The 43301-nt window shown below is 64.6% G+C and carries 33 protein-coding genes; 21 read left to right on the top strand and 12 right to left on the bottom strand.

What is annotated here, in order from left to right; genetic code table 11:
* The first annotated feature begins 281 nt into the window (after positions 1-281).
* Positions 282-1985 carry a proline--tRNA ligase gene (locus AB839_RS16695; protein ID WP_061480221.1) on the top strand — a complete coding sequence of 568 codons (1704 nt, stop codon included), beginning with the start codon at positions 282-284 and terminating at the stop codon, positions 1983-1985.
* A gap of 221 nt (positions 1986-2206) precedes the next feature.
* Entirely contained in the window at positions 2207-2590 is a 384-nt protein-coding gene (locus AB839_RS16690) for an H-NS histone family protein (RefSeq protein ID WP_005415203.1), read from the top strand.
* 109 nt (positions 2591-2699) lie between these two features.
* On the opposite strand, the gene AB839_RS16685 is transcribed toward AB839_RS16690, so the two are convergent.
* The gene (locus tag AB839_RS16685; protein ID WP_061480220.1) at positions 2700-3959 is read right to left on the bottom strand and encodes a threonine/serine exporter family protein; all 1260 of its coding nucleotides are present in this window, start codon (positions 3957-3959) and stop codon (positions 2700-2702) included.
* 92 nt (positions 3960-4051) lie between these two features.
* Here AB839_RS16685 and AB839_RS16680 point away from each other — a divergent pair, with 92 nt between their 5' ends.
* Genes AB839_RS16680 through AB839_RS16665 form a run of 4 tightly spaced genes read left to right on the top strand, consistent with a single transcriptional unit; the run spans position 4052 to position 7570 of the window.
* A complete protein-coding gene (locus tag AB839_RS16680) occupies positions 4052-5173 on the top strand; it encodes an ABC transporter permease (RefSeq protein WP_061480219.1) in 1122 nt (373 codons plus the stop codon).
* A gap of 1 nt (position 5174) precedes the next feature.
* Entirely contained in the window at positions 5175-6002 is an 828-nt protein-coding gene (locus tag AB839_RS16675; RefSeq protein WP_061480218.1) for an ABC transporter ATP-binding protein, read from the top strand.
* A gap of 3 nt (positions 6003-6005) precedes the next feature.
* The gene (locus tag AB839_RS16670; RefSeq protein WP_005415199.1) at positions 6006-6932 is read left to right on the top strand and encodes an MlaD family protein; all 927 of its coding nucleotides are present in this window, start codon (positions 6006-6008) and stop codon (positions 6930-6932) included.
* Complete coding sequence (locus tag AB839_RS16665; protein WP_049440685.1) at positions 6929-7570, top strand: ABC-type transport auxiliary lipoprotein family protein; 642 nt, start codon at positions 6929-6931, stop codon at positions 7568-7570. Before AB839_RS16670 ends, AB839_RS16665 begins: the two co-directional genes overlap by 4 nt.
* Before the next feature lie 4 nt (positions 7571-7574).
* On the opposite strand, the gene AB839_RS16660 is transcribed toward AB839_RS16665, so the two are convergent.
* A complete protein-coding gene (locus tag AB839_RS16660; RefSeq protein WP_061480217.1) occupies positions 7575-8162 on the bottom strand; it encodes an alpha-ketoglutarate-dependent dioxygenase AlkB in 588 nt (195 codons plus the stop codon).
* Positions 8163-8314: 152 nt separating this feature from the next.
* Between AB839_RS16660 and AB839_RS16655 the strand changes: the two genes are divergently transcribed.
* A complete protein-coding gene (locus AB839_RS16655) occupies positions 8315-11131 on the top strand; it encodes a rhamnan synthesis F family protein (RefSeq protein ID WP_061480216.1) in 2817 nt (938 codons plus the stop codon).
* On the opposite strand, the gene AB839_RS16650 is transcribed toward AB839_RS16655, so the two are convergent.
* Both AB839_RS16650 and AB839_RS16645 read right to left on the bottom strand, forming a co-directional pair.
* Positions 11128-11757 carry a CoA transferase subunit B gene (locus AB839_RS16650; protein WP_061480215.1) on the bottom strand — a complete coding sequence of 210 codons (630 nt, stop codon included), beginning with the start codon at positions 11755-11757 and terminating at the stop codon, positions 11128-11130. The two genes, AB839_RS16655 and AB839_RS16650, sit on opposite strands and share 4 nt — an antisense overlap.
* 1 nt (position 11758) lies before the next feature.
* The gene (locus AB839_RS16645; RefSeq protein ID WP_049465322.1) at positions 11759-12490 is read right to left on the bottom strand and encodes a CoA transferase subunit A; all 732 of its coding nucleotides are present in this window, start codon (positions 12488-12490) and stop codon (positions 11759-11761) included.
* A 159-nt stretch (positions 12491-12649) separates the two neighbouring features.
* On the opposite strand from AB839_RS16645, the gene AB839_RS16640 reads away from it, so the two are divergent.
* From AB839_RS16640 to AB839_RS16630, 3 genes are all read left to right on the top strand, one after another.
* Positions 12650-15964: a DEAD/DEAH box helicase gene (locus AB839_RS16640; protein WP_061480214.1), complete on the top strand. Its 3315-nt coding sequence runs from the start codon at positions 12650-12652 to the stop codon at positions 15962-15964.
* Positions 15965-16062: 98 nt separating this feature from the next.
* Positions 16063-17409 (top strand): phosphomannomutase/phosphoglucomutase, encoded by a 1347-nt coding sequence (locus AB839_RS16635; protein WP_061480213.1) that lies wholly within the window; start codon positions 16063-16065, stop codon positions 17407-17409.
* Positions 17410-17420: 11 nt separating this feature from the next.
* Positions 17421-18824, top strand: a complete 1404-nt coding sequence (locus tag AB839_RS16630) for a mannose-1-phosphate guanylyltransferase/mannose-6-phosphate isomerase (RefSeq protein ID WP_061480212.1) — start codon at positions 17421-17423, stop codon at positions 18822-18824.
* Positions 18825-18899: 75 nt separating this feature from the next.
* Here the strand turns inward: AB839_RS16630 and rfbD are convergent, their stop codons facing one another.
* Genes rfbD through rfbB form a run of 4 tightly spaced genes read right to left on the bottom strand, consistent with a single transcriptional unit; the run spans position 18900 to position 22301 of the window.
* Entirely contained in the window at positions 18900-19793 is an 894-nt protein-coding gene (gene rfbD, locus AB839_RS16625; RefSeq protein ID WP_061480211.1) for a dTDP-4-dehydrorhamnose reductase, read from the bottom strand.
* Complete coding sequence (gene rfbC / locus AB839_RS16620) at positions 19790-20347, bottom strand: dTDP-4-dehydrorhamnose 3,5-epimerase (protein ID WP_061480210.1); 558 nt, start codon at positions 20345-20347, stop codon at positions 19790-19792. The genes rfbD and rfbC overlap by 4 nt, the downstream gene beginning before the upstream one ends.
* On the bottom strand, positions 20344-21231 hold the full coding sequence (gene rfbA / locus AB839_RS16615) for a glucose-1-phosphate thymidylyltransferase RfbA (protein WP_061480209.1): 888 nt from the start codon (positions 21229-21231) through the stop codon (positions 20344-20346). The genes rfbC and rfbA overlap by 4 nt, the downstream gene beginning before the upstream one ends.
* A 14-nt stretch (positions 21232-21245) precedes the next feature.
* Positions 21246-22301 carry a dTDP-glucose 4,6-dehydratase gene (gene rfbB, locus AB839_RS16610; RefSeq protein WP_061480208.1) on the bottom strand — a complete coding sequence of 352 codons (1056 nt, stop codon included), beginning with the start codon at positions 22299-22301 and terminating at the stop codon, positions 21246-21248.
* A gap of 262 nt (positions 22302-22563) precedes the next feature.
* On the opposite strand from rfbB, the gene AB839_RS16605 reads away from it, so the two are divergent.
* The 11 genes from AB839_RS16605 (at position 22564) to AB839_RS16555 (ending at position 35564) form a co-directional block, all read left to right on the top strand.
* Positions 22564-23310 carry an electron transfer flavoprotein subunit beta/FixA family protein gene (locus tag AB839_RS16605; protein WP_014035896.1) on the top strand — a complete coding sequence of 249 codons (747 nt, stop codon included), beginning with the start codon at positions 22564-22566 and terminating at the stop codon, positions 23308-23310.
* On the top strand, positions 23310-24248 hold the full coding sequence (locus AB839_RS16600; protein ID WP_061480207.1) for an electron transfer flavoprotein subunit alpha/FixB family protein: 939 nt from the start codon (positions 23310-23312) through the stop codon (positions 24246-24248). The genes AB839_RS16605 and AB839_RS16600 overlap by 1 nt, the downstream gene beginning before the upstream one ends.
* Complete coding sequence (locus AB839_RS16595) at positions 24248-25216, top strand: lysylphosphatidylglycerol synthase transmembrane domain-containing protein (protein WP_061480206.1); 969 nt, start codon at positions 24248-24250, stop codon at positions 25214-25216. The genes AB839_RS16600 and AB839_RS16595 overlap by 1 nt, the downstream gene beginning before the upstream one ends.
* Positions 25217-25357: 141 nt before the next feature.
* Positions 25358-26755 carry a UbiA family prenyltransferase gene (locus AB839_RS16590; protein WP_061480223.1) on the top strand — a complete coding sequence of 466 codons (1398 nt, stop codon included), beginning with the start codon at positions 25358-25360 and terminating at the stop codon, positions 26753-26755.
* The gene (locus AB839_RS16585) at positions 26752-28065 is read left to right on the top strand and encodes an FAD-binding oxidoreductase (protein WP_082783366.1); all 1314 of its coding nucleotides are present in this window, start codon (positions 26752-26754) and stop codon (positions 28063-28065) included. Before AB839_RS16590 ends, AB839_RS16585 begins: the two co-directional genes overlap by 4 nt.
* A gap of 2 nt (positions 28066-28067) precedes the next feature.
* Positions 28068-28799, top strand: coding sequence for an SDR family oxidoreductase (locus AB839_RS16580; protein ID WP_061480204.1), 732 nt, complete (start codon positions 28068-28070; stop codon positions 28797-28799).
* Position 28800: 1 nt separating this feature from the next.
* On the top strand, positions 28801-29745 hold the full coding sequence (locus AB839_RS16575; RefSeq protein WP_061480203.1) for an NAD-dependent epimerase/dehydratase family protein: 945 nt from the start codon (positions 28801-28803) through the stop codon (positions 29743-29745).
* Positions 29746-30485: 740 nt separating this feature from the next.
* Entirely contained in the window at positions 30486-32348 is a 1863-nt protein-coding gene (locus AB839_RS21595) for a hypothetical protein (protein WP_154350194.1), read from the top strand.
* Between the two features lie 128 nt (positions 32349-32476).
* Complete coding sequence (locus AB839_RS16565; protein ID WP_061480202.1) at positions 32477-33772, top strand: NAD(P)/FAD-dependent oxidoreductase; 1296 nt, start codon at positions 32477-32479, stop codon at positions 33770-33772.
* Positions 33769-34170 (top strand): GtrA family protein, encoded by a 402-nt coding sequence (locus AB839_RS16560; protein ID WP_061480201.1) that lies wholly within the window; start codon positions 33769-33771, stop codon positions 34168-34170. The genes AB839_RS16565 and AB839_RS16560 overlap by 4 nt, the downstream gene beginning before the upstream one ends.
* Positions 34167-35564: a hypothetical protein gene (locus tag AB839_RS16555; RefSeq protein ID WP_061480200.1), complete on the top strand. Its 1398-nt coding sequence runs from the start codon at positions 34167-34169 to the stop codon at positions 35562-35564. Before AB839_RS16560 ends, AB839_RS16555 begins: the two co-directional genes overlap by 4 nt.
* Positions 35565-35632: 68 nt before the next feature.
* On the opposite strand, the gene AB839_RS16550 is transcribed toward AB839_RS16555, so the two are convergent.
* The 4 genes from AB839_RS16550 to AB839_RS16535 form a co-directional block, all read right to left on the bottom strand.
* On the bottom strand, positions 35633-37936 hold the full coding sequence (locus AB839_RS16550) for a glycosyltransferase family 2 protein (RefSeq protein WP_061480199.1): 2304 nt from the start codon (positions 37934-37936) through the stop codon (positions 35633-35635).
* Positions 37937-37959: 23 nt separating this feature from the next.
* Complete coding sequence (locus tag AB839_RS16545; RefSeq protein WP_154350193.1) at positions 37960-40083, bottom strand: glycosyltransferase family 2 protein; 2124 nt, start codon at positions 40081-40083, stop codon at positions 37960-37962.
* Between the two features lie 59 nt (positions 40084-40142).
* Positions 40143-42308 carry a class I SAM-dependent methyltransferase gene (locus AB839_RS16540; RefSeq protein WP_061480198.1) on the bottom strand — a complete coding sequence of 722 codons (2166 nt, stop codon included), beginning with the start codon at positions 42306-42308 and terminating at the stop codon, positions 40143-40145.
* Positions 42309-42322: 14 nt separating this feature from the next.
* The coding region (locus AB839_RS16535; protein ID WP_061480197.1) for a Wzt carbohydrate-binding domain-containing protein at positions 42323-43301 on the bottom strand (979 nt) is incomplete at its 5' end.

Genomic DNA, 43301 nt, shown 5'->3' with positions numbered 1-43301 from the left:
CCCCCATCGGCATGTCCAACAGATCGCGGGGTCTGTCAAAGGCGGGGTGGGTCCGGTTGCGGGGGCGTGAGCCGCATGGATGCGGCGACCGAGCCTACATGGACGTATTCACGGCGCCCCCCGCAACCGGACCCACCCCGCCATCTCCCAGGAAACCCGTTCTTGCTGTTGCCGTTGCAGTTGACGTTGCTTCAGACGGGTGCAGGGCGCAGCCCTGCCGATACCCCTCCCCCCGGCCGGGCTGGCAGAATAGGCGTCTCTGCCGTTATCCGAAGCCGACGATGCGCCTCTCCCAGTTCCACCTGCACACCACCAAGGAAACCCCCAGCGACGCCGAGCTGACCAGCCACCGGCTGATGCTGCGCGCGGGCATGATCCGCAAGCTGGCATCGGGCCTGTACACCTGGTCGCCGCTGGGCCTGCGCGTGCTGCGCAAGGTCGAGCGCATCGTTCGCGAGGAAATGGACCGGGCCGGCGCGGTGGAATTCCAGATCCCGACCATCCAGCCGAAGGAACTGTGGGAGCAGACCGGCCGCTGGCAGAAGTTCGGCCCGCAGCTGCTGAAGATCAAGGACCGCAAGGACCAGGTGTTCTGCTACAGCCCGACCGCCGAAGAAGCCGCCTGCGACTTCGCGCGCAGCGAGCTGTCCAGCTACAAGCAGCTGCCGGTGAACTTCTACCAGATTCAGACCAAGTTCCGCGACGAGATCCGCCCGCGCTTCGGCGTGATGCGCGCGCGCGAGTTCCTGATGAAGGACGCCTATTCGTTCCACCTGCACGATGAGTGCCTGGTGCGCGAGTACGAGAACATGAAGTCGGCCTACAGCCGCATCTTCACCCGCCTCGGCCTGGACTTCCGCATGGTGCAGGCGGACTCCGGCGCGATCGGTGGCGATGCTTCGCAGGAGTTCCACGTGATCGCCGATTCCGGCGAAGACGCCCTGGTGTTCTCCACCGGTTCGGACTACGCGGCCAACATGGAGGCGGCGATCGCTGCCGATCCGGCACCGCGTGCGGCCGCCTCCGAAACAATGCGCAAGGTGGATACCCCCACCCAGAAGACCTGCGAGGACGTCGCGGCCCTGCTCGGCATCGACCTGCAGCGCACGGTGAAGTCGGTGGCACTGATCGCCGGCGAAGGCGAGGCACAGCAGTTCGTGCTGGTGCTGGTGCGTGGCGACCATGAGGTCAACGAGATCAAGCTGGCCAAGGTGGCCGGGCTGGACGAGCAGCGCTTCGCCAGCGAGGCGGAAATCGCCGAGTACCTGGGCAGCGTGCCAGGCTTCCTCGGCCCGGTCGCGCCGGCCAAGGCCATCCGCGTGGTCGCCGATCGCGAAGTGGCGGCAATGGCCGACTTCGTCGTCGGCGCCAACGAGGCCGGTTTCCACCTGGCCGGCGTCAACTGGGGCCGCGACCTGCCGGAACCGGAAGTGGCCGACATCCGCAACGTGCGTGCCGGTGATCGTGCTGTGGACGGCGGTGAACTGAAGATCGCCCGTGGCATCGAAGTCGGCCACGTGTTCCAGCTCGGCCGCAAGTACGCCGAAGCGCTGGATGCCACCGTGCTGGATGAAAACGGCAAGGCGGCAGTGATGGCGATGGGCTGCTACGGCATCGGTATCTCGCGCGTGGTGGCTGCCGCGATCGAACAGAACCATGACGATGCCGGCATCATCTGGCCGGACGCGATGGCGCCGTGGCAGGTCGTGGTGTGCGTGATCAACCCGAAGGGCGATGCCGCCGTGGCCGACGCTGCAGCCAATCTGCTGCAGGAGCTGCGCGACGCCGGCCTGGACGCCGCGCTCGACGATCGCGGCCTGCGCCCGGGCGCGATGTTCGCCGACATGGAACTGATCGGCATCCCGCACCGCGTGGTGGTCAGCGAACGCGGCCTGGCCGCCGGCACCTACGAGTACCGCGCGCGCCGCGCCAGCGAGGCGGAGAGCCTGGACAAGGCCACCCTGCTGCAGCGACTGCAGGGCTGACGTGGAAAGACCGGGGCCTGCCCCGGTCTTTTTTTTCTGCCTGCGGCCTTCCCCAATATTGCAGCGGACATAATCCGGTCAAAATCGCAGCCACGGTGCTGGTATGCCGCCACGGCATGTCCTGCCTGCATTTGTGCTGTGATTAATTCATCTCTATTCTGTCCGCCGACGCCATGGACTGGCTTGTCCCGTCCACACATTAGTTTCCGGAGTAACCGTAAATGAGCATTGACCTGACCGGCCTGTCAGCACGCGAGCTGGGCGCCCTGATCCGTACCGCCAAGAAGCAGCAGACCATCGTCGCCAAGCGCCGGCCGATCACCAAGGTGCGCGCCCAGCTGACCAAGCTGGCCAAGACCGAGGGCTACACCATCGAGGAACTGTTCGGCGACGCCCCGGCCCCGCGCGCGCGCAAGGTGGCCAAGGTCGCCAAGGCACCGTCGAAGACCGCCGGCCGCAAGCTGGGCAAGGTTGCCCCGAAGTACCGCAACCCGGCCAACCCCAAGGAAACCTGGACCGGCCGTGGCAAGCAGCCGCGCTGGATGGCTGAACTGACCGCCAAGGGCAACAAGAAGCCGGAAGATTTCCTGATCAAGAAGGCCTGAGGCCGGATCGGGGAGCAATGAAAAACGCCGGCGAAAGCCGGCGTTTCCTGTTTGTAGAGCCGAGCCCACGCTCGGCTATCCATATGCAAAGCCGAGCATGGGCTCGGCTCTACAGGGTCTTGCGCGCCGGCATCAGCAGGTTGCCGAACAGCAGGCCCGCCACCAGCGCCATCACCACGTTCAGAACGGTGAGGAACACGCTCTGGCCGGCGCCCACGTCCTGCTGCTGGACCAGGGTCAGCACGCCACGCAGGCTGGTGCTGCCGGGCACCATCATGATGATGCCCGGCAGGCGGATGATCGCGCCCGGACGCCCGACCAGGCGACCGAACAGGTTGCCACCGGCGGTCAGCAGCATTGCCGACAGGAAGATACCGGCCGGTGCGCCCCAGGCGTGGCCGCCGAACTTGGAGATCGCATAACCGGCCACCGAGGCGGCAATCACCCACGGATAATCGCGGCGATTGGCCTTGAACAGCATCGCGAAGGCAAACGCGGCGGTCAGCAGCGAGCCCCATTCCACCCACGGCCCCTGCGGCCGCGCGGCCCGGATCACCGGATCCAGGCCGAGCACATCGGCCAGGGTCACCGCGATCATCGCGCCGACGCTGAGCTTCATGATGGTGGTCAGCGCGCCGGCAAAGCGCGCGGTACCCGATACCCAGTGCTGGCTGGCCAGCTCATTGACCGCATTGGTCAGCGACATGCCGGGCAGCAGCACCACCAGCGAGGCGATGATCACCGTATTGAGGTTGAGCGCACCAATGAACGACGCGACCAGGGTGGCGACCATGCCGGCCAGCAGCGCGGCCAGTGCCTCGGCGGCTTCGCGGGTGGCCGGGCGGCGATCGGTGACCATGCCGAGCAGGCCGATCATCAGGCCGATGACACCGGCAGTGGCGATGTCCAGCCACGGCAGCTTCCACATGCCGGCCACGCCCGCCGCGCCGAGGGTGAACGACAGGATGGTGCGCAGCTTGCCGCGCCGGCCCGGATCCTTGTCCAGTTGGCGCAGCGCCGTGTGGCCCTGGGCGATGCTCATCCGCCCGTTGGACACTTCTTCGGCTATGCGGTCGGCAACGCTGAGCTTGTGCAGGTCGTTCTCACCCGGTGCCAGGCGGATCACGCGGGTGATGTCGCTGGAGCCGATCGCCTGGGCCGGGTCGCTGAAGCTGAGGATGATACCGGTGGGATTCGACCACGGTTCACAATCCAGATCGAGCTGGCGGGCCAGGGCAACCACCGCCGTCTCCAGGCGCTGGGCCGTGGTGCCATAGCTGTGCAGGCGTCCGGCGATCTCGGAAACGAAGGCCACGCGCTGTGCGTAGGTGGCCTGGGGCGTGGGGATCGTGTGAGCATCTGCGGACATGCGCCGTAGTATTACCTACGCTGGGGCCCGCCGGAGAAATTCATCCAAGTTCGACGCGAAGCCCGATACAGAACGGTTATGCTGCGACCCGAATGGCCCACGTCACCCCGAACCACGCCCCCCAGCTCGAACAGGATGCCCACGACCCGGGCCTGATCCGCCTGTCCGGCACCTGGACCTTGAAGACCGCGCTGGCCGCGGCCGAAGTCCTGCGCGGCGTTCCCGACGCGCTGACCGGCATCGATGCCACCGGCATCGAGCAGCTCGATTCGGCCGGCGTGCTGCAGGTACTGCGCGTGGCCCATCGTGCCGACCTCCACGAAGACGCACTGCAGTTCCGCGCGGACCACCAGGCGCTCGTATGCACCATCGAGGAAGTGGCCGATGACCGGCCCAAGCCCAAGCGCGACTTCGGTGTGCTGGCCGCGCTGGAACGGCTGGGCGTCAGCGTCCACACCACCGGCCACAATATCAAGGCGCTGTGCAGCTTCCTTGGCGAGAACCTGGTCAAGGCGGCCCGGCTGGTCAAGGAACCGCGCCGCTTCCGGCTGACCGCCACCGTGCATCAGATGGAGCAGGTCGGGCTGGATGCGGTGCCGCTGGTGGCGCTGTTGTCCTACCTGGTGGGTGCGGTGATCGCGTTCCTCGGCTCGACCATCCTGCGCGACTTCGGCGCCGAGATCTACGTGGTCGAGCTGGTCAACATCGCCTTCCTGCGCGAGTTCGCGGTGCTGCTGACCGCGATCGTGCTGGCCGGCCGTACCGCCAGCGCCTTCACCGCGCAGATCGGTGCGATGAAGGCACGCGAGGAGATCGATGCGATGCGTACGCTGGGCCTGGACCCGGTCGACCTGCTGGTGCTGCCACGCTTGCTGGCGCTGCTGGTCACCCTGCCCTTGCTGACCTTCATCGCGATGGTCGCCGGCCTGGCCGGCGGCATCACCGTCGGCGCGTTCGATCTCGACATCCCGCCGCAGATGTACATCGCGCGCATGCACGAGACGATGGAAGTGCGGCATCTGCTGGTGGGCCTGTCGAAGGCGCCGGTATTCGCCCTGGTGATCGGCCTGATCGGCTGCCTGGAAGGGCTGAAGGTGGAAGGCACCGCCCAGTCGGTGGGCGAACGCACCACCTCCAGCGTGGTGCAGACCATCTCGCTGGTGATCATCATCGACGCCTTCGCGGCGTTGTGGTTCATGCACATGGACTGGTGACATGAGCACATCCGCCCTCCCCGAATCCATCGACATGCGCGACGACCAGGGCCACGAACTGGCCATCCGCGTGCGTGGCCTGGTCAACCGCTTCGGCAGCCAGACCGTGCACGAAGACCTGGATCTGGACGTACGCCGTGGCGAGATCCTGGGCGTGGTCGGCGGCTCCGGCACCGGCAAGTCGGTGCTGATGCGCTCGATCCTCGGCCTGCGTGTGCCGGATGCTGGGCAGATCGAAGTCCTCGGCCGCGATGCGCGTGCCGACGACGCCGAGAGCCGCCTGCACATCGAACGCAATACCGGTGTGCTGTTTCAGGACGGTGCCCTGTTCTCGTCGCTGACCGTGGGTGAGAACGTCCAGGTGCCGTTGAAGGAACACCACCGCGAACTGCCCGAGCGCTGGCACTACGAACTGGCGCTGCTGAAAGTGAAACTGGCCGGCCTGCCCGCCGACGCGATCAACAAGCTGCCCTCGCAGCTGTCCGGCGGCATGCGCAAGCGCGCAGGCCTGGCCCGGGCGCTGGCGCTGGATCCGCCGTTGCTGTTCCTGGACGAACCCACCGCCGGCCTCGACCCGATCGGCGCGGCCGCGTTCGACCGCCTGATCAAGACGCTGCAGGAAGCGCTGGGGCTGACCGTGTTCCTGATCACCCACGACCTGGACACCCTGTACGCCATCTGCGACCGCGTGGCCGTGCTGGCCGACCGCAGGGTCGTTGCCAATGCGCCGCTGCCGGACATCGAGAAACTGGATCATCCGTGGATCCAGGAATACTTCCACGGACCCCGCGCGCGCGCCGCGCGTGGCGAACAGATCGAGAGTGCCTGAGCCATGGAAACCAAAGCCAACTACGTGCTGATCGGCGCGTTCACCCTGATCACCGGCCTGGCCCTGCTGGCCTTCGGCCTGTGGGCGGCCAAGTACTCCTCCGACCGCACCTGGCAGGAGTACCGCGTGGTCTTCCGCGAAGCGGTGACCGGCCTGTCGGTGGGCAGCCCGGTGCAGTACAACGGCATCGCGGTGGGCTCGATCACCGAACTGAACCTGGTGCCGGACGACCCGCGCCAGGTGGTCGCGCGCATCCGCCTGAACTCCAACACGCCGGTCAAGACCGATACCCGCGCCAAGCTGGCGATCACCAGCCTGACCGGCCCGTCGATCATCCAGCTCAGCGGCGGCACGCCGCAGTCGCCGGCGCTGACCACGGTCAACAAGGATCCGGCACCGATCATCCCGACCACGCCCTCGGCGCTGCAGAACATCACCGATGTTGCCAACCGCATCGTCGAGCGCATGGACCAGATCCTCAGCGACCGCAACGTAGCCTCGATCAATGCCACGCTGGCCAACCTGGAGACGATCAGCGGAGGCCTGGCCGACCGTGACCAGGGCACGCAGGCGCTGCTGCTCAGCGCGCGCGATGCCGCCCGCAGCCTGGACACCACGCTGAAGACCACCAACGGCACCATCGAGCGCCTGGACAGGAACCTGGTGCAGCAGCTGCCCGGCATCATCGACAAGCTCGACACGACCCTGGCCAAGCTCGATTCGGCCGCCGGCAACGCCGATTCGATCCTTGGCGAGAACCGCGCCGCGATCAACAGCTTTGCCAACGATGGCCTTGGCCAGCTGGGTCCGACGCTGACCGAACTGCGCGGTCTGATCCGCGACCTGCGCCGGGTCAGCGACCGCCTCGAGAACAACCCCGCGCGCTACCTGCTGGGCCGCGACGCACCGAAGGAGTTCGAACCCAAATGAGCCCGACCACCCTTCCGCGCCTGCTGCTGGCCGCTTCGATGGTCACCCTGCTGGGTGGCTGCTCCATCCTCGGCAGCAGCGAGAAAACCGCGGTGACGCTGTACTCGCCGTCCGTGCAGGTCAAGGCGGACCCGGCGTGGCCGCAGGCCAGCTGGCAGCTGGTGCTGGCAAAGCCCAGCGCCGCGCGCATGGTCGACAGCCCGCGCATCAACGTGCGGCCGACGCCCTCGCAGCTGGAGATCTACAAGGGGGCCAGCTGGGCGCAGCCGGCCACCGACATGATCGAGGACACCCTGTTGCGCGGCTTCGAGGATTCCGGCCGCATCCGCGGCGTGGCCCGCAGCACCGCCGGCATCCGTGCCGACTACAAGCTGTCCACCGACGTGCGCCGCTTCGAATCGGATTACCAGGGACAAGCCACGCCGACGGTAGTGATCGAGGTCAACGCCAAGCTGATCCACGTCGCCGACCAGCGCGTGGTGGCCGACCGCACCTTCCGCCAGGCGCAGCCGGTCGGCAGCACCGATGTGCCGGCGGTGACCGCGGCGTTCGAGCGCGGCCTGCAGCAGCTGGCGCAGGATGTGGTGGGCTGGACACTGGTGAGCGGGCAGGCCGACCAACCTAACGTCGCGCGCTGATCGATCAGCGCGGCGCAATCCAGCGGAACGTCAGGTTGATCCGTTCACCCTGCACCCGTGCCATCTTCGGAAGCGCGTGCTGGCAGAACCTCTGCGTCTGCCCCGCCATTACCAGCAGATCGCCATGGCCGAGCAGGAATTCAGCCTTGCGCGCCGGATCGTCGCGTCGGCGCAGCAGGAAACGGCGCGCCGCACCCAGGCTCAGCGACGCGATCACCGGGGCCGGCCCCAGCTCCGGCTCGTCATCGCTGTGCCAGCCCATGTAATCGCCGCCACCGCGATAACGGTTCAGCAGCACGCTGTTGAAGCGACCGTGGCCTTCGGCCTGCAGGCGCTCACGCACGGCCTGCAACACAGGCGGCCAGGGGCGCGGCACGAACTCGGCACCGGAATAGCGATAGCGGGCCTGCGGGTCGCCGATCCAGCAGCTCAGCCGCGGCGAATCCACCCAGTTGCCGAGCAAACGGATGCGGTGGACCTCCCACGGTACGTCGGCCAGCAGCGCTCCCAAGAGCCGGTCGGCGTCGGCAGCGGCCAGCCAGCCCGGCAGGTGCTGGACGTCGGCGTCGGGCAGGTCGTGGGGGAACAGCATGCAGCCGCCGGACTGGAAGGGGACAGAGGGGAGCATGCCTGATTTGCCCCGTTCAGGCGCACGCGGGAGAATGGCCCAATGCCCCTGCCACACCAATCCATGCTCCTGATGCCCCGCTGTACACTTCTGCGCCGCCGCTACGGGAGCCTGCCATGAATCCGGCACGCTACCTCGAAGCCGCACGGCGATCGGTACAACGCCATGGCGGCGGCATGGCAGGGCTGGGATTGGTGCTGTTGCGGGCTCTGAAAGTCATTCGCGCAATGGGCGTGCGCGGCTTCATCGCGCGCCTGCGCTCGGCCGGCGCAGTCCGCACCCGTGCCTGCGAGCCTTTCGATGCGCCTCCCCTGCCAGCACCAGTGCCCCTGGAGCAGCTGCAGCTGCGTACAGGCGTGATGGCCCACTTGTTCTACCCCGACCTGATCGACGAGTTTGCCGCCACACTCGGGCGCATGCCGCTGCGCTTCACCCTGCTGGTCTCGGTCATGGATGACAGGGCCTCGGTCAGCGCACGCGAAGCATTCGGCCGCCTCCACAACGTGGAGGATCTGGTCATCCGCCAGGTTGATAACCGTGGCCGCGACATTGCACCACTCGTGGTGACCTTCCGGGAGGAAATCCTCGCACTCGACCTTGTGTGCCACATTCACACCAAGAAGTCGCTCTACACCGGCAGTGAGCAGGAGCAGTGGCGTCGCTACCTGCTGGACAGCCTGCTCGGTTCGCCTGAGCGCATCGCCTGGCTCCTGGGCATTTTCCAGGCCGACCGGAGGTTGGGCCTAGTCTATCCGGAAAGTTACCGGGGTGTACCGCTGTGGGCACACACATGGTTGAGCAATGGGGTCGCCTGCGAAGCCCTTGCACAGCAGCTGGGGATCTCCCTGGATGCGCAGCGCTACATTGATTTTCCCGCTGGCTCGATGTTCTGGGCGCGGGTGGATGCATTGCGACCGCTATACGAGCTGAACCTTCCACTGAGCGCGTTCCCGCCCGAGCGGGGACAGGTGGATGGCACCCTGCAGCACGCCGTTGAACGACTATTCGGCGTCATCACCCGCCACCAGGGATTCCGCCTCGGCATCCTGCCGCCCGATGGCACCCTGGCATTGGCTGCCGAAGGCGAGCGCAACGTCGGCGAGGCACTGCAGACCCCCTTGGCCGACCGCGTGACGCTGGCGTCACTCGAAGCGCGCCTGGTTACGGTCGATATCTTCGATACGCTGGTCACCCGCGCCTTCCTGACACCGTCCGCCGCGCGCGACCATCTGGCCTGGCGACTCCAGCGGCAGTGGGGCATCAGCGATTTCGCCCGGCATCGCGCCGATGCGGAAAGCAGCCTGCGAGAGCGCCTGCAGCGCGATCCCACCCTGACAGAAATCCATACCGAGCTGGCTGCGCGCCTGTCGCTGCCGGGCGTGGACGCGGACATGCTGGCCGATGCCGAGCGGGCGCATGAGCGTGCCGTGCTCAGCCCGCGGCAAGGCGTGCTGGCAGCGCTTGCGCACCCCCAGCTGACGCCACTCACCGCGTTCTCCGACATGTACCTGTCCGGCGATGACATGCGCCAGGTTCTGCCCGACGAGGTGCAGCAGCGTATCTCGCGCTGGTGGATTTCGTGCGAGACCGGCCTGCGCAAGGACGCCACGGGCAGCTGGAAGCAGCTGGCACAGCGGGAGGGCCGTGATGACGGTCGCTGGCTGCATATCGGCGACAACGAACACGCCGACGTCCAGATGCCACAACTGGCCGGGCTGCTCACGCCCGTGCACGTCCTGCGCCCGTCAGCACTGCTGGACGTGGTGCCCGGCCTGCGCCCGCTTCGCCACCCATCGGGCGCGCAGGCACCGTGGCCGGAGCAGCTCTGGCGCGGCCTGCTGGCCAATGGCTTCGCCACCCTCGCCGACACCTCACCACAACGCCTGCTCGGCCGTCCCCAGCTTGATGGGCGCATGCTCGGCCATGCCGTACTCGGACCACTCGTGCTGGATTTCCTGCTGTATGCCGTCAGCGTCGCCCACGATCATGACGTTGACCACCTGTTGTTCCTGAGCCGCGAGGGCTATCTGCTGGAGCAGGCATTCACCCGTCTACAACGCGCACATCCGGCCGCAGCCACGTTGAAGGGCAGCTATTTCCTGGCTTCGCGCCGGGGCACGCTGCTGCCTGCATTGTTCACCACTGCCGATCTGCCACTCATCGTGCAGGGCACGTTCAACGGGCCGCTGCGTGGCCTGCTGCAGGCCCGCCTGGGTGATGAGGCCGCGACCCGGATCGCAACGCTGCAGCCTGGCCTGATGGAGCGCGACGTGTTCCTGCCGGAGATGGCAGGCGACGTGCTGCACTGGCTGGAACCAGCAGCCGATGCGCTGCTGGAGCTGGCTGACCAGCAACGGCAGAGCTACCGCGCCTACTGCGCACGAATGATGGGCACCTCTACACCGATGGTGGTGGATGTCGGCTACGCCGGCAGCATCCAGCGCAATCTGGCACGCCTGCTCGACAGACCCCTGGGGGGGGTCTACATGGCGCTTCGCGCCGGCGCCAGTGCGCTGGCAGACCATGGCTGGGCCGAAGCGCGGTATTTCGATGGCCGTAGCGGCAGCAGCGAGGACGACTCAATCATTCTTGCCAATGATCTGCTGCTGGAATCACTGCTGGCGGCGCCGCAGGGACAGTTCAACGGCTTCGCGGGAAGTGCCGACGAGCCTGCTTTCGGACCGATGGAACTGACTGCACAGGCCGTATCCACACTCGCTGACGTCCATGCCGGGGCCTTGGCCTTCATCGACGAGGCCTGCATCGCGATCGGCCAGGACATCGCCGAGTTGAACCTGGACGCCGAAGGCGTCCAGGTGCCACTGCATTGCCTGGGAAGTGGCCGCTGGAATGCCGATCAGGCGCTTGCCCAGCTGGCCACCGAGGACGCATTCACCGGCCGAGGCACGGTCAGCGCAGCAACGCCGGGTTAACGGCGGAACGCAACGCCGGTCTTTTCCTCCAGTTCCTCATCGCCCACGCCCGGTGCGGCTTCCACGAGCAGCAGGCCATCGTCAGTCACGTCGAACACCGCCAGATCCGTGATGATGCGGTCGACCACGCCCACGCCAGTCAACGGCAGCGTGCATTCGGCCAGGATCTTGTGCTCACCGTTCTTGGCGGTGTGCTCCATCAGCACCACCACGCGCTGCACGCCGGCCACCAGGTCCATGGCGCCGCCCATGCCCTTGACCATCTTGCCGGGCACCATCCAGTTGGCCAGGTCGCCCTTGTCGGTCACCTGCATGGCACCGAGGATGGCCAGATTGACGTGTCCACCGCGGATCATCGCGAAGCTGTCGTGGCTGCCGAAGTAGCTGGCGCCCGCACGTGCAGTGACCGTCTGCTTGCCGGCATTGATCAGGTCGGCGTCGACTTCAGCGTCGGTTGGGAACGGGCCGATGCCGAGCAGGCCGTTTTCCGACTGCAGCCATACATCCACGCCTTCGGGAATGTGGTTGGCGACCAGGGTCGGCAGGCCGATGCCCAGGTTCACATAGGCGCCATCGGTCAGTTCCTGGGCGGCACGGGCCGCCATTTCATCGCGGGTCCACGCCATGTCAGTTGCCCTCCGCGCGGATGGTGCGCTGTTCGATTCGCTTCTCAGGATGCGCGTTGTGCACGATGCGGTGCACGTAGATGCCCGGCAGGTGCACCTGATCCGGGTCGATGGCGCCGACCGGCACGACCTCTTCAACCTCCACGATGCAGACCTTGCCGGCCATCGCGCAGGCAGGGTTGAAGTTGCGTGCGGTCTTGCGGAACACCAGGTTGCCGGCCTCGTCGGCCTTCCAGGCCTTGACCAGCGCCACGTCGGCGCGCAGCGCGGTCTCCATCACGTAGTGCTTGCCGTCGAACTCGCGGGTTTCCTTGCCCTCGGCCACCACCGTGCCGTAGCCGGTGGCGGTGAAGAACGCCGGAATACCCGCGCCACCGGCACGCAGGCGCTCGGCCAGCGTGCCCTGCGGGTTGAACTCCAGTTCCAGCTCGCCGGCCAGGAACTGCCGCTCGAATTCCTTGTTCTCGCCCACGTAGGACGAAATCATCTTCTTGATCTGCCGCGTTTCCAGCAGCTGGCCCAGCCCGAAGCCATCGACGCCGGCATTGTTGGAGATCACGGTCAGGCCCTTGACGCCACTGTCGCGCAGCGCAGCGATCAGCGCCTCGGGAATGCCGCACAGGCCAAAGCCGCCCACGGCCAGGGTCTGCCCATCGGCGACCACCCCCTGCAGGGCCTCCGCCGCACTGGCGAAGCGCTTGCCGCGCTTTCCGCCGGAAGTCGATTGCTGCATTGCTGTACTACCCTGCACGTTGAGGATGACAGCATTCTAGCTGGAGGGCGGCGAAGGGCCTGGATGCGCCGCAGCATTGACGGAGCACCGGGCGGGCATTGGGTAGAATGGGCGATTCCCCCAGAAGGGTGCTTCAGCGCCTGCGCCCCTCCATTTACGATGACGCTGACCTTCACCGATGAAGACCTGTTCCGCTGGATCGACGAATGGACACTGCAGAAGAGCGAGCAGTGCCTGGGGGGCGTGCGCAACCGGCAACTTCGCGAGGGCCTGCTGACGGCCGAGGTGCAGGGTTCGGCCAGGCATCCCTACCACGTGGAGATCGATCTGGCCGCCAGTATGCGCACCGCGCGCAGCCGCCTGCAGAGTGCCTGCTCCTGCCCCGTCGGCCGCGCCTGCAAGCATGTGGCGGCGGTGCTGGTCTCCCACATGCTGCAACCGGTGGCCACGGACGACGAGGGCCCCCTGACCGAACAGGATCTGGCGCAACCGCCGCGTGCTGAGCTGCTGGCGGAGCTTTCGCGTTGGCAGAGCGCCCGTATCCAGCCGCCTCGGCCACGCCGGAACGGTGTCATCTTCGAACTGTCCACCTACAACCATCGCCCCGCCGTGCTGGTCCGGCGCGTCAAGTACGGTGCCGATGGTGCGATCAGCCCGGGCAAGTGGATGGATATCACCGCAGACCTGCTGCTGGAGCCTCCCGCATACCTCACCCCGACTGATCTGGCGGTGATGATCCAGCTACGCACCCAGCGGCAGCCCGCGACGAAAGACGAATGGATCGACTTCGCGGCCACCCTGCAGCTGATCGTCTCCAGCGGCCATGGCTGGGTCTCATGTGGTACGCAGGACGTGCCGGCCCGGTCGGGCGCTCCACGCCGCGGCGAACTGGGCTGGGCCGTTGACATGGCGCAGGGCGCGACGCTGCTGGAACCCACGTTGAGCGTGGAGGGCGGCGCCAGAGGCGTGGTCCTGGGCCGGAGTGCGTGCTATCTGGACCCGGTCACCGGCGAGGTCGGTCCACTGCAGCTGGATGTCAGGCCCGAAGACGCCGACGCGTTCCTGAGCCTGCCCAGTTTGTTACCCAATGAAGCGTCGGTGGTCGCACAGATGCTGCAGCAGATCGACCCTGCGCTGCCGCGCCCCGGTGCAAGCGACACGCTGCCCACCCTGCAGATCACTTCGATGATTCCTGTGCTGCGCCTGCATACGATCGAGTTCCGGCCGGCATGGCTTGGCCGTGGCGACGCTTCGCAATGGGCCGATATCGCGACCGTGGCCTTCGAATACGACGAGCACATCCGGTTCCTGGACGATCCGAGCCTGTTCGCACACGATCCGGAGGGCCAGCTTGCCCTGCTGCCCCGCGACCTGGCTGAGGAATCACGGCGTGAGGCCGAGCTGCGCACGGTGGGACTGCATCGCGACACGGCTCCGCGGGCGCCATTGGAGGGCGCAGGACCTCAGTTCCAGCTGCGCACCCATGACTGGACACGGTTTCTGCTGGACGACGTGCCGCGCCTGGAAGCCTTGGGCTGGAAGGTGGAGACGGACGACGATTTCCGCCATCGCATCACCCGGGTGGATGTGATCGACCTGGACATCCAGGCGGACCCGGCGGATGCGGGCTGGTTCAACCTGGGCCTGGACATTCCGGTGGAAGGCCGCAACGTGTCGATGGTTCCGCTGCTGCAGCAGGTGCTGCAGTCCGATCCCCGCTGGATGCGTGGCCAGCTGGACGCCATCGGCGACGATGAGAACATCCTGTTGACGACGGGCGACAACACGTGTCTGGCACTGCGGGCCGCACGACTGAAGCCGATCGTGGCCCTGTTGGCGGACCTGTTCGCCCAGCGCGGCGCGCCGCTGCGCCTGTCTGCGCTTGACCGTGGCCGCCTGCAGGCGCTGCAGGACACGGCGCGCCTGCAGTTCCGGGGGCGCAAGGACACCCAGGCGCTGGTGCAGCGGCTGATGCAGGCACCCGCATTGGGTGAAGTGCCGCCGCCGGCAGGGCTGGTGGCAACGCTGCGTCCCTATCAGCGCGAAGGCCTGTCGTGGCTGCAGTACCTGCGCCAGCAGGGCCTGGGCGGCGTGTTGGCCGATGACATGGGGCTGGGCAAGACCGTACAGACGCTGGCGCATGTGCTGGTCGAGAAGGAAGCCGGCCGCCTGGACCGTCCAGCGCTGCTGGTGGTGCCCACTTCGCTGCTGCACAACTGGCAGAGCGAAGCGGCACGCTTCACCCCGGGCCTGCGCGTGCTGACCCTGCATGGGCCGGCACGTGAAACGCTGTTCGAGGCGATTCCCGGGCACGACCTTGTACTCACCACCTACCCTCTGCTGTGGCGCGACGAGCAGGCGCTGCAGGCACATGCCTACCATCTGCTGATTCTGGATGAAGCCCAGCAGGTGAAGAATCCGAAATCACGTGCGGCCATCACCCTGCGCACGCTGCAGGCGCGCCACCGGCTGTGCCTGACCGGCACGCCGCTGGAAAACCACCTGGGCGAACTGTGGACGCAGTTCGACTTCCTGCTGCCCGGCCTGCTCGGCAGCGAGAAACAGTTCAACCAGCATTGGCGCCATCCGATCGAACGTGGCAGCGACCATCGCCGCGCCACCTTGCTGGCGCAACGGCTGCGTCCGTTCATCCTGCGCCGGCGCAAGGACCAGGTGGCGTCAGAGCTTCCGCCCAAGACCGTCATTACCCGCGCGGTGGAAATGGAGGGCGGCCAGCGTGATCTCTATGAAACCGTGCGTGCGGCAATGGAAAAGCAGGTCCGCGAGGCCATCAGCGGCAGCGGGCTGGCGCGCAGCCATATCGTGGTGCTGGATGCGTTGCTGAAGCTGCGCCAGGTCTGCTGCGATCCGCGCCTTCTGCCAGGCGACGCTCCGGCCCGCAATGCCGGTTCGGCCAAGCTGGAGCTGCTGCGCGACATGTTGCCGTCGATGGTCGAGGAAGGCCGGCGCATCCTGCTGTTCTCGCAGTTCACCGGCATGCTCACGCTGATCGCGCAGGCGTTGGATGATCTGGGCCTGGTCTATGTGACCCTGACCGGCGACACCCAGGACAGGGCCACGCCGGTGCAGCGCTTCATGCAAGGCGAGGTGCCGGTGTTCCTGATCAGCCTGAAGGCAGGTGGCGTCGGGTTGAATCTGACCGCCGCCGATACCGTCATCCACTTCGATCCGTGGTGGAACCCGGCGGCCGAAAACCAGGCCAGCGATCGCGCCCATCGCATCGGCCAGCAGCAGCCGGTATTCGTTTACCGGCTGATCGCCGCAGGCAGCATCGAAGAACGGATTGCCGAGCTGCAGGAGCGCAAGGCCACGCTGGCCGACTCCATTCTCGAAGGCGGCGGCGCTACAGGGCCGCGCTTCAGCGAAGAAGACGTGCAGGCGCTGCTGGCGCCGTTGCCGGGGCTGCCCGGCAAGCGTTTGCGTAAAGCGGGCAAGCGGTCGACGCGAACCTGACCCTCGGACGCCAGTCACGTGGCGTTGCGCCATGGAAACGATTCCCATACAGGACTGGGACTACAATCGTGGGCTGAGCTCCCCAAGGATCCCGATCGATGCCCCTGCCCGCCTTCAAGGCCTATGACATCCGCGGCCGCGTGCCGGAAGAACTGAACGAAGACCTGGCCCGCCGCATCGGCGTCGCCCTGGCCGCGCAGCTCGCTCCCGGTCCAGTGGTCCTCGGCCACGACGTGCGCCTGACCAGCCCCGCGCTGCAGGACGCATTGGCCGCAGGCCTGCGCGGTACCGGGCGCGAGGTGATCGACATCGGCCTGTGCGGCACGGAAGAAGTCTATTTCCAGACCGACCATCTGGGCGCGGCCGGTGGCGTGATGGTCACCGCCAGCCACAACCCGATGGACTACAACGGCATGAAGCTGGTCAAGGAGAACGCACGGCCGATCAGCTCCGATACTGGCCTGTTCGCGATTTCCGATGCGGTTGCCGCCGATACGTCCGCGGCGCAAGCGCCGCGTGCCGGGCAGAGCGCCCGGCACGACAAGAGCGCGTATATCCAGCATCTGCTGAGCTATGTCGATGCTGGCAAGCTGCGACCGCTGAAGCTGGTGGTCAACGCCGGCAACGGCGGCGCCGGTGCCATCGTCGACCTGCTGGCACCACACCTGCCGTTCGAGTTCATCCGCATCTGTCACGAGCCGGACGGCAGTTTCCCCAACGGCATTCCCAACCCGCTGCTACCGGAGAACCGCGCCGCCACCGCCGACGCGGTGCGCGAACACGGCGCGGATTTCGGCATTGCCTGGGATGGTGACTTCGACCGTTGCTTCTTCTTCGATCACACCGGCCGCTTCATCGAGGGCTACTACCTGGTGGGCCTGCTGGCCAAGGCGATCCTGGCGCGTAACCCGGGCGGCAAGGTCGTGCATGACCCGCGCCTGGTCTGGAACACCGTGGACATGGTCGAGCAGGCCGGCGGTGTACCGGTGCAGTGCAAGAGCGGCCACGCTTTCATCAAGGAAAAGATGCGCGCCGAAGACGCGGTGTACGGCGGCGAGATGAGCGCCCACCACTATTTTCGCGAGTTCGCCTATGCAGACTCCGGCATGATCCCGTGGTTGCTGATCGCCCAGCTGGTTTCCGAAAGCGGGCGCTCGCTGGCCGATTGGGTCGAAGACCGCATGGCGGCCTACCCCTGCAGCGGCGAGATCAACTTCAAGGTCACCGATGCAAAGGCCGCTGTCGCGCGCGTGATGGAGCACTTCGCGGCGCAGTCGCCCACCCTGGACCACACCGATGGCATCAGTGCCGACTTCGGCGACTGGCGCTTCAACCTGCGCAGCTCCAACACCGAGCCGCTGCTGCGCCTGAATGTTGAAGCACGCGGCGATGCAGCGCTGATGCAGGCGCGCACCGACGACATCTCCCGCCTGATCCAGCAGTAACCGAGGAACGCATGAGCAGCATCCAGCCCGTCATCCTGTCCGGTGGATCCGGTACCCGCCTGTGGCCGCTGTCGCGCGAGGCGTACCCGAAGCAGTTCCTGCCGCTGGCGGGTGAACTGACGATGCTGCAGGCCACCTGGAAGCGCGTGGCGCCGATCGCCGCGCGCGGGCCGCTGGTGATCGCCAACGAAGAGCACCGTTTCGTCGCCGCCGAGCAGCTGCAGCAGGTTGGCGCCGAGCCGGCCGCGATCATCCTCGAGCCGATCGGCCGCAACACGGCCCCGGCGATCGCCGTGGCCGCGCTGGAAGCCACCCGCGACGGTGCCGACGCCCTGCTGCTGGTGCTGCCGTCCGACCACGTGATCAGCAACGAGACCGCATTTCGCAGCGCCGTGCAGGCGGCGGCCGGCGCTGCCGAGGCCGGCAAGCTGGTCACCTTCGGCATCGTGCCGACCGGACCGGAAACCGGCTACGGCTACATCAAGGCCGCCGATGGCCAGGGCCTGCGTGCGGTCGAGCGCTTCGTCGAGAAGCCCGACCTGGATACCGCGACCGGCTATGTCAGCAGCGGCCAGTATTACTGGAACAGTGGCATGTTCCTGTTCAAGGCCTCGCGCTACCTGCAGGAGCTGGAACGCTTCCAGCCCGCGATGCTGGCTGGTAGCCGCCAGGCCTGGCAGCAGGCGCGCCGCGATGCCGACTTCACCCGCCTGGACAAGGATGCCTTCACTGCCGTTCCGTCCGATTCGATCGACTATGCAGTGATGGAGAAGACTGCCGATGCGGTGGTGATTCCACTGGATGCCGGCTGGAACGATGTGGGTTCGTGGACCGCGCTGCGCGATGTCTCGCAGCAGGACGGCGATGGCAATGCGCACCAGGGCGACGTGATCGCCATCGACTGCCGCAATACCTATGCCTACGGCCAGCGCCTGGTGGCCATGGTCGGCCTCGATGACGTGATCGTGGTCGAGACCGACGATGCGGTGCTGGTGGGCAAGGCCGACCGCATGCAGGAGGTCAAGACCGTGGTGGCACAGCTGAAGGCCGAAGGCCGCAGCGAGGCCACCTGGCATCGCAAGGTCTATCGCCCGTGGGGCGCCTACGATTCGATCGACAACGGCGAGCGCTTCCAGGTCAAGCGGATCACGGTCAAGCCCGGTGGCACCCTGAGCCTGCAGATGCACCACCATCGCGCCGAGCACTGGATCGTGGTCAGCGGCACCGCCGAAGTGACCCGTGGCGATGAAGTGATCCTGCTCAGCGAGAACCAGAGCACCTACATTCCGTTGGGCGTGACCCATCGCCTGCGCAACCCGGGCAAGCTGCCGCTGGAACTGATCGAAGTGCAGTCAGGCAGCTACCTGGGCGAGGATGACATCGTACGGTTCGAGGACACCTACGGGCGCAGCTGACCCGGCGCCCGCTGGAGGCGGCCGACCGTTGGTCGGGGTGGGTGCCGACCGTTGGTCGGCACGCCGCCTGCCGGGTCAGGCAATCTCCGCCATCACCCGCTTCAGGCCATCCTGCCAACTCGGCAGCACGATGCCGAAATCCTGCTGCAGCTTGCGGTTGTCCAGCACCGACCAGGCCGGACGCTTTGCCGGGGTCGGATACTCGGAGCTGGGAATCGCCTCGACCGTCGGCACCTTGGCCAACACGCCGGTGGCCAACGCTTCGGCGAAGATCGCCTCGGCAAACCCATGCCAGCTGGTCTGGCCGCTGGCGGTCAGGTGCCAGGTACCCGACAACTGCCCCGGATGCTGCAGCGCCTGCAAGGTGACATCAGCGATCAGCGCGGCCGGCGTCGGCGTGCCGACCTGGTCGGCCACCACCCGCAACGCATCGCGCTCGGCGCCCACGCGCAGCATGGTGCGCAGGAAATTCGCGCCATGCGAGGCATACACCCATGCCGTGCGGAAGATCAGGTGGCGCCCGCCTGCGGCACGCACCGCGTCCTCGCCGTCGCGCTTGCTGGTGCCATACACGCCCAGCGGTGCGGTCGGCTCGTCCTCGCGGTAGGGCGCGCTGCCCTGGCCATCGAACACGTAGTCGGTCGAATAGTGCACGAACGGCACGCCGCGGGCCGCGCACCAGCGCGCGATCACGCCCGGTGCCTGCGCGTTGGCGGCAAACGCAGCTTCCACATCCTGCTCGGCACGATCAACGGCGGTATAGGCCGCAGCATTCACCACCACCGACGGCTGAAGACGGTCCAGCAGGGCCGGAAGGCTTTCAGGTTGGCCGAAATCGGCGGTTTCGCAGGTGCTGCCATCCGGCAGAGTGCCGCTGCGGGTGGTCGCGACCACCTTGCCCAGCGGCGCCAGCGCGCGCAGCAGCTCCTGGCCGACCTGGCCGTTGCCACCGAAGACCAGAACGGTCATGGCACGTAGACCGGCAGGCGGTCTTCGGCGATGTCCTTCAGGAACGGCGCGTTCTCGTCCTTGGCCGACAACGTCGGTGCACTGACTGGCCAGTCCACGGCGATATCCGCATCGTTCCAGCGCACGCCGGCATCGAAGTCCTTCAGGTAGACCTCGGTGCACAGATAGCTGAACACCGCGCGCTCGGACAGGACGGCGAAACCGTGGGCGAAGCCTTCCGGAATCCAGAACTGCTTCTTGTTCTCCGCGCTCAGCACCACCGCTTCCCACTGGCCGAAGGTCGGCGAGCCGCGACGGATGTCGACGGCCACGTCATAGACCTCGCCTTCCAGCACGCTGACCAGCTTGCCCTGCGGGCGCGGCCACTGGTAATGCAGGCCACGCAGCACGCCCTTGGCCGAGGTGGAAACATTGCTCTGCACGAAGCGATCCGGCAGGCCCAGCGCGGCAAAGCGCTCGGCGTTCCAGGTCTCGAAGAAATAGCCGCGCGCATCGCCGAACACGGCCGGCTCGATCACCACGCAGCCAGGCAACTTGGTTTCAATCACTTTCACGGAACAACTCCACGCAATGCGAGCTTGTGCAGGTACTGGCCGTAGCCATTCTTGATCAGCGGCGCCGCCAGGGCTTCCAGCTGTTCGGCGTTGATCCAGCCCTGGCCGAAGGCGATTTCCTCCGGGCAGCAGACCTGCAGGCCCTGGCGGGTCTGGATGGTCTCGATGAAGTTGGAGGCCTCCAGCAGCGACTGGTGCGTGCCGGTATCGAGCCAGGCGTAGCCACGGCCGAGCGCCTCCAGGTGCAGGTGGCCCTCGCGCAGGTAGCGCTGGTTCAGATCGGTGATCTCCAGCTCGCCACGCGGCGACGGCTTGAGCTCGGCCGCATAGTCGCTGGCATTGCCATCGTAGAAGTACAGGCCGGTGACCGCGTAGTTCGAACGCGGATTCTCCGGCTTCTCGACCAGGTCGATGACCTTGCCGTCCTTGTCGAACTCGGCCACGCCGTAACGTTCCGGGTCGTTGACCCAATAACCGAATACAGTCGCGCCCTGCTCTCGCTGGTCGGCGTTGCGCAGCACCTCGCGCAGGCCGTGGCCGTGGAAGATGTTGTCGCCCAGCACCAGGCAGCTCGGCTTGCCGGCCACGAAGTCGCGGCCGATCAGGTAGGCCTGGGCCAGGCCATCGGGGCTGGGCTGCACGGCGTACTGGATGTCCATGCCCCACTGCGAGCCGTCGCCCAGCAGCTGCTGGAACAGCGCCTGTTCGTGCGGGGTGTTGATGATCAGCACCTCGCGGATGCCCGCCAGCATCAGCACGCTGAGCGGGTAATAGATCATCGGCTTGTCATACACCGGCAGCAGCTGCTTGCTGACGCCCTTGGTGATCGGATACAGCCGGGTGCCGGAGCCGCCGGCGAGGATGATGCCCTTGCGCTGGGTCATGTCGTCTCCTGGGTTCAGGCCGCGGTGCCGATGCGCTGCAGGCGGTAGCTGCCGTCCAGCACGCCGTTGACCCATTCCTGGTTGTCCAGGTACCAGTCGACGGTGAAGGTGATGCCCTGCTCGAAGGTGTAGGCCGGTTCCCAGCCCAGGTCGTTCTTCAGCTTGGAGGCATCGATCGCATAGCGGCGGTCATGGCCGGGGCGGTCGCTGACGTAGGTGATCTGGCTGCTGCGCGGCTGGCCATCCGCGCGCGGGCGGCGTTGGTCCAGCAGGGCGCAGATGGCCTGCACCACTTCGATGTTCTGCTTTTCCGAATTGCCGCCGACGTTGTAGGTCTCGCCGACCTGGCCCTTGGCCAGCACGGTGCGGATCGCTTCGCAGTGATCGGACACGAACAGCCAGTCGCGCACCTGCTTGCCATCGCCGTACACCGGCAGCGGCTCGCCGGCCAGCGCCTTGGCGATCACCAGCGGGATCAGCTTTTCGGGGAAGTGGTACGGGCCGTAGTTGTTGGAGCAGTTGGTGGTCAGCACCGGCAACCCGTAGGTGTGGTGGAACGCACGCACCAGATGGTCCGACGCCGCCTTGGACGCCGAGTACGGCGAATTCGGCGCATACGGGGTGGTTTCGCTGAACTTGCCGGTCTCACCCAGGGTGCCGTACACCTCGTCGGTGGACACGTGCAGGAAGCGGAACGCCGCGCCCTGCTCGGCCGGCAGCGCCTTCCAGTAGTCACGGACCGCCTCCAGCAGGCCCAGGGTGCCCACCACGTTGGTCTGGATGAAGGCGCCAGGACCGTCGATGGAGCGATCCACGTGGCTCTCGGCAGCAAAGTTGAGCACGGCGTCCGGCCGGTGCTCGGCCAGCAGGCGGGTGACCAGCGCCTGATCGCCGATGTCGCCCTGCACGAACACGTGATTCGGGTTGCCGTCCAGGCTGGACAGGGTCTTCAGGTTGCCGGCATAGGTCAGGGCGTCGAGGTTGATGACCTTGACGCCGCGTGTGACGGCCTCGAGAACGAAGTTACCGCCAATGAATCCGGCACCGCCGGTGACAAGCCATGTGGGCACTACCTGTTCTCCTGATCGAAATTCATCCAAAGGGCGCCATGAAGCACCCAGCACAGCAGCACAGGATACATGTGGTTCGTCTTCACGACTGCCTGCGTGACGTGAACGACGCACTGGATTCACGCGAACCATGCCGCACCGCAGCATAACCATACGCATTCGCATGGTTCCCTCAAGCCAGCTAGAATCGGGATCCCACCCCCGAACCGGTTGCTGTGCGAGGACCGGACGTTCTCCCCGTTATTGAAGGACCCCGTACCAGATGAAAATCCTCGTCGCGTACAAGCGCGTGGTGGACTACAACGTCCGCATTCAGGTCAAGCCGGACGGTTCCGGCGTGGTCACCGACGGCGTCAAGCTGTCCCCCAACCCCTTCGATGAAATCGCGCTGGAAGAAGCCCTGCGCCTGCGCGACAAGGGCATCGCCAGCGAAGTCGTGGTCGCCACCATTGCTCCGGCCGACGCCCAGGCGCACCTGCGCAACGGCCTGGCCATGGGTGCCAACCGTGCCGTCCATGTGGTCACCGACCAGGCCATCCAGCCGCTGACCGCCGCACGCACCCTGCTCAAGCTGATCGAGAAGGAACAGCCGGACCTGGTGATCCTGGGCAAGCAGGCCATCGACGACGACGCCAACCAGACCGGCCAGATGCTGGCCACGCTGTGGGGCCGTCCGCAGGCGACCTTCGCCAGCAAGCTGGACATTGCCGACGGCAAGGCCACGGTGACCCGCGAAGTCGACGCCGGCCTGGAAACGCTGGAAGTGGACCTGCCGGCGGTGGTCACCACCGACCTGCGCCTGAACGAGCCGCGCTTCATCAAGCTGCCGGACATCATGAAGGCCAAGGCCAAGCCGCTGGAGACCCTGCAGCTGGCCGACCTCGGCGTTGAAGCCGCCGATACCTTCAAGACCACCCAATACGCTGCACCGTCCAAGCGCAGCAAGGGTGTGATGGTCAAGGACGCGGCCGAACTGGTGGCCGCACTCAAGCAGAAGGGGCTGCTGTAATGAGCAAGATTCTCGTCATCGCCGAACACCAGGACGGCAAGCTCAACGCCGCCACCGCCAAGACCGTCAGCGCTGCTGCCGCCATCAGCGGTGCCAGCATCGACGTGCTGGTGCTGGCCGCCGACCCGGCCGCCGTTGCTGCCGAGGCCGCGAAGATCACCGGCGTCGCCAAGGTCCTGACCGTGGCCAACGCTGCCAACGCGCAGCCCATCGCGCAGGTGCTGGCGCCGCAGATCGCGCAGCTGGCCAAGGGCTACACCCACGTGTTCGGCCCATCGACCACCTTCGGCAAGGACCTGATGCCGTGCGTGGCCGCGTTGCTTGGCGTCAACCAGGTCTCCGACCTGATGACCGTTGAAGGCAGCCATACCTTCAAGCGCCCGATCTACGCCGGCAACGCGATCATCACCGTGGAAGTTCCGGCCGACCAGATCGTGGTCGCCACCGTGCGTGCCGCCTCGTGGCCGGAAGCCGCCCAGCGCGGCAGCGCCGCCATCGAAGCGGCCAGCGTCGATGCTGCCCTGCCGACCCACACCCGCTTCGTCGGCCTCGCCGCTGGTGCCAGCGACCGCCCGGACCTGCAGAGCGCCAAGCGCGTGGTCTCCGGTGGCCGCGGCGTCGGTTCGGAAGAGAACTTCAAGGTCATCTTCCAGCTGGCCGACAAGCTCGGTGCCGCCGTTGGTGCCTCGCGCGCCGCAGTCGATGCCGGCTACGTGCCCAGCGACCTGCAGGTGGGCCAGACCGGCAAGATCATCGCCCCGGAGCTGTATGTGGCGGTGGGCATCAGCGGTGCGATCCAGCACCTGACCGGCATCAAGGACGCCGGTACGATCGTCGCGATCAACAAGGATCCGGATTCGCCGATCTTTGAGATTGCCGATATTGGGTTGGTGGGGGATCTGTTTGCGATCCTGCCGGAACTGGAAGCTGCGCTGTAATGTCTGACTGCTCGTCCCCGGCGCCGGTGAAGCCGGCTCGCCGGAGACGCGCAGGCCTGTGGGTCGCCGCCACGGCGGCGGCCTACCTGGCGGTCCTCTGGTACATCGACCGCGACCGCAACATCCTTTCGCAGCTGGCCGCGCAGGCCAGCACGCTGCTGCTGTGCAGCGCCCTGGTGCTGGCCAGCTATGTGTTCCGCTACCAGCGCTGGCGCGCGGTGCTCGCCGCACAAGGGCTGCACCCACACAGCTGGGGCCGGGGCGCACTGGCCTACCTGGCCGGCTTTGCCTTCACCGCCTCGCCCGGCAAGGCCGGCGAACTGCTGCGCATCCGCTATTTCGACTGGCAGGGCGTTCCGGCCAGTGCCACCCTGGCCAGCTTCATCTTCGAACGTGCGCTGGACCTGCTGGTGATCACCGCGCTGGCGATCGGTGCGGCCCACCTGATTCCGGCCTTCGGCGCGCTGGCGGCGATCATTCTGGGCGTGCTGCTGGTGCTGGCCCTGCTGGGCTGCTGGCCGCCGCTGGCGCGCACCGCGCATCGCATCATCGAGCACCTGCCGGGTTCGCCGGTGCGGCGGCTGGGCCACTTCCTGGTCAGCGGCGCAGGCGCCCTTGGCCCGCTGTTGCACGTACGCCTGCTGTTGCCCGCCAGCCTGCAGGGCGCTGCCGCATGGTTGTTGACCGCCACTGCTTTCGCCCTGCTCTGCCAGGCGCTGGGCATTGCCCTGCCGTGGCCGTTGGCGCTGGGCATCTACCCGCTGGCCATGCTGGTCGGTGCCCTGTCCTTTGTTCCCGGCGGCGTGGGCACCACCGAGGCGGCGATCGTGGTCATGCTCGGTGCCAGCGGCGTTGCGGTCGATACCGCGCTGACCGTGGCCATCGGCATCCGGCTGGTCAGCCTGTGGCTGGCGGTGGCTGTGGGAATGCTTGCAATGGCGTTTCTGGAGCTGAAAGCCAGGCCATGACGTTCGGAAGGTGGATGGCTGCGCGTCACAGCCGGTTCCCTTATCATTCAGGGTGAATTCAACCGTGTGGAAAAGGAAGTACATGCAGCATCACGCCATTTTCTGCGAAGAGGCACGTCCGCTGTGACCTCATCACGTGCCCTGTGCGTCGATCTGGATGGCACCCTGCTCCGCTCGGACATCCTGTACGAATCGTTGCTGGCCCTGCTGGCCCACAACCCCCTGTACATTTTCCTGGTGCCGTTCTGGCTGCTGCGGGGCAAGGCCTACGTAAAGCGCCAGCTGGCCTCGCGCGTGCAACTGCCCGCTGAGACCCTGCCCTATGACGAGCGGGTCCTGGAGATCCTGCGCACCACCACGCAACGCCCCCGCGTGCTGTGCACCGCCTCCGACCGGCTGCTGGTACAGCCCATTGCAGACCACCTCGGACTGTTTGAAGAGGTGATGGCCAGCGACGGCCACACCAACCTGTCCGGCAGCAACAAGGGGCAGGCACTGGCAGCGCGCTTTGGCGAACGAGGCTTCGACTACATGGGCAACGGCACGGTCGACCTGAAGGTCTGGGCCCATGCCGGCGGCGCGATCGTGGTCAACAACGGGGCCGGGCTGGCCAGTGCTGCGGCGAAGCAGACCGAAGTGCTTGACCATCTGCCCTCTCAGAACGGCGGTCTGATCACCTGGATCAAGGCGCTGCGCGTCTACCAGTGGCTGAAGAACCTGCTGGTGCTGGTACCGCTGCTGACTGCCCACCGCTTCTTCGATCTCACCTCGATCATTGATGCGGGGGTGGCCTTCCTGGCATTCGGCCTGTGCGCATCCGGCGTGTACCTGCTCAACGATCTGCTGGACCTGACCCCAGACCGCATGCACCCGCGCAAGCGCAAGCGCCCGTTTGCCGCGGGCACGCTGCCACTACTGCATGGCCTACTGATGGCGCCGTTGATCACCCTGGCCGGCTTCGCCCTGGCGCTGGCCTGCAGCCCGGCCTTCGCCGGCGTGCTGCTGTGCTACTACGTGATGACCCTGAGCTACTCGCTCAAGCTCAAGCGCATTGTAATGATCGACGTAGTGATGCTGGCGGCGCTTTACACCGTGCGCATCATCGGTGGCGCGGTGGCGATCAACTCCGAGCTGTCGTTCTGGTTGCTGGCGTTCTCGATGTTCGTGTTTCTCAGCCTGGCCATGCTCAAGCGCTACACCGAACTGGCCTCGGCACTGGCCAGCGGCAAGGAAATGGCAATCGGCCGTGGCTATTCGGTGGCCGACCTGCCGCTGGTGCAGTCGCTGGGCGCGGCCGCCGGCTACATCGGCGTCGCGGTCTTCGCGCTGTACATCAACAGTCCCGAAAGCCTGGAGCTGTACACCAATCCCAAGCTGCTGTGGCTGTTGTGCCCGATCCTGCTGTACTGGATCAGCCGCATGTGGATCGTCTCCCATCGTGGCGACATGCATGACGATCCGATCGTATTCGCAGCGATGGACCGCGGCAGCCAGATTGTCATCGGCCTCTGCGTGCTGATCGTCCTGCTGGCGATATGAGTGGAATGATCGGCCAGTCCTGGGGACGCTATCCGCACGTTGAGCAACGGATCCTCCCGGTGCTCGACCGCGATGGCACGCTGCCGCTACCGGTCGACGGTGGCAGCGTCCTGGGTCATGGCAATGGCCGCAGTTACGGCGACAGCTGCCTCAACCCAGGCGCCACGCTGCTGACCAGCCGTGCCCTGGACCGCTTCATCGATTTCGACACAGCCACTGGCACCGTGCGTTGCGAGGCAGGGGTGACGCTCGCCGACATCCTGGACATCGCGCTGCCGCGTGGCTGGTTCCTGCCAGTCACCCCGGGCACCCGCTACGCCACCGTGGGCGGTGCGATCGGCAACGACGTGCACGGCAAGAACCACCATCGCGCAGGTACGTTCTGCCACCACGTGCTGCGCCTCGAGCTGCTGCGCAGCGATGGTTCACGGCAGCAGCTCACGCCAAACGACAGCAGTGGCCTGTTCGCAGCCACCGCAGGTGGGCTTGGCTTGACCGGCTTCATCACCTGGGTCGAGCTGCAGCTTCGTCGGGTACCCGGCCCATGGATCGAAACCGAGTCGATCCGTTTCGGCAATCTCGCTGAGTTCTTCGAGCTTTCGCGCGACTCCGCCGAAGGGTTTGAATACACGGTGGCCTGGATCGATTGCCTGGCCAAGGGCGCAAACCTCGGCCGCGGCCATTTCCTGCGTGGTGACCATGCCCCTGGGGATGCGCAGGCGGCCACGCCCAGTTCGGCCCCTCGCCGCAGCATGCCCATCGTGCCGCCAGTTTCGCTGGTCAATCCGCTCACCCTGCGTCCGTTCAACACGCTGTACTACTGGCGCCAGCCGGCACGCCGGACCCGCCACGTAGCGCACTACCAGAGCTATTTCTATCCGCTGGACGGCATCAACCACTGGAACCGCATGTATGGCCCGCGCGGCTTCCTGCAACACCAGTGCGTGCTTCCGCCGGAACACGCCCGCGATGCAACGGCGGCGCTGCTGGCAGAAATCGCCCGCAGCGGCCGTGGCTCGTTCCTGGCCGTGCTGAAGGAGTTCGGCGACCGCCCCTCACCGGGCATGTTGTCCTTCCCGCGCCCTGGCACAACACTGGCCCTGGATTTTCCCAATGACGGACCGGATCTGCTGAAGATGCTCGACCGGCTTGATCGCATCGTCAGCGAGGCGGGTGGCGCCGTGTATCCGGCCAAGGACGCCCGCATGTCCGGGGCCTTGTTCCGCCAGGCCTACCCGGCCTGGGAAGCCTTCTCCCGCTTCATCGACCCCCGATTCTCATCCGGCTTCTGGCGCCGGGTGATGGAGTAACCATGCAGAAGATCCTGATCATCGGCGCTACGTCGGCCATCGCCGAATCCGTTGCGCGCCTGTACGCCACACGTGCCGCCGCGCTTTACCTGGTGGGCCGCAGTGCCGGCAAGCTGGACGCCATTGCCGCCGACCTGCGCGTACGTGGTGCCCAGCACGTGCATACCGGCGTACTGGACGTGAACGACCTGTCCGCGCACGGCATGCTGCTGGACAATGCCTGGTCGGCTCTGGGCGGCGTGGATACAGTGCTGATCGCCCACGGCACGCTGCCTGACCAGGCAGCCTGCGATGCATCGGTCGAGCTGTCGCTGCAGGAATTCGCCACCAACGGCACCTCGACCATCGCGCTTTCCGCCGCGCTGGCGCAGCGCCTGCAGTCCGGGGCCAGCCTGGCGGTCATCTCCTCGGTGGCCGGTGACCGTGGCCGAGCCAGCAACTATCTGTACGGCAGCGCCAAGGCAGCGGTCACCGCCTACCTGAGCGGCCTGGGTCAGCGCCTGCGTCCGGCTGGCATCAACGTGCTGGTCATCAAGCCCGGCTTCGTCGATACGCCGATGACCGCAGCGTTCAAGAAGGGCGCCCTGTGGGCGACACCGGACAAGGTCGCCGCCGGCATCCTCAAGGCGATCGGCAAGCGCAAGGCCGTTGCCTACCTGCCCGGCTTCTGGTGGGCCATCATGATGATCATCAAGAACATTCCCGAATTCGTCTTCCGCAGGATCAAGCTCTGACATGACTGACAAGCACGCCAAGATCGTCATCACCGGTGCCGCCGGCCTGGTGGGGCAGAACCTGATCGTCGAGCTCAAGCAGCAGGGCTACACCCAGCTGGTGGCCATCGACAAGCATGCCCACAACCTGGACATCCTGCACGGCCTGCATCCGGATGTCCGCGTGGTGAAAGCCGACCTGGCTGAACCTGGCGCATGGGCGACCGAGTTCAACGGCGCCGCCTGCGTGGTGCAGCTGCATGCACAGATCACCGGCAAGACCACCGATCTGTTCGTGCGCAACAACATCACCGCCACCGGCCATGTGTTGAAGGCGACCCAGGACGCGGCTGTGCCGTACATGGTGCACATCAGCTCGTCGGTGGTGAATTCGGTCGCCAAGGACGATTACACCAATACCAAGCGCGAACAGGAAGAAATGGTGGTGGCCAGCGGCCAGCGCCACTGCGTGCTGCGCCCGACGCTGATGTTCGGCTGGTTCGACCCCAAGCACCTGGGTTGGCTGTCGCGTTTCATGGCACGCACGCCCGTATTCCCGATCCCGGGCGATGGCAGGTTCATGCGCCAGCCCCTGTATGAACGCGACTTCTGCCGCTGCATCGCCAAGTGCATCGAAACCGAACCGGACGGCGAGGTCTTCGACATCGTCGGCGATACGCGCGTGGATTACGTGGACATCATCCGCACCATCAAACGGGTCAAGAAGCTGCATACGGTGATCGTGCACATCCCGATCGGCTTCTTTGGCTTCCTGCTGAAGGTCTACAGCCTGTTCAGCAGCAAACCGCCCTTCACCGCCGACCAGCTGAAGGCACTCAGTGCCGGCGATGACTTCAAGGGCATCGACACCGGGGCCGTATTCGGCGTGAAGCAGACGCCTTTTGAAGATGCGATCCGTGAAAGCTACACGGATCCGCGTTACTCCAAGATCGTTCTGCAGCGCTGATGCGGCAGCATGAAACAGGCGTGCCTTCTGTTGCTTCTGTGGGCCGGCTCGCCGTCGGCCTGGCTATCGGAGTCCGCCAGGTCCGCGTTGACACCAGCGCGCCGCAAGCCAGCACGTCGATGGTTGGATGCTGCACTGCCAGGGCTTCAACCTACCGTATACCCGGTCTGACGCTCAATGCGCCGTGCATCAGGCTCCGAGACGGTCGTGGTGATGCCGCTGTTGCTCGCATAGAACGGTTCATCTCCACCCTCGTCCTGACGACAACGAATTGGTTGTTACTGGCTATGTTGACAGGCCGATGCACCGCTCACTCTGGCGCCAGGGCATCCTTCGTTGACCGACGATGACCGGTGCCTCCCCTTCAACTCACGGATTCCTCGGCCTTGCCAACTCATTCTCCAGCTCAGCGCACGTTTTCTCCACTCGCGGCTAAGTTGAGCGCAGTACGGCAATGGCGGGCTGTAAGCGTTGGTGGGGCAGTGCGCGTGCTGCTGAAGGGTTTCCTTTTGGCATTGTTGGCCCTGCTTTGTGCATGCACGTCGCAGCACGACCCGGCTGCAGTACAGTCAGGGGGGTGCGCACCCTCCCAGTCTCCATATCTGCCACCTGATAACCAGGTTTCGGCCCGAATTACCTACTGCGACGGAGGCGATGGATGGACCGGTGTAGTCGAAACGGCTCCCTACCCGCCCGGTACGCGCAAAGTGGATCTTATGCTGGCAGGCTATCCCGGTACGATGGGCATCACCCTGCGGGCAGTGTCTCTGGACACAGATGCTTGGGCCGAACTGAATACGCCTCAGCCCGGCGAGCGCTGGCAGCGGGTCGTTGTCGATGTACCGACCGCCGTCCAATCCGGCGCGTTTGCCATTCGCCTGGAGGATAAGTCCAGTCAACCTTTCGGCTGGGCCGGAGTCGGCGCGTCCCGCCAGCCCCTGCACCAAGCACTGGTAGCGGGCGCGCTACCGCTGTTTGCCGCCGTGGTGCTTGCCAACTGCTGGCTTCTGCTAGTGGCGATGCTGCTGCCGGGTACAGGTACACCTCAGCAACGCCTGCTGAACGCCCTGCTCGCAGCCGGCTGCGTCTGGATGCTGGTCTTCAATATGTTCGTACTGTCGCCCCCGGTGGGAAAAGCGGGGGCGGCGCTCACGCTGCTGCTACCCTTCCTGACGCTGCCGTTGCGCCGACAAGGTCTGCGTGCGGCGGGGGCGGATGCGGTTGCGCTCCAGCGTCAACTGCTACCCACTCTGCTGCTGAGCTGCTTGGTGCTCTGGATCGGCTTGTTCCCCTTCCGTGGTGACGGCGGGAGCTGGAACGACGCCGCCTCGCGCTGGCGAGATCTGCCGATGGATTCGTGGCTCCCCTATGTCTTCGGCGAAATGCTGGCCAAGGGCCACTTGGATGTACCCATGATCGGCGACTGGCTGAGCAGTGACCGCCCTCCCCTGCAGGTGGGACTGTATTTGCAGATGCGCGGCCTGCTGCCAAGTCCTCATGGGCTTACCTACCAAGGCGTTTCTACCTGGGCCCAGGCTCTGGTGATGGTTCCGCTGGGAATATTGGCGGGCAGATTGGTTCATCGGCCAGCGCAGGCCATTTCTCTGTTTGTACTCGCGCTGTCGCCGCTGATGCTGCTCAACACGCTGTTCGTCTGGCCAAAGCTGATCGCTGCCACCTTCTGCCTGATCTACTACCAGTACCTCTTCCCGCTGGATGTGCACGGCAGGCCGTGGATCAAGGCGGGTATTGCTGCGTCGTTGGCCCTGCTTGCACATGGCGGCGCACTGTTCTTCCTGGTCGGCGTGACCGTACTCCACTTCGCCTGGTATCGAAGGGACAGCCTTACCTTGCTCGTACGGACCGCGCCGGTAGCCGCGCTGCTTTATCTTCCCTGGGTAGCCTACCAACGCTTGGTCGACCCGCCGGGTGACAGGCTGATCAAATGGCATTTCGCTGGACGCATCCAAGCAGACCAAGATACGGTACTGCAAGCGATCAGCAGTGCGTATGCCGGCCTTACACTAGGGGAATGGATATCCGGACGCGCCCACAACCTGTCCAATATCATCAAGGGCACGTTTTCGGGCCCAGTCGATGCCTTTGCTATCCTCTTGGGGCGGAACGTTGATTCGATGTCGCAGGTCGTGAACCAGAGCTTCTTCCATCTCGGCTACTCAATGTGGTTCGCTTCCCCCCTGCTGCTGGTTCCCTGCATCGCACTGCTGCGCCGGAATGCCGATCCGGCGTTACGGCCGGTCGTCCAGGCGCTGGCGGCGGCGGTGGCCTCCCTCCTGTTCTGGCTGCTGGTCATGTTCGAGAGCGGCTCCACCCTCATCCACCAGGGAGCCTACGCCACTGTGCTGCTGCTCCAGATGGTCATCCTGCTGGCCCTGCGCCGCACGCTTCCTTGGCTGTTCTATGCCGTTTCGATCGGGAATGTGGCCGTGGCCATCTCTGTGTACATGCTTGATCGGCAGTTCCTGACCAGCATTCAGACCACGTACGTCGTGGTTACGTTGCTGCTGACGGGCGGGCTGTTCGTGGCCCTGCTCTATGCCGCTCCGCACGGACTGCAGCCCACCACGGAGGCGCCGAAGTGATTCCCACTCCTGGTTACGGCATAGTGCGTGCCATTGACGAGTCCTTTCGCGCCTAGTGCCAGCGGTCACTGACGCCAAGGCAAGACCTGGCTGGCCCCACCTTATTTTTACGCTTCTAGAGGATTTACATGAGCAAGTACGCCATCGTCGGCGCAGGCCCCATGGGCCTGATGGCCGCAGTCCGCCTCCTCGATGCAGGCCACCAGGTCGACATTTATGAGCGCGACGACCGCATCGGCGGCATGTCGGCAGCCTTTGATTTCGATGGCCTGTCCATCGAACGCTACTATCACTTCATCTGCAAGACCGACGACCCGCTGTTTGCACTGCTCGACCGCTACGGCCTGAGCCACGCGCTGAAGTGGACCGATACCAAGATGGGATATTTCTACAACGGCCGCCTGTTCAAGTGGGGGACGCCGTTTGCCCTGCTGGGCTTCCCGCATCTGGGGCCGATCAGCAAGTTCCGCTATGCCCTGCACGTGATGTACACCAAGGGCATCAAGGACTGGACAGCGCTGGACAAGGAAGAGGCCGGCGCTTGGATCCGCCGCTGGATCGGCGAGAAGGCCTATAACGTGATGTGGAAGGATGCCTTCCGCCTGAAATTCTTCGAGTACAAGGACAACCTGTCTGCCAGTTGGATCGGTACGCGCATCAAGCGCATCGCGCTGTCCCGTCGCAACCTGATGAACGAGAGCCTGGGCTACCTCGAAGGTGGCTCAATGACGCTGCTTGACCGCATGAAGCAGGATATCCTCAATCGCGGCGGTCGCATCTTCCTGTGCCAGGGCGTCGATGAGGTCGTCAGTGAAGGTGGCCGTGTTAGCGGCATCCGCACCGGTGACACCTTCACCGCCTACGACGGCGTCGTTTCCACTGCCCCCATTCAGTATGTTCCCAACATGGTCCCCGGCCTGCCGGAAAGCTTCCGCGCGCAGATCCGCGCGGTGGAGAACATTCCAGTTGCCTGCGTAATCCTCAAGCTAAAGCATCCCGTCAGCGAGAACTTCTGGATGAATATCAGCGACCCGGGCATCGCCATTCCGGGCGTTATCGAGTACAGCAACCTCAACCCGGGAGAATACCCGGGGCAGAAGATCCTGTACGCGCCGTTCTACATGCCTAAGACACACCCGAAGTGGAAGGCATCCAATGCCGAGTTGATCGAGGAAGTGCTGGGTTACCTGCCGCACCTGAACCCTCAGTTCAAGCGCGACTGGGTATTGGCTACGCACTGCCATCGCTATGAGTTCGCGCAGACCATCTGCCCGCCAGGTTTCCAGGACAGGTTGCCAGCCATGCGTACACCGATTTCGGGCTTCTTCATGGCCGATACCGCGTACTACTACCCTGAGGACCGCTCCATTTCGGAGAGCCTTCAGGCTGCCGAGCGCCTGATCGAAGAAGTGCTCAAGGCATGATCAGCATGCAGTTCATGCGCTTCATTGTCGCGGGCGGCATTGCCGCCGCAGCGAACTTCGGATCGCGCATCCTGCTCAGCCAGGTCATGCCGTACGTGGCAGCAATCGTGGTCGCCTACTGCATCGGCATGGTCACGGCTTTTCTGCTGAACCGGCGTTTCGTGTTCGAAGCTTCCGGCAACCGACTATATCACCAAGCCGGCTGGTTCATCGCCATCAACCTCCTGGCGGTACTGCAGACCCTGGTTGTTAGCCTATTGCTCGCGCGCTGGCTGTTTCCCACTGTTGGCATGACCTTCCACCCCGAAACACTAGCGCATGCGGCAGGGGTGGCGGTACCGGTCTTCACCAGCTACGTAGGACACAAAGCGTTTACTTTCAGGAACAGCCAGCCATGATCATGCATGCCACTTCTCCTGCCCGCAGCCCACTTCTTTCACCGCTGCAGGTTGCCGCCGCCGTAGCGATACTTGCGCTGGTCGTGCGTCTTTTCTATGTGCAGCATTTTGCGGTGCCGATGCCGTTCTGGGACCAATGGGACGCTGAGGGTGCATTCCTACTCAAACCCTGGGTCGACGGCACATTTTCGTGGGAGGATCTGATCCGGACCCATAACGAGCATCGCATTCTCCCCACCCGTCTAGTGACGCTGGCGACCTTTATGGTGACCGGTCAGTGGAACAACATGTACGAAGCACGTGTGGCGGCGCTGGTGTTCTGCGTGATACCGGGCATGCTGGTCTGGCAGAGCCTGCGGCAGCGAGAGGCGGGTGCCCATCGCTGGCTGCTGGTCGTCGCTGCATTGCTGCTCTCGGTGCTGCCATTTGCGTGGGAGAACTTCCTCGTAGGCTTCCAGAGCCAGTTCTACTTCCTAGCTCTGTTCAGCCTGTTCGCCATCCATCTGGCCGCTAGCCAGCACGAGAACATTCTGGCGATGGCCGCAGTAGTGGCGCTGAGCATCCTGGCCACTCTGACCATGGCCTCGGGCCTGTTTACCTTGGTCGCTGTCGGAGGGACCTATGTGCTGGCATGCCTCTGTCTGCCAGGTCGACGCTGGCCCGCACTGTGCGCCACGGCTGTATTGGCTGCCTTGGCCTGCTATGCCTACCAAAAATTGCCGATGATTCCTGAGCACCGTGCGCTGCAGGCGCAGAATGCGCGTGAGCTGATCGACGCGATAAGCCACGTACTGGGCTGGCCCTTGGTCGGACCCCACTGGGCAATCGCGGCGCTGTGGCTTCCCTGTATTGTGTACATCGCAAGAATGGTGGTGCTGCGTCGCGCCACCGCGACCGATCTGAGCATGGCCGGTCTATGTGCCTGGTCCGCCCTGCAGGGACTGGCCATAGCGTACGGCCGCGGACACGGGCTGGACACACCGGCCGCCCGCTACACCGAGCTCTTCACGCCAGGGTTGTTCGGCAACGCTTGGTTTGCGTTGCGACTGTGGAATACCGAAAACCTGAAGAAACCACTGCGCTTAGGTGCCCAGATGCTTGCCCTTGCCTTTGCGGGCACCTTTCTGATTGGCATTCTGATCCGGGTGCCGATGGACACGCGCGCAATGGCGGCCAGGCACGATGCGACCCGGCTGCAGGAAAAGAATGTGCTGAGCTACCTAACAAGCGGCGACCCGGCCGCGCTGGAAGTGAACGCTTTCGAGATTCCCTACCCCAATGCCTCACGTCTTCGCAGCCTGTTGGATGATCCTGCACTGAAGAACGCATTGTACGTAGAGGTAGTCCCGGCACAACAACCGCAGAAACCGGGCCCTGCGCAGCAGAGCCACTGAGGCAGGCGCGGCCGGCAGGAATGGCCCCAATGGCGAACTTTCCCGCCCGTCAAACGGCGGGGACTTGGTCAGTAGTTGCTGACCTGCGGCAGGACGGCACTGGCACGCGGCGGATAGGACAGCGTAAACGGCGTAGATTCCACCGTAAGATTGACGTTGTAGTAGGGATCCTGCAACAGTTGAGCACCCCAGCGTTCCTTCATGAATGCCTCTTCGCGCTTGAACCGCGCGATCTTGGACGGGGTCGTCTCGTAACCACGAGACGCCGACTCATGATGGTAAAGCTCGGCGAAAGGCGTCCACAGATTGCGGTAGCCCGCCTGGCGAACGCGCAGGCAGAAATCAACATCGTTGAACGCTACTTCCAGCCCCTCATCCAGGCCAGACACCTGTTCGAACACCTCCCTGCGCACCACCGCGCACGCGGCAGTGACAGCACTCAGGCTCTGCACCAGTCCACCGCGATGCTTGTCACCCGGCCAACCACGCGGCATGCCGACGTAGCAGTGACCGGCGACGCCTCCAATTCCCAGGATGACGCCTGCATGCTGGATCGTGTCATTGGGGTAATACAGCATCGCCCCGACCACGCCGATTTCCGCCCGCAGCGCGTGGGACACCATTTCCTCGAGCCAACCGGGGGTGATCACCTCGATATCGTTGTTCAGCAGCCCAAGCACGCTACCTCGCGCGTGGCGGGCGCCTGCATTGTTGATGGCCGAATAGTTGAACGGATGTGGATAGTGCAGCACGCGTACCCGACCATCACGTTGGATCTCAGCGAAGTACGCCTTCGATTCCGCCTCCTGTGAATCATTGTCAATGACAAGAATCTCGAAATTCGGGTAGGTGGTCAGCTTCAGGATCGAGTCAATGCACTGCTTCAGCAGGTCGATACGATCGCGCGTTGGAATCAGCAGTGTCACCAGCGGCGCAGGCTCCGGCAGCGGATAGGCAATGCGGAAATAGCCACTATAGGAGGGCATTTCCAGCACTTTAGCGCCCCCACCCATCCTATCCAGATGCCCCTGCACGCTTCGCTGCGCAGCGTGATGCGCATAGGACTTCTCGCCCGGCGCCATCGCGGTCGAGCCCTCGATCATCCGCCAGTGATAGAGTACTTTGGGCACATGGCCGACTTCGGCCGTTGACAGACGCTCGGTCATGCGCAGTACCAGATCCCAGTCCTGCGCGCCTTCCAGGCCTAGAGTGAAACCACCGACTGCCCGTATCAATTCAGCGCGGCAGATGGTCAGATGGCAGACACAGTTCTGCGAAAGGAAAAGATCCGGGTTCCAGTCCGACTTGAAGTAGGGGTCGGAGCGCCGACCGTGTTTGTCGATCTTATCCTCGTCGGTAAACAGCATTTTCCATGCAGGGTTCACCTCGAAAGCGTGCATGCACTCCAGCAGAGCCATCGGGTGAAGCTCGTCGTCATGATCCAGCAGGGCAACATACTCGCCACTGGCCATCTGCAATGCAGTATTGGACGCGGCCGAGATGTGGCCGTTCTCCTGTCGTACCTCATAACGGATGCGCGCATCCAGCGCGGCATACTCCTGCAGGACTTGTGCAACATGTTCGGCCGTGGATGCATCATCGGCAAGACACAATTCCCAGTGCGGGTAAACCTGTGCACGCACGCTTTCAATGCAACGTCGCAACCATTCTTCAGGCGTGTTGTAGGTGGGTACCAGGATTGAAACGACCGGCTTGGAATTCAGTGCAGCGAGCAACGTCGCGCCCTGCGCATCAAATGCCTCACCACGGGCATCGTAGAACTCCTGCCAGACCTCGTAGTCGGAGAATTCACCGGCCGAATTGCGGTTTGCGTACTTCATGTACAGACGTTCGGCCATACCCCGCCGCCCGTAGCGCAGGAAGTCCAGCGTAGTTCTGGCATACAGGCGCATGCGGCTGAGCTCGGTTTCGCGTTCCGCCGCCAGTGCCTGCAGCATCATGCGCAGTGCTTCGACGCGCCCGAGCCTGCGCAGGCGCAGGTCGCTCAGCTCGAAATCCATCGGCGCCACGGAGGGATCGAAGCGCAGGCGGGACATCGTCGTCGCGAAACGGATGACCACATCAAACCGCACTCGCTCGCCCTGAGGCGCAGTGAAGGGAAGCTCGACACGATCATGGTCGGCCAGCGCTTCACCGTAAGCTGGGTACAGTAGTGGCGCATGCAGCCGTCCGCGCAGCACCTTTACCGTGCCGCTGAAAGCATACCAGCCGCCCGCAAGTGCACCGCCTTCCCAAGAGACTTCAAACTGGGGATCGCTGCCATACGCATGCCAGACATCTCCGGCCTGCTCCGGCAAATGTAGCGTGCGGATCTGATGTACGGGTCGAAGGGTCAAAGGTAGGATCGACATACGTTCTCTGGCAATTCTGCCTGTCAAGCAGGCAGGGACGAAACGGGGGTTGCCGCGAATGCGGCACGCGCAACACGCTGTGCATGGCGGAGCGGATCAGTTCCAAAACCGGGGGGGGATAGACTGGCCCCCGGACTGTAGGCAGGATCTGACTCGAGTGTTTCCAACCAGCGTGAACGCATAGTAACTACCTCTGCAGCAAAGCGCGCCTGTTTTTCAGGGTTATCTTCGCTGCCGCGGCTTGCCGACTCGTGATGGACGGCAACGGCATGGGGAGTCCATGCATTGATCCATCCTGCAGCGCCGATCCGCAGGCAGAAATCAACGTCATTGAAGGCCACGGCAAGTGACTCGTCCAAGCCGGAAACTGCATCGAAAACCTGCCGGCGGACCGCCAGGCACGCCGCCGTAACAGCAGAATAGTGCTGAAGCACTCCGGCACGGCCATACTCAGCGCGTGTGCCAGGCGCAGCGTGCGGGAACGCATGCGCCGCCACGCCGCCGATCCCTAGCAGAACACCCGCATGCTGCAGGTGACCGTCGGGATAGAGGAGCTTGGCGCCGACGGCGCCGATCTCCGGCTGCACCGCCAGCCCAACCATCGTCTTCAACCACGACGCATCGATGATCTCGATATCGTTGTTGAGCAGGACAACAACTTCAGCGCATCCTTTGCTGACGGCAAAATTGTTGATCGCCGAATAATTGAAGGGCAGATCGTAGCGGTGCACGGATACACGCTCATCGCCACCTATCTCGTTCAGATAGCTGAGCGTCTCCTGCTCCACAGAGCCATTATCCACCACGTGCACATTGAGGCTGGGATAGTCGGTCCGCTCAAGCAGAGTCGAGAGGCACATCCTGAGCAGATCGACGCGATCCCTTGTGGGGATGATGATATCCACCGACGGCCATGTCGATACGTGAGGTAGATACCTCAGACTGCCACCTGCCGTTGCTTCCACGCGATGCAGGCATCGGCGGGATTCGAAGAATCTCTGCCATACCGCGGCCATTTCCGCGGCCGCGTGGCCCGCAGCCATCATCGGCGCACAGTTCGGTCCTGGCGCGGCTGCAACATGCCGCAGAACATGCGGGATATGCACGGGCAGGCGTTCGTGCTCGGTGCTGTTGGAAAGTTCGACAAGCACACCGAACCACCCGGATTGGTCAGCAACCCGCAGGACGTCGGGGCAAAGCGCCTGGCGCCGTACAAAGGCCGACTGGCCAAGATAGTCCTGTTCGAAGAATCTTAGGCGGTCAAATGCAGGCTTTCGCCACGGCTGCGCCCGCCCGCCATCAGCAAGGGAAACGTCCTCGTCGGTGTAGGCAATTGGCGCTGCCGGGAAACGCAGAGCAACCTGGGCCAGTAGTGATGGCAGGTGTCGATGCAGGCGGTCGCCGCTGCGCAGGCAACCGATCCACTGCCCTTTTGCCTCTCCCAGGCACGCCGCCAGCGCACGACCACCCACCCTGATCACCTGGACTTCCGCACTATCGAAGCGCAGCAGGGAGGCTTCAGTGAATGCGTTGGCAGGATCCTCCACCAACAACGTCAGCCACGGCATATCCAGTGCTGCGCCGCGACCAACGCCCGACGCCAGTGCGTCCAGCAGTCGGTCCTGACGATCACACCACAAGCCGTAGGCGGATCGCCCCGTCTCACGTGCCAAGGGAGTGCGCTCAAGCACGCTTTCGATGTGCGCCACATCCGGCGGGTTGCCATAGCCCCAGGCCGCCGTCGATGCGGCCAATGCTGGGTCGTATTCCAGCTGCGGCGCCAGCAACGCGTCCATGGCCAGCCATCGCGCCTCCAGCGGTTGCACCGGGGTCAGTGTCAATCCGCCGAGGCGGAACTTGGCCGGGCAAGTCGAAGGATCGAAGCGCAGTGCGATCAGAGGAGCCGTTATGTGAACCAGCTGATCCAATCGCCCGCGCCCCAGGTCAGGGAACAAGTCCACCCGCGTGTCCTCGCTGATGCCCTCGCCAAAATCGGGGTACAGGCACGGTCGCTCGATCCGTCCATCGATCTCAGCAAAGTCAGCTTGGACACGGTACCACCCTGGCTGTAGCGGGAAAGCCGAATGGTCCAGGACGAACTGCGGATCAGAACCGCCTGCCACCCACACCGAGCCATCCTCGAGCACCAGATCGTGAAGCGCCCTGGGGTCGAAGCGGAATTTCGCAGGTCTGCGTCGGTGCGGTATCACCGACGCCCTCCCCACCAGCTCCTCTTGCGGTCAGCCATGAGCAGCTGCACGGCATCACGCAGCTCGTTCTGCGATTGAACCAGGTTCTGCACAGTCTGCTCCAAGCTCCGCATGACCTCTTGGCGACGCTCGTCCTGGAGGCTGCCGATGAGATCATCGGCAAGCGCGCGATGCTCTGCGCTCCAGTGGCGCATGGATTCCTCCGCGCGGTCGTCGGTTGCGACCAGTCGCGCATGCAACGCCTGCTGACCGGCGGAGATATGCTGGACCTGCGCGCTGATGCCCTGCATGGCTGGACTCAACCCAGCTTGCATGCTACCCACTACATCGTGCAGCGCCGCCAGCGAGGCATACATGTTGATCATGTGCTGCGAGGACAGATTGAACGAGTGCTGCAGCCCGTCAAGCTTTGCCAGCACGTCGTTTGATGGCTCTGTCAGGGCCGCTGCGGCCATAAGGCGGGGAACGGGCGCCTCCAGCATACCCTCCAGCGCTTCCCGCTGGTCCTTGCCAGTGGCTTCAAGCTGGAAATGGATCTCGTCCAGTATGGCCGCGTCCACGACCGCAGCGCCCGCAGGATCATTGAGGACCTGCGAAATCAGATGCGCCAGCCACTCACGAACCGAACAAGCTGGCGCATCGGCGTCCATTGGGGCTACGGGCGTGCCGCCGTAGGTGAACAACAATGCGCGGGTCAGCAACCAGCCCAACGTCGGGGCCCGCACTGACCATTCGCGGTCGAAATAGGTGATCTCTCCCGTCACGGAGCGCATCAGATTGGACGGCGTCGCGTCGACAAAGTCATCGGGAAGCAAGTCCCCTGCAGTCGGCCATTGCGGGCTCGTTGAAGTGCCCTGTTGCTCCAGCAGGTTGCGCAGCGCCTGAACGTAATCGGCTACGAGAGCGACCATTTGCTCCATCCGCCAACCCGGGCTAGTGAGCAGCGCGCGCCACTCATCAACCACCAAGTTGCCCTGCAAATAGTCCGATGAGTCACAGACAACCAGCTTCACGTTCCCAGCATCGCTCATCGTTTCGTTGGTCAGCGCCATCGATTCGACGCGCACGCCATTCGGCCCGTCGACGAAGCAGGTCTGGCGGGCGAAACGAGCCACACGCTGCGTGCTGAAGTGCCATGCAAGGACTGCAGGGGTCTGGGCTTCGATGGATTCGGCCGATGCTTCAACCAGGAAGGAGTTCGCCAGATCAAGCGACAACCCGTTGCTGGACACCTGCGGCCAGACTCGCTGTAGGTTGAAGGTGGTCGGCGTCAACTGTGGGTCCCGGCGAACCGCCTGTGACAGCAGTGGCGCGATATCAAAGTGCTGACGCGGCGTTGCGAGCGCACGCCCGGACAAGATGGTGGCGGGCACTTTATAGTCAGGCAGCGGCACCAGGAACTCACGCGCGGCAAAGCCGGCCTGCACAAGCAGGTCATCAAGCTCCATGCGCCCGTACGTTCTGGGGCCTTTTTCCGGGTACCGGTTCTCGACGCCCACCATTGGCACGCCAAGATGATCTTCCGGAGCACCGGCGAGGTACTTCAGACCCAGTTTGTTCTCGATTGCCAGGATAAGGCGCCCGCCCGGCTTAAGCAGCCCGCGGACCCGCTGCAGCATGTCCACGGCAGGGTTGTCACTGTCGGAGAAGAGGCTGGCATATTCCAGCACGCCGATGAGCGTCACCACATCGAAGCGTTCGGCCAGCTTGAGATCCTGGAAACGCTCGGCAAGCACCTGCACGTTCCGCAGGTCTCGGGTCCGCTCGCGGGCAATCGTCGCGCGCCGCTGGGAACCCTCAAGTGCAAGTACTTCCGCCCCCGTCTCGCCTAGGTAACGGGTGACCGCGCCACAGCCTGCACCGATTTCCAGGACATGCGCACCGGGCACCAGGAATGATGCAAATGGCCTCAGCAGATTCGCACGCTCGGTGGACAGGTGGTATCGCGAGGGCCAGTCACGGCAAGCAGCCGCGAGTTCGGACGAGAACACGCTGACGTCCCGTGCGCCACGCAATGTTTCCAGCAGCAGGTTTTCCGCGCCATCTCCGTCACTGTAGTCAATGCTGCCAAAGCCAGGCGAATACCACACCCTGCTTTCCGGATCCAACTGGTAGCCTGCAGCGTGCAGTGCGTGCTGAGGGTTCACTGGTGTATCGGTCATATCTGTACTCGATTTCATGGCAGACCTGCCTCCACTGGCAACGACAACTGCATTCCCAGGTCGCTGAATCCGAAGAATCTGGCCTGCATTACCTTGATGTGGATACTGTCGTAACGCCGATCGTGTGGAACGACATCCTCCTCGCCACGACTGGCGAGACCAACAGAGATGAAGTAGTCCCCATCGGCCAATGCGCAGCGGAAGGCAACCTGCACATCGACGCTGGTACCTGCCCTGCCCGCCTGCGTGAAATCGGGCAGCGGTTGGTACTCGGTGTTGGTGCCATAGGCCACCACGCCCTCCGCATTCTTGACCGTCACGCCAAGAATCGGTCGGTGCACATCACGCTCGAAGTGGATGCGCAGGGCCAGGGTGAGGTCAGTTCCCGATTCGATTACGGCCGGATACAGCGTGGTAGGCGAACGCAGGTCGAAATCGACGATGCGTGCGGCACCATCACCCCAACGAAACTCGTGAGGATTGTAATTGGCCCGCTGCTCGTAACCCTGCTGCGCGCCACTGAAGGCCTTTTGCTGCAACAACGCGGCTTCCTCCGTCTGCCCGGACCCAACAGCCGAAGACGAATCATTTGTTCCAAACAGCAGGTTGTAGTAAGCATTGACGACGTGCTTCGGCTTGCCAGTCTGCTGCACTCGCCCACCATCAATCAAAAGCGCACGGTCGCAGTGCTGCACAATCTGGTCCGCCGAATGGCTGACCAGCAGGATGGACGCTCCGTCTTCCTTCAGCTGGCTCAGCCGTGCGAAGCACTTTGCCTGGAACTTTGCATCACCCACCGAGAGCGCCTCATCGACGATCAGCAGCTGTGGGTTGACCTGGGCTTGGACGGCGAATGCCAGACGCACCACCATGCCACTGGAGTAATTGCGGATTGGCTGGTCGATGAAGGCTCCGATATCAGCAAATCCCAGAATGCGGTCGAGGCTTTCATCCACCTCCGCTTTGGAGAGGCCGAGAATGGCGGCGTTGAGG

Origin of the sequence: Stenotrophomonas sp. DDT-1 (assembly GCF_001580555.1) — a bacterium.
GTDB lineage: Bacteria > Pseudomonadota > Gammaproteobacteria > Xanthomonadales > Xanthomonadaceae > Stenotrophomonas > Stenotrophomonas sepilia.
The sequence above is the reverse complement of the archived record's forward strand: the minus strand, read 5'-3'. Positions and strand labels throughout refer to the sequence as shown.

Coding starts and splice junctions, on each gene's coding strand:
- AB839_RS16695 (WP_061480221.1), top strand. CDS start 282: ATGCGCCTCTCCCAGTTCCACCTGCACACCACCAAGGAAACCCCCAGC.
- AB839_RS16690 (WP_005415203.1), top strand. CDS start 2,207: ATGAGCATTGACCTGACCGGCCTGTCAGCACGCGAGCTGGGCGCCCTG.
- AB839_RS16685 (WP_061480220.1), bottom strand. CDS start 3,959: ATGTCCGCAGATGCTCACACGATCCCCACGCCCCAGGCCACCTACGCA.
- AB839_RS16680 (WP_061480219.1), top strand. CDS start 4,052: ATGGCCCACGTCACCCCGAACCACGCCCCCCAGCTCGAACAGGATGCC.
- AB839_RS16675 (WP_061480218.1), top strand. CDS start 5,175: ATGAGCACATCCGCCCTCCCCGAATCCATCGACATGCGCGACGACCAG.
- AB839_RS16670 (WP_005415199.1), top strand. CDS start 6,006: ATGGAAACCAAAGCCAACTACGTGCTGATCGGCGCGTTCACCCTGATC.
- AB839_RS16665 (WP_049440685.1), top strand. CDS start 6,929: ATGAGCCCGACCACCCTTCCGCGCCTGCTGCTGGCCGCTTCGATGGTC.
- AB839_RS16660 (WP_061480217.1), bottom strand. CDS start 8,162: ATGCTGTTCCCCCACGACCTGCCCGACGCCGACGTCCAGCACCTGCCG.
- AB839_RS16655 (WP_061480216.1), top strand. CDS start 8,315: ATGAATCCGGCACGCTACCTCGAAGCCGCACGGCGATCGGTACAACGC.
- AB839_RS16650 (WP_061480215.1), bottom strand. CDS start 11,757: ATGGCGTGGACCCGCGATGAAATGGCGGCCCGTGCCGCCCAGGAACTG.
- AB839_RS16645 (WP_049465322.1), bottom strand. CDS start 12,490: ATGCAGCAATCGACTTCCGGCGGAAAGCGCGGCAAGCGCTTCGCCAGT.
- AB839_RS16640 (WP_061480214.1), top strand. CDS start 12,650: ATGACGCTGACCTTCACCGATGAAGACCTGTTCCGCTGGATCGACGAA.
- AB839_RS16635 (WP_061480213.1), top strand. CDS start 16,063: ATGCCCCTGCCCGCCTTCAAGGCCTATGACATCCGCGGCCGCGTGCCG.
- AB839_RS16630 (WP_061480212.1), top strand. CDS start 17,421: ATGAGCAGCATCCAGCCCGTCATCCTGTCCGGTGGATCCGGTACCCGC.
- rfbD (WP_061480211.1), bottom strand. CDS start 19,793: ATGACCGTTCTGGTCTTCGGTGGCAACGGCCAGGTCGGCCAGGAGCTG.
- rfbA (WP_061480209.1), bottom strand. CDS start 21,231: ATGACCCAGCGCAAGGGCATCATCCTCGCCGGCGGCTCCGGCACCCGG.
- AB839_RS16605 (WP_014035896.1), top strand. CDS start 22,564: ATGAAAATCCTCGTCGCGTACAAGCGCGTGGTGGACTACAACGTCCGC.
- AB839_RS16600 (WP_061480207.1), top strand. CDS start 23,310: ATGAGCAAGATTCTCGTCATCGCCGAACACCAGGACGGCAAGCTCAAC.
- AB839_RS16595 (WP_061480206.1), top strand. CDS start 24,248: ATGTCTGACTGCTCGTCCCCGGCGCCGGTGAAGCCGGCTCGCCGGAGA.
- AB839_RS16585 (WP_082783366.1), top strand. CDS start 26,752: ATGAGTGGAATGATCGGCCAGTCCTGGGGACGCTATCCGCACGTTGAG.
- AB839_RS16580 (WP_061480204.1), top strand. CDS start 28,068: ATGCAGAAGATCCTGATCATCGGCGCTACGTCGGCCATCGCCGAATCC.
- AB839_RS16575 (WP_061480203.1), top strand. CDS start 28,801: ATGACTGACAAGCACGCCAAGATCGTCATCACCGGTGCCGCCGGCCTG.
- AB839_RS21595 (WP_154350194.1), top strand. CDS start 30,486: ATGGGCATCACCCTGCGGGCAGTGTCTCTGGACACAGATGCTTGGGCC.
- AB839_RS16565 (WP_061480202.1), top strand. CDS start 32,477: ATGAGCAAGTACGCCATCGTCGGCGCAGGCCCCATGGGCCTGATGGCC.
- AB839_RS16560 (WP_061480201.1), top strand. CDS start 33,769: ATGATCAGCATGCAGTTCATGCGCTTCATTGTCGCGGGCGGCATTGCC.
- AB839_RS16555 (WP_061480200.1), top strand. CDS start 34,167: ATGATCATGCATGCCACTTCTCCTGCCCGCAGCCCACTTCTTTCACCG.
- AB839_RS16550 (WP_061480199.1), bottom strand. CDS start 37,936: ATGTCGATCCTACCTTTGACCCTTCGACCCGTACATCAGATCCGCACG.
- AB839_RS16540 (WP_061480198.1), bottom strand. CDS start 42,308: ATGACCGATACACCAGTGAACCCTCAGCACGCACTGCACGCTGCAGGC.